Source organism: Magnetospirillum sulfuroxidans (assembly GCF_018224925.1).
GTDB lineage: Bacteria > Pseudomonadota > Alphaproteobacteria > Rhodospirillales > Magnetospirillaceae > Magnetospirillum > Magnetospirillum sulfuroxidans.
Window position 1 is genome coordinate 1 of sequence record NZ_JAGTUF010000018.1, and the last position, 55569, is coordinate 55569.

Annotated in this window: 57 protein-coding genes, 1 tRNA gene and 1 pseudogene (1 of these 59 only partly in view); 24 read left to right on the forward strand and 35 right to left on the reverse strand. The window is 62.6% G+C overall.

All coding sequences use genetic code 11. The features are described 5' to 3' along the window. From KEC16_RS15485 to KEC16_RS15540, 13 genes and pseudogenes are all read right to left on the reverse strand, one after another. Positions 1-864: sigma-54-dependent transcriptional regulator (locus KEC16_RS15485; protein WP_211550565.1), on the reverse strand; the 864-nt coding region annotated here is incomplete at its 3' end. 16 nt (positions 865-880) lie between these two features. After that, complete coding sequence (gene fliN / locus KEC16_RS15490; protein ID WP_211550567.1) at positions 881-1204, reverse strand: flagellar motor switch protein FliN; 324 nt, start codon at positions 1202-1204, stop codon at positions 881-883. A 32-nt stretch (positions 1205-1236) separates the two neighbouring features. Next, positions 1237-1923 carry a FliH/SctL family protein gene (locus KEC16_RS15495; protein ID WP_211550569.1) on the reverse strand — a complete coding sequence of 229 codons (687 nt, stop codon included), beginning with the start codon at positions 1921-1923 and terminating at the stop codon, positions 1237-1239. A gap of 3 nt (positions 1924-1926) precedes the next feature. After that, complete coding sequence (fliG, locus tag KEC16_RS15500) at positions 1927-2946, reverse strand: flagellar motor switch protein FliG (RefSeq protein ID WP_211550571.1); 1020 nt, start codon at positions 2944-2946, stop codon at positions 1927-1929. Positions 2947-2958: 12 nt separating this feature from the next. Continuing rightward, positions 2959-4581 (reverse strand): flagellar basal-body MS-ring/collar protein FliF, encoded by a 1623-nt coding sequence (gene fliF, locus KEC16_RS15505; RefSeq protein ID WP_249209240.1) that lies wholly within the window; start codon positions 4579-4581, stop codon positions 2959-2961. A gap of 272 nt (positions 4582-4853) precedes the next feature. Then, positions 4854-6962 (reverse strand): flagellar hook-basal body complex protein, encoded by a 2109-nt coding sequence (locus KEC16_RS15510; protein ID WP_211550573.1) that lies wholly within the window; start codon positions 6960-6962, stop codon positions 4854-4856. 28 nt (positions 6963-6990) lie between these two features. Next, positions 6991-7953: a FlgD immunoglobulin-like domain containing protein gene (locus tag KEC16_RS15515; protein ID WP_211550575.1), complete on the reverse strand. Its 963-nt coding sequence runs from the start codon at positions 7951-7953 to the stop codon at positions 6991-6993. A gap of 12 nt (positions 7954-7965) precedes the next feature. After that, a complete protein-coding gene (locus KEC16_RS15520) occupies positions 7966-9594 on the reverse strand; it encodes a flagellar hook-length control protein FliK (RefSeq protein ID WP_211550577.1) in 1629 nt (542 codons plus the stop codon). 158 nt (positions 9595-9752) lie between these two features. Further along, on the reverse strand, positions 9753-10025 hold the full coding sequence (locus KEC16_RS15525) for a hypothetical protein (RefSeq protein WP_249209241.1): 273 nt from the start codon (positions 10023-10025) through the stop codon (positions 9753-9755). Positions 10026-10053: 28 nt separating this feature from the next. Next, positions 10054-10446 carry a (deoxy)nucleoside triphosphate pyrophosphohydrolase gene (locus KEC16_RS20210; protein ID WP_428846065.1) on the reverse strand — a complete coding sequence of 131 codons (393 nt, stop codon included), beginning with the start codon at positions 10444-10446 and terminating at the stop codon, positions 10054-10056. Positions 10447-10566: 120 nt separating this feature from the next. Then, positions 10567-11094, reverse strand: a pseudogene (locus KEC16_RS20215) (GNAT family N-acetyltransferase); the annotation flags it as partial. Further along, positions 11037-12269, reverse strand: coding sequence for a bifunctional glutamate N-acetyltransferase/amino-acid acetyltransferase ArgJ (gene argJ, locus KEC16_RS15535; protein ID WP_211550581.1), 1233 nt, complete (start codon positions 12267-12269; stop codon positions 11037-11039). The pseudogene KEC16_RS20215 and the gene argJ, both read right to left, overlap by 58 nt. 71 nt (positions 12270-12340) lie before the next feature. Next, positions 12341-13162: a peptidylprolyl isomerase gene (locus tag KEC16_RS15540; RefSeq protein ID WP_211550582.1), complete on the reverse strand. Its 822-nt coding sequence runs from the start codon at positions 13160-13162 to the stop codon at positions 12341-12343. 248 nt (positions 13163-13410) lie between these two features. Here KEC16_RS15540 and KEC16_RS15545 point away from each other — a divergent pair, with 248 nt between their 5' ends. Both KEC16_RS15545 and secA read left to right on the forward strand, forming a co-directional pair. Continuing rightward, a complete protein-coding gene (locus tag KEC16_RS15545) occupies positions 13411-14709 on the forward strand; it encodes a sensor histidine kinase (protein WP_211550584.1) in 1299 nt (432 codons plus the stop codon). A 104-nt stretch (positions 14710-14813) separates the two neighbouring features. Continuing rightward, positions 14814-17534 (forward strand): preprotein translocase subunit SecA, encoded by a 2721-nt coding sequence (gene secA / locus KEC16_RS15550; RefSeq protein WP_211550587.1) that lies wholly within the window; start codon positions 14814-14816, stop codon positions 17532-17534. A 108-nt stretch (positions 17535-17642) separates the two neighbouring features. Here the strand turns inward: secA and KEC16_RS15555 are convergent, their stop codons facing one another. The 7 genes from KEC16_RS15555 to KEC16_RS15585 form a co-directional block, all read right to left on the reverse strand. Beyond that, positions 17643-18263, reverse strand: coding sequence for a PqiC family protein (locus tag KEC16_RS15555; RefSeq protein WP_211550589.1), 621 nt, complete (start codon positions 18261-18263; stop codon positions 17643-17645). Beyond that, positions 18260-19897, reverse strand: coding sequence for a PqiB family protein (locus KEC16_RS15560; RefSeq protein ID WP_211550591.1), 1638 nt, complete (start codon positions 19895-19897; stop codon positions 18260-18262). Before KEC16_RS15560 ends, KEC16_RS15555 begins: the two co-directional genes overlap by 4 nt. After that, positions 19890-20513, reverse strand: a complete 624-nt coding sequence (locus KEC16_RS15565) for a paraquat-inducible protein A (protein WP_211550593.1) — start codon at positions 20511-20513, stop codon at positions 19890-19892. Before KEC16_RS15565 ends, KEC16_RS15560 begins: the two co-directional genes overlap by 8 nt. Then, positions 20506-21108 (reverse strand): paraquat-inducible protein A, encoded by a 603-nt coding sequence (locus KEC16_RS15570; RefSeq protein WP_211550595.1) that lies wholly within the window; start codon positions 21106-21108, stop codon positions 20506-20508. Before KEC16_RS15570 ends, KEC16_RS15565 begins: the two co-directional genes overlap by 8 nt. 419 nt (positions 21109-21527) lie before the next feature. Beyond that, on the reverse strand, positions 21528-22922 hold the full coding sequence (gene mgtE / locus KEC16_RS15575) for a magnesium transporter (RefSeq protein WP_249209242.1): 1395 nt from the start codon (positions 22920-22922) through the stop codon (positions 21528-21530). Position 22923: 1 nt separating this feature from the next. Then, positions 22924-25206, reverse strand: a complete 2283-nt coding sequence (locus KEC16_RS15580) for an NADP-dependent malic enzyme (RefSeq protein WP_211550689.1) — start codon at positions 25204-25206, stop codon at positions 22924-22926. A gap of 147 nt (positions 25207-25353) precedes the next feature. After that, entirely contained in the window at positions 25354-26712 is a 1359-nt protein-coding gene (locus KEC16_RS15585; RefSeq protein WP_211550597.1) for a diguanylate cyclase, read from the reverse strand. A gap of 57 nt (positions 26713-26769) precedes the next feature. On the opposite strand from KEC16_RS15585, the gene KEC16_RS15590 reads away from it, so the two are divergent. Next, positions 26770-27771 carry a transporter substrate-binding domain-containing protein gene (locus KEC16_RS15590; RefSeq protein ID WP_211550599.1) on the forward strand — a complete coding sequence of 334 codons (1002 nt, stop codon included), beginning with the start codon at positions 26770-26772 and terminating at the stop codon, positions 27769-27771. Between the two features lie 88 nt (positions 27772-27859). On the opposite strand, the gene KEC16_RS15595 is transcribed toward KEC16_RS15590, so the two are convergent. Both KEC16_RS15595 and KEC16_RS15600 read right to left on the reverse strand, forming a co-directional pair. Continuing rightward, positions 27860-28222 carry a hypothetical protein gene (locus KEC16_RS15595; protein WP_211550601.1) on the reverse strand — a complete coding sequence of 121 codons (363 nt, stop codon included), beginning with the start codon at positions 28220-28222 and terminating at the stop codon, positions 27860-27862. Between the two features lie 162 nt (positions 28223-28384). Next, positions 28385-28469, reverse strand: a tRNA-Leu gene (locus KEC16_RS15600). Positions 28470-28564: 95 nt separating this feature from the next. Here KEC16_RS15600 and lipB point away from each other — a divergent pair. Both lipB and KEC16_RS15610 read left to right on the forward strand, forming a co-directional pair. Next, the gene (lipB, locus tag KEC16_RS15605; protein WP_283091929.1) at positions 28565-29221 is read left to right on the forward strand and encodes a lipoyl(octanoyl) transferase LipB; all 657 of its coding nucleotides are present in this window, start codon (positions 28565-28567) and stop codon (positions 29219-29221) included. A gap of 36 nt (positions 29222-29257) precedes the next feature. Then, complete coding sequence (locus KEC16_RS15610; RefSeq protein ID WP_211550603.1) at positions 29258-29788, forward strand: P-loop nucleotide/nucleoside kinase family protein; 531 nt, start codon at positions 29258-29260, stop codon at positions 29786-29788. Between the two features lie 26 nt (positions 29789-29814). Here KEC16_RS15610 and pgi read toward each other — a convergent pair whose 3' ends face one another. Next, positions 29815-31407, reverse strand: a complete 1593-nt coding sequence (pgi, locus tag KEC16_RS15615) for a glucose-6-phosphate isomerase (protein WP_211550605.1) — start codon at positions 31405-31407, stop codon at positions 29815-29817. 159 nt (positions 31408-31566) lie between these two features. On the opposite strand from pgi, the gene KEC16_RS15620 reads away from it, so the two are divergent. From KEC16_RS15620 to KEC16_RS15645, 6 genes are read left to right on the forward strand one after another with little or no spacing between them, the layout of a single operon-like run. Further along, on the forward strand, positions 31567-32337 hold the full coding sequence (locus KEC16_RS15620) for a DUF4198 domain-containing protein (protein ID WP_211550607.1): 771 nt from the start codon (positions 31567-31569) through the stop codon (positions 32335-32337). Continuing rightward, positions 32337-32930, forward strand: coding sequence for a cobalt transporter CbiM (gene cbiM / locus KEC16_RS15625; protein WP_211550609.1), 594 nt, complete (start codon positions 32337-32339; stop codon positions 32928-32930). The genes KEC16_RS15620 and cbiM overlap by 1 nt, the downstream gene beginning before the upstream one ends. After that, a complete protein-coding gene (locus KEC16_RS15630; RefSeq protein ID WP_211550611.1) occupies positions 32927-33442 on the forward strand; it encodes a hypothetical protein in 516 nt (171 codons plus the stop codon). Before cbiM ends, KEC16_RS15630 begins: the two co-directional genes overlap by 4 nt. After that, positions 33439-34215 carry a cobalt ECF transporter T component CbiQ gene (gene cbiQ / locus KEC16_RS15635; RefSeq protein WP_211550613.1) on the forward strand — a complete coding sequence of 259 codons (777 nt, stop codon included), beginning with the start codon at positions 33439-33441 and terminating at the stop codon, positions 34213-34215. The genes KEC16_RS15630 and cbiQ overlap by 4 nt, the downstream gene beginning before the upstream one ends. Beyond that, the gene (locus KEC16_RS15640; protein WP_346344105.1) at positions 34212-34865 is read left to right on the forward strand and encodes an energy-coupling factor ABC transporter ATP-binding protein; all 654 of its coding nucleotides are present in this window, start codon (positions 34212-34214) and stop codon (positions 34863-34865) included. Before cbiQ ends, KEC16_RS15640 begins: the two co-directional genes overlap by 4 nt. 35 nt (positions 34866-34900) lie before the next feature. After that, complete coding sequence (locus KEC16_RS15645) at positions 34901-35185, forward strand: hypothetical protein (RefSeq protein WP_211550615.1); 285 nt, start codon at positions 34901-34903, stop codon at positions 35183-35185. A 132-nt stretch (positions 35186-35317) separates the two neighbouring features. Here KEC16_RS15645 and KEC16_RS15650 read toward each other — a convergent pair whose 3' ends face one another. Then, entirely contained in the window at positions 35318-36364 is a 1047-nt protein-coding gene (locus tag KEC16_RS15650; protein ID WP_211550617.1) for a glycosyltransferase family 4 protein, read from the reverse strand. Continuing rightward, positions 36292-37170: a UDP-2,3-diacylglucosamine diphosphatase gene (locus tag KEC16_RS15655; protein WP_211550695.1), complete on the reverse strand. Its 879-nt coding sequence runs from the start codon at positions 37168-37170 to the stop codon at positions 36292-36294. The genes KEC16_RS15650 and KEC16_RS15655 overlap by 73 nt, the downstream gene beginning before the upstream one ends. Positions 37171-37355: 185 nt before the next feature. On the opposite strand from KEC16_RS15655, the gene KEC16_RS15660 reads away from it, so the two are divergent. Next, positions 37356-38282, forward strand: a complete 927-nt coding sequence (locus tag KEC16_RS15660) for a diacylglycerol/lipid kinase family protein (RefSeq protein WP_211550618.1) — start codon at positions 37356-37358, stop codon at positions 38280-38282. Here KEC16_RS15660 and KEC16_RS15665 read toward each other — a convergent pair. Beyond that, complete coding sequence (locus KEC16_RS15665; protein WP_211550620.1) at positions 38279-38620, reverse strand: hypothetical protein; 342 nt, start codon at positions 38618-38620, stop codon at positions 38279-38281. The two genes, KEC16_RS15660 and KEC16_RS15665, sit on opposite strands and share 4 nt — an antisense overlap. A 171-nt stretch (positions 38621-38791) precedes the next feature. Between KEC16_RS15665 and mutL the strand changes: the two genes are divergently transcribed. Then, positions 38792-40603 (forward strand): DNA mismatch repair endonuclease MutL, encoded by a 1812-nt coding sequence (mutL, locus tag KEC16_RS15670; protein ID WP_211550622.1) that lies wholly within the window; start codon positions 38792-38794, stop codon positions 40601-40603. 135 nt (positions 40604-40738) lie between these two features. Here mutL and recA read toward each other — a convergent pair whose 3' ends face one another. The 8 genes from recA to flgB form a co-directional block, all read right to left on the reverse strand. Continuing rightward, positions 40739-41815 (reverse strand): recombinase RecA, encoded by a 1077-nt coding sequence (gene recA, locus KEC16_RS15675; protein ID WP_211550623.1) that lies wholly within the window; start codon positions 41813-41815, stop codon positions 40739-40741. 154 nt (positions 41816-41969) lie between these two features. Further along, the gene (locus KEC16_RS15680; protein WP_249209243.1) at positions 41970-44363 is read right to left on the reverse strand and encodes a hybrid sensor histidine kinase/response regulator; all 2394 of its coding nucleotides are present in this window, start codon (positions 44361-44363) and stop codon (positions 41970-41972) included. Next, positions 44353-45423, reverse strand: a complete 1071-nt coding sequence (gene flhB, locus KEC16_RS15685) for a flagellar biosynthesis protein FlhB (RefSeq protein WP_211550625.1) — start codon at positions 45421-45423, stop codon at positions 44353-44355. Before flhB ends, KEC16_RS15680 begins: the two co-directional genes overlap by 11 nt. Positions 45424-45427: 4 nt before the next feature. Beyond that, positions 45428-46192 carry a flagellar biosynthetic protein FliR gene (gene fliR, locus KEC16_RS15690; RefSeq protein WP_211550627.1) on the reverse strand — a complete coding sequence of 255 codons (765 nt, stop codon included), beginning with the start codon at positions 46190-46192 and terminating at the stop codon, positions 45428-45430. A gap of 25 nt (positions 46193-46217) precedes the next feature. Continuing rightward, positions 46218-46487, reverse strand: a complete 270-nt coding sequence (gene fliQ, locus KEC16_RS15695) for a flagellar biosynthesis protein FliQ (protein WP_211550629.1) — start codon at positions 46485-46487, stop codon at positions 46218-46220. 233 nt (positions 46488-46720) lie between these two features. Beyond that, on the reverse strand, positions 46721-46972 hold the full coding sequence (fliE, locus tag KEC16_RS15700) for a flagellar hook-basal body complex protein FliE (RefSeq protein WP_428846066.1): 252 nt from the start codon (positions 46970-46972) through the stop codon (positions 46721-46723). Between the two features lie 92 nt (positions 46973-47064). Beyond that, positions 47065-47478: a flagellar basal body rod protein FlgC gene (flgC, locus tag KEC16_RS15705; RefSeq protein ID WP_211550633.1), complete on the reverse strand. Its 414-nt coding sequence runs from the start codon at positions 47476-47478 to the stop codon at positions 47065-47067. A gap of 15 nt (positions 47479-47493) precedes the next feature. Then, positions 47494-47892, reverse strand: a complete 399-nt coding sequence (flgB, locus tag KEC16_RS15710; protein ID WP_211550634.1) for a flagellar basal body rod protein FlgB — start codon at positions 47890-47892, stop codon at positions 47494-47496. Positions 47893-48042: 150 nt separating this feature from the next. Between flgB and KEC16_RS15715 the strand changes: the two genes are divergently transcribed. From KEC16_RS15715 to KEC16_RS15765, 11 genes are all read left to right on the forward strand, one after another. Beyond that, the gene (locus tag KEC16_RS15715; protein ID WP_211550636.1) at positions 48043-48402 is read left to right on the forward strand and encodes an EscU/YscU/HrcU family type III secretion system export apparatus switch protein; all 360 of its coding nucleotides are present in this window, start codon (positions 48043-48045) and stop codon (positions 48400-48402) included. Further along, positions 48399-48686, forward strand: a complete 288-nt coding sequence (locus tag KEC16_RS15720; RefSeq protein ID WP_211550638.1) for a hypothetical protein — start codon at positions 48399-48401, stop codon at positions 48684-48686. Before KEC16_RS15715 ends, KEC16_RS15720 begins: the two co-directional genes overlap by 4 nt. Continuing rightward, entirely contained in the window at positions 48686-48982 is a 297-nt protein-coding gene (locus KEC16_RS15725; RefSeq protein WP_211550640.1) for a flagellar biosynthetic protein FliO, read from the forward strand. Before KEC16_RS15720 ends, KEC16_RS15725 begins: the two co-directional genes overlap by 1 nt. Positions 48983-48985: 3 nt before the next feature. Next, the gene (fliP, locus tag KEC16_RS15730; RefSeq protein ID WP_211550642.1) at positions 48986-49747 is read left to right on the forward strand and encodes a flagellar type III secretion system pore protein FliP; all 762 of its coding nucleotides are present in this window, start codon (positions 48986-48988) and stop codon (positions 49745-49747) included. A 164-nt stretch (positions 49748-49911) separates the two neighbouring features. After that, complete coding sequence (locus KEC16_RS15735) at positions 49912-50151, forward strand: hypothetical protein (RefSeq protein ID WP_211550644.1); 240 nt, start codon at positions 49912-49914, stop codon at positions 50149-50151. A gap of 197 nt (positions 50152-50348) precedes the next feature. Beyond that, positions 50349-50780, forward strand: coding sequence for a CBS domain-containing protein (locus tag KEC16_RS15740; protein ID WP_211550646.1), 432 nt, complete (start codon positions 50349-50351; stop codon positions 50778-50780). A 187-nt stretch (positions 50781-50967) separates the two neighbouring features. Then, entirely contained in the window at positions 50968-51321 is a 354-nt protein-coding gene (locus tag KEC16_RS15745; RefSeq protein WP_211550648.1) for a phasin family protein, read from the forward strand. 262 nt (positions 51322-51583) lie between these two features. Further along, on the forward strand, positions 51584-52756 hold the full coding sequence (locus KEC16_RS15750) for an aspartate aminotransferase family protein (RefSeq protein ID WP_346344107.1): 1173 nt from the start codon (positions 51584-51586) through the stop codon (positions 52754-52756). After that, positions 52753-53688 carry an ornithine carbamoyltransferase gene (argF, locus tag KEC16_RS15755; protein WP_211550650.1) on the forward strand — a complete coding sequence of 312 codons (936 nt, stop codon included), beginning with the start codon at positions 52753-52755 and terminating at the stop codon, positions 53686-53688. Before KEC16_RS15750 ends, argF begins: the two co-directional genes overlap by 4 nt. Further along, positions 53676-54620 (forward strand): Hsp33 family molecular chaperone HslO, encoded by a 945-nt coding sequence (gene hslO, locus KEC16_RS15760; protein ID WP_346344108.1) that lies wholly within the window; start codon positions 53676-53678, stop codon positions 54618-54620. The genes argF and hslO overlap by 13 nt, the downstream gene beginning before the upstream one ends. Positions 54621-54682: 62 nt before the next feature. Next, positions 54683-55276, forward strand: a complete 594-nt coding sequence (locus KEC16_RS15765; protein ID WP_211550652.1) for a hypothetical protein — start codon at positions 54683-54685, stop codon at positions 55274-55276. Positions 55277-55330: 54 nt separating this feature from the next. On the opposite strand, the gene KEC16_RS15770 is transcribed toward KEC16_RS15765, so the two are convergent. Continuing rightward, positions 55331-55569: the 3' portion of a group III truncated hemoglobin gene (locus KEC16_RS15770; protein ID WP_211550654.1), read on the reverse strand. The gene runs 163 nt beyond the window's last position; 239 of the gene's 402 nt are visible here — the last part of the coding sequence; its start codon lies beyond the right edge, outside the window; its stop codon occupies positions 55331-55333.

The window sequence follows — 55569 nt, forward strand, 5'->3', positions numbered from 1 at the left end:
ACCCTCGTCGACGCCGCTGAACGCTTCGGACCGACGGGGAAAGGGGGCGCGAACACGCCTTTTTCCGCACCCTGCTAGATTGCGATTGGAGGTGGCGACGATGCGGACGTCGATCTTGACCGGCTGAGTGCCGCCGACGCGGTCGATTTCGCGTTCCTGGACCGCCCGCAACAATTTGGCTTGCAGGCGAATGTCCATTTCCGAGATTTCGTCCAGCAGCAGCGTCCCGCCATTGGCTTCCTCGAATTTGCCGATGCGTCGGGCGACGGCGCCGGTAAAGGCGCCTTTTTCGTGACCGAACAATTCGGATTCCAACAGGTTCTCGGGGATGGCGGCGCAGTTGACGGCGACAAAACGACCCTTGGCCCGCGGGGATTTATTGTGAATGAAGCGGGCCATCAGCTCTTTGCCGGTGCCCGATTCGCCGGTGACCAGGATGGACGCGTGCGAGTTGGCGACCTGCTCGGCCAGTTTCATGGTCTGGGTCATGCGCGGGTCTTTGTAGACGATGGCATGATTTTCATCGGTGACGGCGGCAAGGACGGCGGCGATCAGCTCGGCGTCGGGCGGCAGCGGGATGTATTCCTTGGCCCCGGCCTTGATGGCGCGCACGGCGGCCGAGGCATCCGAAGCGATGCCGCAGGCAATCACCGGCAGGACGATACGTTCGGCTTCCAGACATTCGATCAGGCGGGTGACATCGCGACGGACGTCGATCATCACCAGATCGGCGCCTTGGCTGCGCAGCACTTCCATGCCTTGGTCGACATCTTCGGCGATGCTGACCTTGGCGCCGCGCGCCATGGCGATCTGGCTGGCGGCGCCGATCTGGCCGTCCATGGCCCCGATGATCAGAAGTCGCATTGTTGTTCCCCCAGCCCTAAGCGCGGTCGGTCTTGATGATTTCAGTCATGGTCACGCCCAGGCGATCTTCCACGACCACCACCTCGCCACGGGCGACGAGACGGTTGTTCACATAGATGTCGATGGCCTCGCCGACCTTGCGATCCAGCTCGACCACCGCGCCGCGCCCCAACTTGAGCAATTGATTGACCTGCATGTTGGCCTTGCCCAACACCGCCGACACCTGGACCGGGATGTCGTAGACCGCTTCCAGGTCACGGGCCGAGCGCGGACCTTCCATCAGTTCCTGCGCCCGGCTTTCATTTTCCGGGTTGAAGTCGTTCAGTTCGAAATCGGCCATGTCACTCACCCTCCAGAACCGGTGTCACCGGCCTATTCCGCATCCGTTTCCCGCTGGCGTTCCGGCGGCGCCAAGGCCCGCTCGACAGCGACTTCGATATCGGCGATCAGGCGGGCCTGATCGCGCTCGGCCCCGCCATCGGTCCATTCCACCCGGCAATCCCCCAACGGCAAGCGGTCGTCGGCCTGCACCACCACCCGGCCCTCGAAGCCGCGGCCCTGCACCGCCGCGTCCAATTGCGCCCGCACGCCATCGACCAGGGGGGCGGCGACGCGGACGATGATTCGCGGTTCGTCCAGAACGTGGACGACGACTTCCTCGACCGCGCGGGTCACCTCGGCGAAGGCGTTTTGCTCGCATGTCGCCGGCAACACTTTTTTCAGCACCGCCATGGCCACGCGCACGGCGGTGCGGGCATTGGCGTCGTTGGCGTCGTCCTGCTGGCGAAAGACGGTATCCATCTGCTGGCTGACGGCGGTCATGGCCATGGCCAACAGCCGTTCAGTCGCCGCATTGGCTTCCTCTTGCCCCACTTGGCGGCCTTCCTCGAAGGCGGATTCGCGGGTCAGCAGCAAATCTTCTTCCGAGAACATCGGCGGCGGCGGCTCTTCTTCCTCCGCCTCCTCCTGCAATTCCTCCTCTTCCTCCGCATGATGGGCCGGCTGGGCCAATTGCGGATGGTCGAAATCCAGGTCGAACATATATTTGCGCTCGACCATGGGCTAGTACACCAACTCGTCTTCTTCGCGGCCTTCGGAAATGACGATCTGGCCGCTTGCCGCCAGTTCCTTGGCCATCACCACGATCAGCGACTGGGCCTGATCGACGTCGCGCAGGCGCACCGGGCCCTGGGCTTCCATGTCCTCGCGCAGCATCTTGCCGGCGCGCTCGGACATGTTCTTGAAGAACAGATCCTTGATGGCGTCGCTTGCCCCCTTGAGCGCCAGGGCCAGCTTGTCCTTTTCGACCTGACGCAGCAGGGTCTGAACGCCGGCGGCATCCAGGCGAACCAGATCCTCGAAGGTGAACATCAGCGCCTTGATCTTTTCCGCCGATTCGCGGTTGCGCTCTTCCAATGCCGACATGAAGCGGTTTTCGGCGTTGCGGTCCAAATTGTTGAAGATATCGGCCATCATTTCGTGGGCGTCGCGGCGTTGGGTGCGGGCCAGATTGGTCATGAACTCGGTGCGCAGGGTTTTTTCGACGCCGTCGAGGACTTCCTTTTGCACCGCTTCCATCCGCAGCATGCGCATCACCACTTCCATGGCGAAGTTTTCCGGCAGGATCGACAGCACGCGGGCGGCGTGGTCGGGCTTGATCTTGGCGACGACCACGGCGACGGTTTGCGGGTATTCGTTCTTCAGGTAATTGGCCAGCACCGCTTCGTTGACGTTGCCCAGCTTGTCCCACATGGTGCGGCCGGCGGGGCCGCGGATTTCTTCCAAGATCTGCTGCACGCGATCCTTGGGCAGCGATTTCATCAGCAGGCGTTCGGTGGTGTCGACCGAACCGACCAGCGAGCCGGTCGAGGAAAGTTGGTCGGCGAATTCCACGAACAGGCGCTCGACGATAGAGGCCGAGACGGTGCCCAAGGACGCCATCACCTGGGACAGCTCCTTGATTTCGTCGTCGCCCATCATCGAGAACAGCTTGACGGAATGTTCTTCGCCCAGGGACAGCATCATGATTCCCGCTTTTTGCGGGCCGGTCAGCGAGCGATAGTCCTCTTTTACGCGGGCCATGGCGGCGGACTCCTAGGCTTCCTGGTACAGCCAGTTGCGGATGATGGACAGGGCTTCTTCCGGGTGCTTGTCAACGATCTCGCCAATTTTCCTTATAGACGAGGCTTTCACACGGCCTTCCACCTTGTCGATGTCGATCAGTTCGTCGGCGATCACCTCTTCCTCGCCGCCCAAGGCGGGGGCGGGAACGGCGGGGGCGCCGGGGCCGGCCAGTTGCGGCACGCCGGAACCGTCGGCGGTCAGCAATCGACGGCCGTCGGGGCCGACTTGACCTTGCATGCTTTCGATGGCGCGGCCGATGAGCGGACGCAGGACCAGCAGCAGGAACAAGATGGCGACGATGGACAGGCCCAGGTTCGAGGCGATCTTTTCGACGAAATCGCGGCGCATGCCGAAGATGAATTCACCCGGTTCCTCGGCGGCGTATTGTTCTTCGCCGCCGGCGAATTGCATGGACACCACCTTGACCTGATCCTGACGGGTGCGGTCAAAGCCGATGGCGTTGCGGACCAGTTCTTCCAGCTTGGCGGTTTCTTCGGGGGTGCGGTCGCGATAGGTCTTCTTGCCGTCGGCGGCGATGTCGTAGACGCCATCGACCAGCACGGCGGCGGTGATGCGGCGAATCTCGCCCATCTCGCGCACGGTGTTTTTGACCTTTTTGGAAATCTCGTAATTGGTGGTTTCCTGGGTCTTGCCGGATTTGGATGACGAACGGTTGCCGGACGTGGCGCTGGCATTGGGGTCGGGCAGGTTGTTGGTGACGGAAACGCTGGGCGGCTCGCCGTCTTGCTGTTCCTCGTTTTCGTTGACGGTGACCTGGGACCGGACGACGCGGCTGTCGGGGTCATAGGTTTCCTCGGTGGTCACCGCGCGCGACAAATCCATTTCGACCGCGATCTCGGCACGGACGCGGCCCGCCCCCAACGAGCGTTCCAGCATGCTTTCCACCGTGCGGGCCAGCCGGTTCTCGGTGCTCATCTTCAGGGATTCGGCGTTTTCCGAGGCCACTTCCTGATCGTTGCCATAGCCCTTGGCCAGCAAGGTCCCCTTATCGTCGACGATGGAGATGCGGTTGGGCTTCATCTTGGGAACGGCGGCGGCGATCAGGTGCTGGATGGCGGTGACCTGGCCCTTGTCCAGGCGCGCCGCCCCTTGCATCTTCAAGATGACCGAGGCCGACGGCTCGTTGGCTTCGCGGGCGAAGGCCTCGCGCTTGGGCAGCACCAGATGGACGCGGGCGACCTTGACCTTGTCGATGGCGCGGATGGTGCGCGACAACTCGCCTTCAAGCGCCCGGACATAGTTGATGTTCTGCTGGAAGCTGGTTGACGACAAGGCGTCTTGCTTGTCGAACAATTCATAGCCGGCGACGCGGCCGACGGCGGGCATGGCCTGTTCGGCCATGCGCACCCGCAATTCGTTTTTCTTGTCTTTTGGGACCCAGATTTCAGCGCCGTCCTTGCGCACCTCGAAAGGAACCTTGTCGGCGGCCAACTTTTCGACGATGGCCTTGGAATCACCCATTTCCAGATCGCCGTACAGCAATTCCATCTGCGGCGCGGCGACGCGGCTCATCAGAAAGATGAAAAATCCCAGGATCGACACGCCGACGCCGGCGATCGCCGCGAGGCGCATGGGCCCAAGGCCACGCATCATCTGCATAAAGGCGTTCACGTCGGTACCATCCCAAACAGCAAGAAACCGGGGCACGCGCCCACGTCTGGCAGACTAGACCGGCAAGCTTTTAAGGAAGGTTAATACTGGGCAAACTTTGCCGAGTTGGCCGCGCATGGCGCAAAAGCCCGCGTGGCGTCTGAACGAGCCCGGCACGGGCCGCGCATGGCGCATACCAAAAAAAGACCGGCCCCCGTTCTGGGGACCGGTCGTTCCAGTTTGCGCGGTAAACGTTAACGCTTGATGCGGATCAGTTCGTCCAGCATTTCGTCGGCGGTGGTGATGATCTTGGCGGCGGCCGAATAGGCGCGCTGGGTGACGATCATGGTGGTGAATTCCTCACCGATATCGACGGTCGAGGCTTCCAGCGACGAGGCGTTGACTTGGGCGGCGCCGGCGGTGCCGGCGGTGCGCAGGGTCGGTTCGCCGGAATAATCGGTGGCGATGAAGACGTTGCCCGACATGCTTTGCATGCCGTTGGGGTTGACGAAGGTGGCCACCGGGATCTGGAACACCGGACGGGTGACGCCGTTGTCGAACAAAGCGGTGACGATGCCGTCGGCGCCGATGGAAACGCCGGCGAAATTACCGAACTTGGCGCCGTTCTGGCTCCAGTAGCCCAATTGGTAATCGCCGTCCAACTGGGTCATGCCATCGCGGATGTCCAGGTTGCCGAGGAAGAAGCCGACCGAGTCCGAGCCGCTCATATCGTTGGAGCCGTTGGCCCAATCGATGTCCATGAAGGCGACGTTGATTTCCTTGGGCGTGCCGTCGCCGTTGAATTCGATGGCGTCCTCGTTGGCGGCGCCGGCGATGTTGATGGCGCCGACGGTGAAGCTGTCGGTGGCCAGCGGATCCATGCCCTGCTGGGTGGCCGGGTTGCCGTTGGCCAGTTTCAGGCTATCGAGACCGGTGACGGTGATGTCGCTGTTGGCGTCGCGTTGGCGGAAGACCAGGGCTTCGGTGCCGGTGCTGGTGATGCGTTCGCAATAAACGACGCCATCGGTGGTTTTGGTGGTGGCGGCGGCGCCGCCATTGGCGCCATCGGTCCAATTGGCGACGGCGAAGGCGCCCGATGACGGGGTATTGGTGCCGGTGGCGTCGGCGGTGATGGCGAACGTCATCGCCTTGTCGCTGTAGATGTGGACGTCATTGCCATTGGCCACCGCTTTGAGGCCCAGCGAGGTAAAGGCATTGTTACCCATCAACGCCGCGGCGGTGGTGGCGGGATCGGTGCCGCCGACATTGGCGAAGTTGTGGACAGTGCCATCGACGGTGATCTGCAAATCGTCGCCGGCGACGACGCCTGACGCATCGAAGCGCAGCGAATTGTATTCCATCTGGAAGGCGGTGTTGATGTCGTTGGCCAAGCCATCGACGAAGGCGCCGGTATTGGCGGTGGCGCCCGGATCGGTATAGAAGTCGTCGGCGCCGGCGGTGACGCCGTCGATGCCGGGGCCGGTATGGAAGGTATAGGCGGTGCCGTTGATGTTCATGTTCAACGCGCCGGTGGTCAGCGGCTCGCCGGTGAAGTCCAGGCGGCCCATGGCGCTGTAGACGGTGGTGGCGTCCTTTTTCAGCGACAGGCTTTTCGCCCCTTCCGGCGGATAGGCTTCCAGATCCCAGCGGTTCTGGGCCACCTTGGACCAGCTGAACTGGACGCTGGCGTCGCCGCCCAAGCTGTCATAGATGGTCACCGGCTGTTTGTAGATTTTGCCGACGGTGGCGTTGTTGGGCAGGTTGGCGCCCATGCGCAGGTTGCGGGTCTGCGAGGCGGTGCCGCCGACATTGTTCATGTTGATCGGTTGCAGGTGATCGGAGGAAACGATGTTGTCGTTGATGTAGACGGTATCGCCGGCCGAATCCTTGTAGGCCTTCATGAAGACGTTGTCGCCGACCTGAACCGTGGAAGCCTGGCTGGAATTATCCCAGCTCATCAGCGGCCAGCCCTGCATGTACCAGCCGGAGACGTTTTGCAGATAGCCTTCGTTATCGACCTTGAACGAGCCGGCGCGGCTATAGGCGAACATGTCGCCGTCCTTCGGGTTGGCGGCTTCATTGACGATGAAGAAGCCTTGGCCCGACAGGCCGATATCGGTGGACGAGTTGGTCGCCTGCAACAAACCCTGGACGTCGACGCCGGCGCGCGGCTTGGATTGGACGCCGCCGGGGGAATAGTTGGTCAGCGAAACCTGTCGGGTCACCAGCGTCTGGAAGTTCACCTTCGAGCCTTTGTAGCCGATGGTGTTGACGTTGGAGATGTTGTCCGAGATCGCGCCCATGGCCGACGATTGAGCCGCCAGACCGGAAACGCCAGAGAAAAGAGCGCCATATAAGCTCATGATGACCTCCTAAAAATCCGATCGGGGCTCAGTTAGCCGCGGCAGTGTTTTTTTCGCGCACAGTCAAGACGTCTTCCACTTTGGCGACGACCTGGCCCATGGCGATCAATGTTTCGGTGGCGTCGGCGGCGACATCGGTGACGCGGCCATAAACCGTGGTTCCCACGCTCATGGCCTTGCCGTCCTTGTCGGTGCCGGCGATTTCAATCTTGTAGGCGCCGTCGGGCATGGTGTTGCCGTTGGTGTCCTTGCCGTTCCAGGTCATTTCGTGACGGCCGGCGGTGGTCTTGGCCGGCAGATTGGCCAACACCTTGCCCGAGACGTCCTTGATCACCACGGTCAGCGCCTTGGCTTCCGACGGCAGGGTATAGCTGAACGACGCGCCGTCGGTACGGGCAGTGGTGTAGACCTTGGTGGCCACCGCGGCGCCGGCGCTGTCGGTGGCGGCCACCGAGACGGTATAGTTGCCATCAGGCAGCTTTTCGTTCGAAGCGTCCTTGCCGTCCCAGGTGATCTCGTGGCTGCCGCTGTCGTTTTTCCCCGACAAAGTGCGGACCACGTTGCCGTTGCTGTCCTTGATGCTGATCGTCGTGGTGGTGGAGGTGCCGTCCAATGTGTATTTGAAGCTGGCCGAGCTGTTGGTCAGCGCGATGGTGTTGGTCTGCGTCTCGACGCCGCCTTGCAGGGGCAGCACGGTGCCGGCGGTCTCGATGGTGTGACCGATATAGGCGATGGCCTGAGCCTTGGTGTTGGTCTGGGTCACCGAGATCAGGTTTTCCAGATTCTTGTTCGAGGCGATCTGCTGTTCAACCGCCGAGAACTGCACCAACTGGTTGGTGAATTCGGTGGAATCCATGGGTGACAACGGATCCTGGTTCTTCAGCTGAACGGTCAGCATGGTCAGGAAGGTGTCAAAATTCTCGGCCAGCTTGGTGCCGCTCTGGGCGGCGCCGGTGGAACTGCCGGTGTTTTCGATGCCGGTGATGGACATGGTCTTGTTTCCTTACACCTGAATGTCCACGCCTGAGCGACCGCCGGCAAAGCGGGCCTGAGCTTGGGCGGCGGCGCCGCTTTGGGTTGCGTCAACGCCATTCATGGCGGCCAGCGCCCGACGCGAACGCCGTCCGCTCGCCTGATCCTGGGCGGCCTGCTGCTGGTTTTCACCGCGCAGGTTAAAGGTCAGCGACCCGGTGTCGGCCTTGAGGCCGGCGTCGGACAAAGCCTTTTCCAGCGCGCGAGAGTCGTTCTTCAGCATGGCCAGGGTGTCTTTGTTGTCGGCGGTGACCACGCCCGAGACCGAACCGTCCTTGGCGACGTCCAGCTTGACCTCGATCGAGCCCAGCTCGACCGGCTTCAACTGCACCTTGATGGTGTCGCCGTTGGCGCCCTGCTTGGCGATTTGGACCTTGACCTGATCCATCACTTCCTTGGCCTGGGGCGTTTGCGGCTGGCGCGGCGCCTGGGCGGCTTGGGCCGGGGCAGTCTTGGCCGCGGCTTGCGTGCCAGAGGCGCCGTTCAACCCGGCGACGGCCTGCGTCTGGTTGCCGGACGAACCGGCGGCTTGCGGCTGGCTGGCGCCTTCGGCTTGGGCGGCGGCCAGGGCGGCGACAAACGGCTTGGCGTCCACCGGCTTGTTCATCAAGGCCGGGTCCTGGGTCTGATTGGCGCCAGCGGCCTGATTGGTCTGGCCGGCATTGGCTTGCGGCTGCCCGTTGCTCTGACCGCCGTTGCCCTGGGCCGGGACGGGGATTTCCAGACCGTCGACATCTTGGGTCAGCAGGACTTCGGCGGTACCCACGCTCGGCTGCACTTGCCGGGTGGTGTCGGCGACCTTGACCTGAACATTCAACTGGGCGCCGGTATCGTCGATGCTGGCGGCCAGATCGGCGGCTTGGGTGGCGGCGGCGTTCTTGTCGGCATGTTCGCCGGCCTTGCCCTTGGCGGCGGCCTGGGGGGTGTTCTGCGCGGTCGGGTCGAAGGTCTCGACATTATCGGCATTGGCATCGGCGGCATTATTTTGTGGATTGGCCTGGGCCTGTTGCGGCTGGTCGCCGGCATCGGCAATTTTTTCCGGATCGACGCTTTCCACCACTTGGGCGGGGGTGGTTTCGGCCACCGTTGCCACCTGTTCGATCATCTGTTGCTGCACCGGCACCACGGCCGCCACCGCTTCGGCGGTCGGGGCGGCGGCATTCTCGGTCTTCACCTGCGGCTGGGAATCGTCGCTGACCGTTTCGGTCTTGGCTTCGGGCTTGGCCTGGGGGTCGGCGTCGCGATCATCGGCGCTCGCCACGGAATCGGTCTTTTCCGTCGGCTTGGCCTTGGCGTCGTCGCTGGCCTTGGCGTCATTGGCGGCTTCGGCCTTGTTCGAACGTGTATTTTCCTTGGCTTCGGACCGCTTGGGCTTGTCGTCGCTCTTGGTGCTGGCGCGGGGTTCGTCGTTCTTTCGCTCGAACACCTTGCTCAGCGCTTTTTCCGCCGAAGGGGTGGCGTTGACGCTGACGCTGGTCTGCGAGCCGGCCTTGTTCAAGGCGGCGAGAAACTCGTCGGCGGTGGAGCTGGCGGATTTGCCGTTCGAGGTCGACTGGTTTGTCTGCTCGAAAATCCGCTGATTGATGGAATAGACCGTCATGATCCGGTTCCCCGTGGTGAAGCCAAGTGCCGCGATCTATGATGCAGACGCCGTGCCAAGTCGGAGAATCGTTTATTTTCAATGTATTGGTGTTTTTGGGCCATGCCAGGATCGGCGAAAGTGGCAGAATCTGCCGGGCTTGCGGAAAACCCTGCCGGTCAGTTGCGGCCCCAAGGGGATTGGTCGTCGTCGTCGCGGGCCAGGCTCATGATGCCGACGCCCATGCCAACGCTGCCGAAGGTGACGAAAAGACCGAAGAAGAACAAGACCAGCACGGTGATGGGGTGACTGGACTGGGTGGCCAGGGTCCAGATATTGCCCATGTTGGTGGCCAAGACCATGGAGCCGAAGGTGGCGCCGGCACTCAGCCCATAGAACAGATGGGTGCCGAGAAACTTCAGGGCTTCTTTTTCTTTAAGGTTCAGGGCCATGGTGCCCTCCGGCGGTGAAGCTCCCTGACTATAGCCATTCCCGCAGCAAGGCGACCAGAGGGATATCGGCCGGCGGCATGGGCAAACCGCTTAAGGCGGCGGCGCGCACCCATTTCAGCATCTGGCCTTCGCGCGGTTGCGGCTCGCCCTTCCACTGGCGCACCGCGTAAAGCGGCATCAACAGGTGGAAGGTGTCGTAATCGTGACTGGCAAAGGCCAGCGGCGCCAAGCAGCTTTCGCCGACATCAAGGCCCAATTCCTCGGCCAATTCGCGCACCAAGGCCATTTCCGGGGTTTCGCCGGGGTGGATCTTGCCGCCGGGAAACTCCCACAGTCCCGACATGCTTTTACCGGGCGGCCGGCTGGCCATCAGGACGCGGCCGTCGGTGTCGATCAGGGCGGCGGCGGCGACCAGCAGCATGGGCCGCGCCGCATGGGCGGCGCGCCACTGATCGGCGGCCAGGGCGAATTTGGGCGAATCGACGCTATCCCCCCGCGCCGGCATGCCGCATGGGTGGCGGCCGGCGGGGGTGAAGCCGACCTTTTCCAGAACATGGGCCGAGACTTGGTTGTCGGGGTGGACCGCCGCCCACAGGGATTCATAGCCGAGATCGGCAAAGAGATGACGGATGAGCCGGCGCAGCGCTTCGCTGACGTAGCCCTGGCCCCAATAGGGATGCCCCAGCCAATAGCCCAGTTCGGGGCTATCGGCGTGATCAAGGCCGAAACCGATACAGCCGATCAAGGCGCCATCGATGGTGCGTTCCAACCCCAAGGCGACGCCCAGACCGGTCAGGCGGCGGGCTTCCTGGGCGACGACAAAAGCGTGACCGTCGTCAAGACCATAGGGATGGGGGATGTTGGCGGTGTATTGCACCACCTCCCAATCATTGGCCAGTTCGGCCAGACGCGGGGCGTCGGCCGCGACCAACGGCCGCAGCTTCAGGCGGGCGGACAGCAGGGGCGCGCCGCGCCAGACGCTGCCCGCCGACCAGCAGCCGTTCTCCCCGCTCACGTGCGGTAAGACCCGTTGATGTCGATATAGGCGTGGGTCAGGTCGCAGGTCCACACCGTGGCGCGGCCCTTGCCGATGCCGACATCGGTTTCGATGACGATATTTTGCCCCTTCATATGGGCGGTGACCGGCGCTTCGTCATAACCGGGAACCACTTCGCCGTCCTTGGCCACTTGGACGCCGCCGATGGCGATGGACAATTTGTCGCGATCGGCTTTTTCGCCGGCCTTGCCCACCGCCATGACGACGCGGCCCCAATTGGCGTCCTCGCCGGCGATGGCGGTCTTGACCAGCGGTGAATTGGCGATGGCCAGGGCGATGCGCTTGGCCGCCTTGTCGCCGGCGGCGCCGGTGACGGTGACTTCAACGAATTTGGTGGCGCCTTCGCCATCCTTGACCACCTGGTGCGACAGATCCAGCAGCAGGTCGAACAGCTTGGCCTTGAAATCCTTCAGCCGCGTGTCGGCCGCGTCCTTGACCGCGGCGTGATCGACCTTGGCGGTGGCGAACAGCAGCAAGGTGTCCGAGGTCGAGGTGTCGCTGTCGACGGTGATGGAATTGAAGGAACGGTCGGCCCCTTTTTTCAGCAGGTCCTGCAACACGTCGTGCGACAGGTTGGCGTCGGTGAAGACGAAAGACAGCATGGTGGCCATGTCAGGGGCGATCATGCCGGCGCCCTTGGCGATGCCGTTGATGGTCACCGTCTTGCCGTCGATTTCGGCGCGGCGGGTCGCTCCCTTGGCGAAGGTGTCGGTGGTCATGATGGCGCTGGCCGCTTCCGGCCAGAACTCAGCCTTCAGCTTGGCCCGCGCCGCGCCCAGGTTTTCGGTGATCCGTTCATCGGGCAGGACCACGCCGATGGTGCCGGTCGAGGCGACGAACACTTCCGATTTCTTGCAGCCGAATTCCGCGGCGGCGGCTTCCACCGTGCGCGTCACCGAGGCGACGCCGGCGGCGCCGGTAAAGGCGTTGGCATTGCCGGAATTGACGATCAGCAGTCGGGCCGATCCCTTGGCCGAGGCCTGCTTGCACCAATCCACCGGGGCGGAACAGGTCAGCGATTTGGTGTAGACGCCGGCGACATGGGTGCCGGCCTCCATTTCCACCAGCAAAAGATCGGTCCGCCCCTTGTAGCGGATGGCGCATTCATGCGTGGCCAGACGCACGCCAGCCAGAACCGGCAGCGCCGGAAAAGCGGCGGGGGCAAGCGGCGAAATGGTGGCGGACATGAATGTGCTCCTTGCTCTGGGGGGCGGCGCGCCGGTGGTTTAAGGTGCGCGCCGCCGCTGGATAAGCCTAATTACTTCTTTTCGACAGTTTTGCCGTCACGGTCGTAAAGCGTGACCTTGGCCTTGGCGCGAATGTCGGCCACCAGCTTTTGCGCCAGCTTTTCCGCCAGATCCTCGCGGATGGCCGGGGTGGCCTGTTCCAGGGTCGGCGGCGTGGCGGTCCGGCGATCCTCGACCTTGATGACGTGCCAGCCGAACTGGCTTTGCACCGGATTGTCCAGCAATTCGCCGGCCTTCATGCCAAAGGCGGCGGTGGAAAATTGCGGCACCATTTCGCCCTGGGTGAAATAGCCCAGATCGCCGCCGTTTTGCTTGGCCGAGGGGTCCTTGGACTTGGCCTTGGCGGTTTCGGTGAAATCGGCGCCCTTTTTCAATTCGGCGATCACCGCCTTGGCCTGGTCTTCGGTTTCCAGCAGGATGTGACGGGCGCGCACCTCGTCTTCCGGCTTGGCGCTGGTCAGGTAGCCGTCATAGGCGGCCTTGATCGCGGCCGGGGTGACTTCGCTTCGCAGATGCTTGTTCATCCACACCTTGACCAGCAATTGCTGATACAGCTGCTTGAGCTCGGGGTCCTTTTCCAGGCCTTCCTTTTTCGCCTGCTCGGCCACCAACATGTTGTTGACCGCCATGTCCTGCAAGGCTTCATAGGGGGCCTGAGAGGCCATCTGCGGCGGCAAGGTGCGCTGATAGGCGATCAGATCGGCTTCATGGATCTTGGTGCCGTTGACTTCGGCGACCACCGAGGGCTTGTCGGCGGCGAGTGCGGGCAAGGCCGCGACGGCCAGCGCCAGGGCGAACGGGGCGGCAAAAGCGGCGGCGAATGACGTTTTCATGCTTGGATGTCCTTGCGGGATGCAGGGGGGCGCGTCCGGCCACGGCGGTCGGACGCCCATGGCGGTTGAACCACAACCGCGGCGGCGGCACAAGAGGCTGCTGCGTCCCGGCGCCCTTGGTTCATGCGACGCTTCGGCTATTGGGGCGCCGAAGCTTTGCTTTGGACTGGGCGGGCAAGCACATGAGTGCTGACCGCTACAGCTGATGGATGCTATGCTCGCCGTGCCGGAAAGCAGAGGCGATATCCATGGGGGCGCCGATCATCAGCACGGGTTCGATTGCCTTGCGCATGGCTCTTGGCTATGCCTTGTTCGGCTGTGTCTGGATTGTGGGTTCGGACCAGTTGGTGGCGCTTTTGTTCAGCGATCCCGCATCGCTGACCCTGGTGCAAAGCTGGAAGGGATTGTGTTTCGTTCTCTTGTCGGCGGCGTTGATTTTTGCCCTGGGGGCGTTTTTTCTGCGGGCCTTGGCGGCCTCGGAACGTCGCTATCACGCTTTGTTCGCCGACAGCCCCGAAGCCTTGGTCATCTACGATCTGGACGATTTGCGGATTATCGACGCTAATGCCGCGGCGGGCGAGCTGTTGGGCTATGCGGCCGAAGACATGGTCGGGCTGGCGATCACCGCTTTCATGCCGCTGGCGGTCGCTGCCGCGGTCCCGGCCATTTTGCCCAGATTGCGCGAGCCTGGACCATTCACCTCGGTGTGGCGGTTGCGTCATCACGATGGCCGCGAGCTTGACGTGTCGATTCACGCTCAGGCCTATTGGGAAAAGGGGCATCATTGCCGGCAGGCGTTGCTGATCGACGTCACCGCCCGGATTCGGGCCGAGACCGAATTGCTGCGCACCTTGGACGAACTGGCCGGCGCCAACGAGCGCATGCGCGAAGTCAGCTATGCCATTTCGCATGATTTGCAGGAACCTCTGCGTCAGGTGAGCGGCTTTGTTCAATTGCTTGAACGCCGTTATGCCGAGCATTTGGACGCCGAGGCGACCCAGTTCATCGGCTATGCGGTCGAAGGTGTCGGCCGTTTGAAGGCCTTGATCGCCGACGTCGAGGATTTCGCCCAGCAACGTGACGTTTCCCAGGTCCAGGCGGTGGCCGCCAATACGGTGATGGCCGCCGTGCTCGACGATCTGCGCCGGCCCATCGGCGTGGCGGCGGCGCATGTGGTGGTGGCGACGTTGCCCGATGTTGTGGTCGATCCGCGCCGGCTGGCGGTGGTTTTTCACGCCCTGGTGGATAATGCCGTCAAATTCCGCCGGCCCGACATTGCCTGCGAAATTGTCGTCAATGCCACCTGGGGCGGTGAATGCTGGGTGTTTCGCGTGCAAGACAACGGTTTGGGGATCGATTCTGAATTCCGGGCCACGGTCTTTTCATTGTTTCGCCGCCTGCATACCCGTGACCGCATTCCTGGCAACGGCACCGGCTTGGCCCTGGCGAAAAAAATGGTGGAATCCTGGGGCGGACGAATTTGGGTCGAGCCCGCCCCTGGCGGCGGTTCCATCTTCGCTTTCACCTTGCGCGGGGCGGGGGATTGACTGCCCCGTCATTGACAGATGCCGCCATGGGCTCTATCTGTTTGGCCGTCGCAATAGGCCCCGCGCCCCGGGCCCGCCCCTAAGACTTATCCAGAGGTTTGCCCATGTTCGGCGCCATTGCCCGGCGGCTTTTCGGTACCGCCAACGACCGTATCGTCAAAGGCCTGAAAAACGACGTCGAGGCGATCAACGCCCTCGAGCCAGCCATGATCGCCCTGTCGGACGACGAATTGCGCGGCAAAACCGAAGAATTCCGCGCTCGCTTGGCCGATGGCACCGATCTTGACGATTTGCTGGTCGACGCTTTCGCCGTGGTCCGCGAGGCGGCCAAACGTTCCTTGGGGCAGCGCCATTTCGACGTCCAGCTGATGGGCGGCATGGTGCTGCACAAGGGCAAGATCGCCGAAATGCGTACCGGTGAGGGCAAGACCCTGGTCGCCACCCTGGCCGTCTATCTGAACGCGCTGACCGGGGCCGGCGTCCATGTGGTGACCGTCAACGATTATCTGGCCCAGCGTGACGCCGAATGGATGGGCCGGGTTTATCGGTTCCTGGGGCTGACGGTCGGCGTCATCCACCATGGCCTTGACGACGACCAGCGCCGCACCGCCTATGCCTGCGACGTCACCTATGGCACCAACAACGAGTTGGGCTTCGATTACCTGCGCGACAACATGAAGTTCCGACTGGAGGAAATGGTCCACCGGCCCTTCAACTACGCCATCGTCGACGAAGTGGATTCGATCCTCATCGACGAAGCGCGCACGCCGCTGATCATTTCCGGCCCGACCGAAGACAATTCCGACCTGTACCGTCTGGTTGACCGCATCATGCCCATGCTGGTGGAAGGCGATTACGAAAAGGACGAAAAGCTTCGGGCGGTGACGCTGACCGAGCAAGGCACCGAACACATCGAGCAATTGCTGGCCGAAGCCGGGTTGATGGCGAAAGGCGCCAATCTTTACGACATCGGCAATGTCAGCTTGGTGCACCACGTCAATCAGGCGTTGCGGGCGCACAAGCTGTTCACCAAGGATGTCGATTACATCGTCAAGAACGACAAGCTGGTGATCATCGACGAATTCACCGGCCGCATGATGGAAGGCCGGCGCTTCTCGGAAGGTCTGCACCAGGCTTTGGAAGCCAAGGAAGGCGTGACCATCCAAAACGAGAACCAGACCCTGGCCTCGATCACCTTCCAAAATCTGTTCCGCCTGTACCCCAAGCTGTCCGGCATGACCGGCACCGCCTTGACCGAGGCCGGCGAATTCCAGGAAATCTATAATCTGGAAGTGGTGGACATGCCGACCAATCGGCCGGTTTCGCGCGTCGATGCCGATGACGAGGTCTATCGCACCGCCGCCGAGAAGTTCGAAGCCATCGGCACCTTGGTCGAAGAATGCCGCGCCCGTAAGCAACCGGTTCTGGTCGGCACCACCAGTATCGAAAAGTCGGAATTGCTGTCCGAACTGCTGAAGAAAAAGAATATTCCGCATCAGGTGCTCAATGCCCGTTACCACGAGCAAGAAGCCTATATCGTCGCCCAGGCCGGCGTGCCTGGCGGCGTGACCATCGCCACCAACATGGCCGGTCGCGGCACCGACATTCAGTTGGGCGGCAATTTGGACATGCGCATCCGTCTGGAACTGTCGGACATCACCGACGCCGACGAACTGGCCAAGCGCACGGCGGCCATCCAAGCCGAAATCGAGGTGTTCAAGGCCGAGGCCCTGGCCGCGGGCGGTCTTTACGTGGTCGGCACCGAACGCCACGAAAGCCGCCGCATCGACAACCAGCTGCGCGGCCGTTCGGGCCGTCAGGGCGATCCCGGCGCCTCGAAGTTCTTCCTGTCGCTGGAAGACGACCTCATGCGCATTTTCGGTTCCGAGCGCATGGACGGCATGCTGCGCAAGTTGGGGCTGAAGGATGGCGAGGCGATCATCCATCCGTGGATCAACAAGGCCCTGGAAAAGGCCCAGCAAAAGGTTGAAGCGCGCAATTTCGATGTGCGCAAGAACCTGCTGAAATTCGATGACGTCATGAATGACCAGCGCAAGGCCATTTATGAACAGCGCAAGGAATTGATGCAGGTGGAAGACGTCTCGGACGACGTCGCCGCCATGCGTCACGAAGTGATCGGTGAAATGGTCGCCCGCGCCATCCCCGAACGCGCCTATGCCGAGGAATGGAATACCGCCTCGTTGCACGAGGAAGTGTTGCGCGTCTTCAATCTGGATCTGCCCATCGTCGAATGGGCCAAGGAAGAAGGCATCGCCGATCAGGAAATCCGCCATCGCATCACCGACGCGGCGGATCGCAAGATGGCCAGCAAGGCGGCGGAATACACCCCCGACATCATGCGCATGGTGGAAAAAAGCCTGTTGCTGCAAATCCTCGATCAAGCGTGGAAAGAACATCTGCTGCAACTGGACCATCTGCGTCAGGGCATCGGCCTGCGCGCCTATGGTCAGCGTGATCCGCTGAACGAATACAAGCGCGAAGCCTTCAATCTGTTCGAACAGATGCTCAACGACCTGCGCGAGCGCGTCACCAGCGTGCTGGCCCATGTGGAATTGCGCGTTGGCCCGTCGGAAGCCGAGGTGCAGGAAAGCCTGACCCCGCGTCCGCCGCAGATGCAGGAAAGCCGTCAGGACCCGGCTTTCTCGGCCGAGGCCGAGCAGGCGGGGATTTCCATGGGCAACACCGTGCGCAACCGTGCCGCCAACCCCAATGACCCCAGCACCTGGGGCGCCACCCCGCGCAACGCGGCATGCCCGTGCGGATCGGGCAAGAAATACAAGCACTGTCACGGGGCGTTGGGGTAACACCAAATCCCGGTGAGTGAAACCCATGGGGATGCGGTTAGGCCCCAGGGGCCGCGCGGCTTATGCCGCGGGCGGCAAGGCGGGCGGGGCATCCCGCCCGCAGCCTGATCATCCTTCGCCGCAAGGATTGGTTGTTCCGTTGGCCAGCCGTTCCAGGCTGGTGGCGATGGAATCGCCGACGCGGGCCGAACTTAGCGACAATGCCGCCACCGCCGCTTCCGGCGTGGTTGCCGGCAAGCCTTCCACCGCCGTTGCCCGGCAGATGATCGGCGTGCCCTGGGGCAGGCGGCGCAAGGTCCAGGTGGCTTCGGTCACCGCCTGGTGTCCAGGGATCGCCTCGAGCCGTTCCAGCCGCAGGGCCAACCGGTATTGCGGCGGACCGTCGGCGCTGGCCGCCACCGGGGCGGCGTAGGTATCGGCGGCGCGCAAGCGACGCCACAAAGCATCATCGACCATTTGGCGGATTTCATCGGCCAACGGCGCCGCCCAGCGGTCGCCGTCGCGCACGTCCAAGTGTCCGCCGGGCGCGGTCAGCACCACTTCTTCGCGGTTAATGCGTTCGGGCACGGCGATGGGCAGCACCTCGACCAGCAGGGCGGCGCTGCCGTGTGACGGGGTGGCCGTGCCGGGCTGGGACAAGGCGTGATAGCGCAACGGCGCCGAGCTGCCGCAGGCGGCCAAGCCGACGGTCAAGGCCACGGCCGCGGCCGGGCGGAGCCAAGGGGTCATCGCGTTTGTTCCTTTCGTCCCCGCAGCAGGGATTCCGGTTGGCGGTCCAAGCTGTCGGTCAGACGCTTGAGCGAGCGGGTTGCCTCGGTCATGCCGCGCAAGGCTTGGCGGGTATCTTGCTGCAACGGTCCGTCACCGGCCATGCCGGCCTGCAAGCCATCCAGGCTGGCCCGCATGGCTTTCAGGCTGTCGCGCAGTTCCGGCAGGATTTCGCGGTCGGTCCGCGCCACCATGCCGTCCATGCGCTTGAGCGCGGATTCCATCCCGACCAGGACCTGATGCACGTCCTGGCCGATGGTGTCGAAGGGGATTTTGTCGAGCTTGCGGACGATGCCTTGCACCTGCTGGTACAATTCCTCGAAATCGCCGGGAACGGTGGGCAGTTCCGGCGGTTGGGCGGCGGCATTGAAAGTCACCGGCTTGGCGGTGGGGAAAAAATCCAAGGCGACGAACAATTGTCCGGTCACCAGCGATCCGGTGCGCAATTGCGCCCGTAATCCACGGCGGACCAATTCGCCGAGGCGGCGGCGCTTTTGCGCCTCGGTGGTGGCTTTTCCCGGACCTTCGGCATTGGCGACGGCGGCGCCCAGACGATCGGGATAGATGTCGACGGTGACCAACGGGGTGAAATCGCCGTTGGCGTCGTCGTAAACCATGTCGATGCCGCGGACCTGGCCCAGTTCGGCGCCGCGGAAATCCACCGGCGCGCCGAGGCTGAGGCCGCGCACGCTTTGATGAAAGCGCAAGACCAGGGTGACGGCCTCGCCATCGGGGACCTTGAGGGCGGCATCATGGTCGGCGGCCAGGGTAAAGCGGGTGGCGGTGGCGGCTTCGGGGGCGGTGATGGCGCCGTCGGGGGATTCGAAGGCGACGCCGCCCATCAACAAGGCTGCCAGGGATTGGGTGTTCAGCTTGATGCCGCCGGCATCCAGACGCAGGTCGACGCCGCTGGCGTGCCAGAACCGGGTGTTGTCGGTGACAAAGCGCTCATAGGGGGCCTTGACGAAGGCGCTGAGAAAGATGCTGTGGCCGTCGGGCTGTAACGAAAAGCTTTCGATATGGCCGACCGGAATACGGCGGTAAAAGATGGGCGATCCGACATCCAGTGAGCCGATATCGCGGGCGACCAGCACGAATCGTCGCCCCGGCACGTCCGAGGCGATCACCGGCGGGGTGTCCAGGCCGGTGAAATCGCGCTGTTCCACCGTCGAGTGGCCGGCATCGACGCCGATGTAGCTTCCCGACAGCAAGGTTTCCAGCCCGGACACGCCGCTGCCGGCCAGACGTGGCCGCACCACCCAGAAACGGCTGTCTTGAACGGCGAAGCTTTCGGCTTCCTTTTTCAATTCGACGCTGGCGACCACGCGGCTGCGGTCGGAAGCGAGATGAATCTCGGTGACCGTGCCGATTTCAACATCTTTGAAGCGGACCTTGGTCTTGTTGGCCTCGATGCCCTCGGCCGAGGGGAAGGCGATGGTGATGGTGGGGCCGCGTTGGTTCAAGGTGTGAACCACCAGCGACAGCCCAATCAGCGCCGCCAGGGTCGGCACCAACCAGATGGCCGAGGGAATCCAGCGGCGCGGTGGGCGGATGATCGGCTGGGCCGGGGGGGAAGGCAAGGAATCGTCAGCCATGGGCACGGCGGGGAGTATCCCAAATCAAGCGAGGGTCAAAGGAATGGGTGGCCAGCATAGTTAGCGCCACCACCGCGCCGAAGGCAATGGCGCCGGGGCCGGCTTCGATCTCGGCCAGGGATTTGAACCGCACCAGACCAACCATCAGGGCCACCACGAAGACATCGAGCATGGACCAGCGGCCGACGAATTCGATGATGTGGAACAACATCACACATTGCCGCCGGTCAAGAGGCCAGCCGAATCGCACGGTCAGGGCCAACACCGCCAAGATGCCCATCTTGAATACCGGCACCAAGATGGAAACCGAGAAAATCAGTGTCGCCAATCCGGGCGAACCGGAATGCCAGAAATAAACCACTCCACTTAGGATGGTGTCGTCGGAGCTGCCGAACAATGACGATGTTCGCATGATCGGCAGCACATTGGCCGGAATGTACAAGATCACCGCCGCCAGCAGCAGCGCCCAGGTGCGCGACAGGCTGGCGGGCTTGCGCCGCTCCACCGTGCCGCCGCAGCGCGGGCAGGTCGTGGCGGGGCCGAGCGGGCTGAGATGGCCGCAATATTCGCAGCCCATCCACCCCGCCTGGGTGGCGGTGGACGGTATTTCAGTCATGGCGGGGCTCGTCCCACAATTGGCGGGGATGAAAAGACAAGATCACGGCCATCAGCACGGTGAGGGCGGCGAAAGCCCACAAGGCCACCCCCGGCAGGATATGGGCCATGCCCGACAGCTTCACCAACGACACCACCACCCCCAGCATGAACACCTCGGTCATGCCCCAGGGACGCAGGGATTGGATGAAGCGCAGCAGCGGCGAAAACCAGGATGGGCGCGGTCCGCTGCGCGTCACCGCCAGCAACAGGGCCAACATGCCCGCCAGATCAAGCAATGGGAACAATTGGGTGGTGGCGAATACCAGCACCGCCATCAATTGCCGTCCCTCGTCCCACAGGGCGAACACCGCGCCGAACAAGGTGGTGCTGTTGGTCAGTCCCTGAACCTGTAAATTGACGATGGGGAAGCTGTTGGCGATGACATAAACCAGCAGGGCGGTCACCACCAGGGCCAGCACCTGCTCTGGCGTCAGCCGGTGCTGACGCAGCAAGACGGTGCCGCAGCGCCGGCACGACGCTTTCTCGCCACGGCGCAAGGCGGGGCGGCGATGCAGGGCATCGCAATGGGGGCAGGTCAGCAGATGACGGCTCATGTCGGTAAAGTCTCCGATCCGGCGCAATGTGGGCGCAAGGACAAAAAATGTCCAGATCGTCAGCCAAGGCGGGGCGTCCGCTGCCCTTGTCATGACGCCAGAGGGTAAAAGCCAAGCCCCGCGGGCGATTCAACGCACGTCGCGGGGCTTTCGGTTTTTTGGCCGCACCGGCCTAATATTCGGCAAGCTGCCGATAGTGGTTATTCAGATTTTGGCAACAATTCGATGCCATACTATTCGGCATCTCCGTAACAACCCGGTGGTGTCATGTTGCTGCACACCCTCCTTCCCGACGCGGCGACTTCGCATGAAGTCTATGCTGTTGGTCGGAATGTTTGAGACTGGTGAAGGTAACTTGACCTCATCTACCTCTCTCTTACGCCCTTATTATGACGCCGATTTGACACATAAGTCAATACTCACAACAGCAGCAGCGTCGCCAGCCCGAGGAAGGCGAAAAAGCCTAAGGAATCGGTGCACATGGTCAGAAAGATCGAGCTGGCGATGGCCGGGTCGACGTTGAATTTTTCCAAGGTCAGCGGGATCAAGGATCCCATCAATCCGGCCACCAGCAGGTTGAACACCACCGCCGCGCCGATGACGGCGCCGATCAACGGCATGTCGAACCAGGCCCAGGCGATGGGGCCGATGATACAGCCCAAGACCATGCCGTTGATGCAGCCGACCAGCACTTCCTTGCCGATGACCCGAAGGGCGTTGTCTGAATCCAGTTCCTTGGTCGCCAGACCACGCACCGCCACCGCCAGGGTTTGGGTCCCGGCATTGCCGCCCAGGCCGGCGACGATGGGCATCAGCACCGCCAGGGCGACGATTTTTTCCAAGGTCGCCTCGAACAGGCCGATGACCGAAGACGCCAGGATGGCGGTGCACATGTTGAGCAACAGCCAGGGGATACGGGCGCGCACGGTGTCCTTGACGGCGCGATACAGATCGGTGTCGGGCACGCCGGCCAGACGCAACATGTCGTCGGCGGCTTCTTCGTCGATGACGTCGACGACGTCGTCGATGGTGATGACGCCGACCAAGCGCCCGGCGCCATCGGCCACCGGGGCCGAGACCAGATCGTGTTGGCGAAACAAGAAGGCCACTTCCTCGCGGTCGGCGGCGACGGGGACGGTGATGCTTTCATCGTCCATGATCTCGCGCAGGCGCTGCGGCCGCTTCGAGCGCACCAGCTTGGCCAATCCGATCTTGCCGATGGGGCGGTGGCGCGGATCGACGACGTAAAGATCGTAGAATTCTTCTGGGATGGTGGTGCTGGCGCGCAGGTAATCAATGGTTTCGCCCACCGTCCAATAGGCCGGCACCGCCACCAATTCCCGTTGCATCATGCGGCCGGCGGAATATTCCGGGTAGGACAGGCCTTGGGCGACGATGGCGCGGTCTTCCGAACTCAGCGCGTCGAGCACGCGGTTGCGTTCGTCTTCGTCCAATTGCGACACCAGCCACACCGCATCATCCGAATCCAGTTCGGAGATGGCGGTGGCCAGATCGGCGAAACCCAGGGCTTCGATCACCTGATCGCGGACGCTTTCGTCCAGTTCCGTCAGGATTTCCGGTTCGAAATCGGCGCGCAGCACTTCGACCAGGCGCACGCGGTCTTCCGCCGACAGGCGGTCCAAAAGGTCGGCGGCGTCGGAATAATGCAATGGCGCGGTCAGCGCGGTGGCGGTGGCCGCATCGCCCTGTTCCAGGGCATCTTCGACAGCGCGCACGAAATCCGGGTCCAGGCCGTAAAGGTCGTCCTCGATTTGCAGTCTGGCCGGTTCGTGCGCTCTGTCTTGATTATCCAAACTATCCCCTCTGATGGGCTACCATCTGTGCGTCCACGGCGGCCAGGGCGGTCATATTGACAATGTTCCGCACGGTCGCCGAAGGCGTCAGAATATGGGCCGGCAAGGCGGCGCCCATCAGGATCGGGCCGACCGACAGGCCTTCCCCCAGAACCTTGAGCAAATTGAACGAAATGTTCGCCGCGTCCAGGTTCGGCATAATCAACAGGTTCGCTTGTCCCTTCAAGCGCGAGTTTGGGAAAATGCGGGAACGGATGCTTTCTTCCAGCGCCGCGTCGGCGTGCATTTCGCCTTCGGCTTCCAGATAGGGCGCCCGTTCATGCAAAAGCGCGATGGCGGCGCGCATCTTTTTCGCCGAAGCGGTGTCGCGGGCGCCAAAATTGGAATGCGACAGAAAGGCCACCTTGGGTTCGATGCCGAAGCGGCGCACTTCTTCCGCCGCCAGCAAGGTATTGGCGACGATCTGTTCCGGCGTCGGGTCGGCGGTGACATAGCTGTCGCAGATGAAATAGGTCCCCTGCGGCATGATCAGCAAGCTCATCGCCGCCGGTTCCTTGACGCTGTCCTTGATGCCGATGACATCGACGATGTGGTCCAGGTGCTTGTCATAGCGGCCGATGGTGCCGCAAATCATCGAATCGGCCTCGCGGCGGCGCACCATCAAGGTGCCGATCACGGTGTTGCGGGTGCGGACCACGGTGCGGGCGTAATCGGGGCTGACGCCCTTGCGTTCCAGCAAGGCGTGATAGTTGCGCCAGTAATCATTATAGCGCGGATCGTCCTGGGGATCGCACAGCTCGAAATCTTCATTGATCCGCAAGCGCAAATCCAGATCCTTGATGCGCTTGATGACCACGTCGCGCCGCCCGATCAGGATGGGGAAGGCCAAACCTTCATCGACCACCGCTTGCACCGCCAGCAACACCCGGCGGCCTTCGCCTTCGCAATAGACGACGCGGCGGACGTCCTGCTTGGCGCGGTCGAACACCGGCTTCATCACCAGTCCCGAGCGGAACACCCATTGCGACAGCCGTTCCAGATAGGCGTTGAAGTCGATGATCGGGCGGCGCGCCACCCCCGAGCTCATGGCGGCGCGGGCGACGGCGGGGGCGATCTTGAGGATCAGACGCGAATCGAACGGCTTGGGGATCAGGTATTCCGGGCCGAAGGACAGACGCTGTTCACCATAGGCGGCGCGGACGCGTTCGTCCGATTCGGCCATGGCCAGTTCCGCCAGGGCATAGGTGGCCGCCAGCTTCATTTCTTCGTTGATCTGGGTGGCGCCGACATCCAGCGCGCCGCGGAAGATATACGGGAAGACCAGGACGTTATTGACCTGATTGGGGTAATCCGAGCGGCCGGTGGCGATGATGGCGTCCTTGCGCGCCGCCTTGACCTCGTCGGGCAGGATTTCCGGGGTCGGATTGGCCAGGGCGAAGACGATGGGCTGGTCGGCCATCTTGGCCACCATGTCGCCGGTCAGCACCCTGGGCGCCGACAATCCCAGGAAAATATCGGCGCCGCCGATGACGTCGTCGAGCGTGCGGGAATCGGTTTCCTGGGCGAAGATTTCCTTGTAGGGGTCCATCAATTCGTTGCGGCCCTTATAGACCACGCCCTTGATATCGGTGACCCAGATATTCTCGCGCTTGACGCCAAGGCTGACCAAAAGGTTCAGGCAGGCCAAGGCGGCGGCGCCGGCGCCCGAGGCGACCAGACGAACCTTGGCGATGTCCTTGCCGACGATGCGTAGGGCGTTGACCATGGCGGCGCCGACGACGATGGCGGTGCCATGCTGGTCGTCATGCATGACCGGAATGGACATGCGTTCCTTCAGCTTGCGCTCGACCTCGAAGCATTCCGGCGCCTTGATGTCTTCCAGGTTGATGGCGCCGAAAGTGGGTTCCATCGAGGCAATGATGTCGACCAGTTTGTCGGCGTCGTTTTCGGCGATTTCCATATCGAAGACGTCGATGCCGGCGAACTTCTTGAACAAGACGCCTTTGCCTTCCATCACCGGCTTGGCCGCCAGCGGGCCGATATTGCCCAAGCCCAAGACGGCGGTGCCGTTGGTGACCACGGCGACCAGATTGCCGCGCGCGGTCATTTCCGACACGGTTTCGGGATCGCGGACGATTTCCTCGCAGGCGGCGGCGACGCCGGGCGAATAGGCCAAGGCCAGGTCGCGCTGGTTACCCAGGGGCTTGGTGGGGGTGACGCTGATCTTCCCCGGAGTGGGAAGCCGGTGATATTCCAGCGCGCTGTCGCGCAACTCTTCCGACATGCTCATAACAAGACGCCCTCGGGTAATATTATTGCTCGTATTTTTGCCGGGAATGGCATGATTCATCGCATACGCCGTTCGCGGGCAAACAACAAGCCCGAGACGGCGAAATAGCGTGTAATTTTCGGAAATCCGAAGGTGATTTTTTCATGATGCGGTGCACACGACGTTACGTCCGGCATGTTTGGCCCGGTACATGGCTTGATCGGCGCGGCGCATCACGTCGGTCAAATTCTCGCCGGGCAACAATCCGGCGACCCCCAGGCTGATGGTCAGGCTCAAGGCCGAGACGCCGGGTGCGCTGAGCGGCGTTTCGGCGGTGGCGGCGCGAATGCGTTCGGCCACCCATTGCGCTTGTTGCGGGTTGGTTTCGGGCAACAGGGCGATGAATTCCTCGCCGCCCATGCGGGCGGCCAAATCGACGTCGCGCAATTCGCGGCCCCAGACCGCGGCGATATGGCGCAGCGCCACGTCGCCGATGTCGTGGCCCCAACCGTCATTGACCGCCTTGAAATGGTCGATGTCGCCGATGATCAGGGAAAGCGGCGCGTCATAGCGGTGGGCACGGCGGATTTCCTCTTCCGCCCGTTCGGCGAAACGGCGGCGGTTGGTCAGACCGGTCAAAGGGTCGGTCGAGGCCATGATCTCAAGCTCGGCGTTGCGGCGTTCGACCGTGGCGATCAATTCGACCAAGGTATCGGACATTTGGGTGATCTCGTCATTGCCTTCGCGCGGCACGTCGACGGTGCCGCCGCGCCAGTTCAGCATCGCCGTGCGCAAGGCCAGGATACGGTTGACCACCTGGTGGCGCAGACCCCAATACATCCAGATCACCGCCGCCATGGCGGCCAGACCGCAGGCGCTGACCACGGCGACCGCCTGCAAGGCGGTGCGGCCGGCGGTTTCGCGTTGTTCATCGAAGCGGCGGCCGGCATCGGCGGCCAGGGCGGTGACAAAGCCGGCCAGTTCCGAGGACAGATCCTGCTGGCGCAGCAGCAGATTGCGGCGGCGTTGTTCCAATTCATCCAGACGGGCGACGATATCGGCATCCTTGGCGGCGACGCCGCGCAAGGTAATTTCCTCTTGCGAGATGGCCGAAAGGGCGACGGCGCCGTCCATCAGCGAATCGCGCAAGCGGCGCAGCGCGACGATGGAGTTGGGATCGGTGCCGCTATCGATCATATGGCCGATATGATCTTCCATGGCCTGATGCCGTTCGGCCAAACGGTCGAGCAGGCCACGGCGTTCGGCTTGGCTGGTGGCGGTGGACATGCGCACCGAAAGAGCGGCGGCGGCATTGGCGTCCATGGACAAATGCACGGCGGATTTGAACCGCGGCAGATGCAATTCGGCCAGCACCCCATTATCGTGGCGGGCTTGCAACAGCGCCAAAATCGAGGCGCCCGCAACCACCGCCATCAGCACCAGCACCACAGTGGCGCGGGCGACAAGATAACGGAAAATGCTTGATGGCATTTCCTCGGGTCTGGGGATCAGTCTCGGCATTGTTTCTCCATCCATCCGTACCTTAGTATGAGCCTTGAAAGAGGGAAAGGGGTTCGGATGTTGTTTCGCCTGTTCAGCTTCGGCGTGATCCTGCTTTTGATTCAGTCCGTTGCCTCGGCCGCCTGGGCGGGCGCGGTACTGGACCGGGTTCTGGCGCGGGGCAAGGTGGTGTGCGGCGTCGATCAGACCCCCGGCTTCGGCGGCTTCGACAATCGCGGTGTTCCCGTTGGGTTGGAAGTTGATTTGTGCCGGGCCATCGCCGCCGCCGTCCTCAATAACCCCCAGGCCATACAGGTGCAGCGGGTGACGACGAAGTACAAGTTCCATGCCCTGGCCGAGGGGGAACTGGACGTGGCTTTCGGCATGACCACATGGACCTTCGACCGCGACACATCGATGATGTCGACCTTTCCGGTCATCGCCTTTCATGATGGCCAGGGCTTCATGAAATGGAGCGATCTTGCCGATCCGTGGGCGTCATCCTCGACCATTTGCGTGCAAAGCGGGACCACTTCGGCCAGTGCCTTGCAGGAATACCTGATCCGGCGGCAAAGCCCGGCCAAGGTTCTGGCGCTGTCGTCGAGTGAAGAAAAGTTCAACGCCTTCGCCGAACGGCGCTGCGGTGTCGTTACCGGCGATAACACCGAACTGGCGGCGCAAAAAAGCCGGCGTGCCATCATGGAGGGGGCTTGGACCCTGCTGGACACCATCATCTCGCGGGAGCCGTTGGGGCCGGCGGTGATCAACAGCGATCCCGAATGGTTCGCGATCGTCCGCTGGTCGGTGCTGGTGCCGATCATCGCCGAGGCGCGCGGGCTGGGACGGGAAAACGTGGACACCATGGTCGCCACGGATGCCGAGATGCGGCGGTTGAAGGGCGAGGAGCCGGGATTTGGCGCCAGCCTGCGTCTTGATCCGGGCTGGGCCCGCCGCATTATCGCGGCCATCGGCAATTATGGTGAAATCTTCGCCCGCAATCTGGGGCCGTTGGGCATCCGTCGGGGGCAAAACGCCCTGTGGAGTGATGGCGGTTTGCTGTATGCGCCGCCGTTACGGTAGGGCACATGACGCGCAAGCCGCCATCATCGGCGATGTGTGATACCAAGTCCCGCTGCGTTCAACTCATCGGGACTTGGGATGAGCGGTTTTATTCGGCCACGGCCGAAGTGACGCCGGTGCCCTTGTTGTACTTCAAGGTCACGGTCTCGACCGTGCACAGATCGAAGGCGTCTTCCCATTCGACGTCGCTGCCGTCTTCGAACTTCACCGCCAGCTGCCACTTGCAGGCCGTGGTCGAGGACTTGAAGCGCACGGTCTTTTTGGCGCCATTGGCCAGCACGCCGTCACCCATGATGTCATGGCCCCAGCTATTGGAATTGGGCGTGGCGACATAGACTTCGTCGATCTGGTAGCCGGTCTTGTTGACCAAAGTGAAGTCTTGGTCGCCGGCTTGGGCGGCGAACGGCGACAAAGCGACAATGGCGGCCAGAGCCAAGATGGTTTTTTTCATGAGGTCCCCCAATGAAGTGAAGCCTGCGGCACAGTTCCGCCGCATGACGTCTTCATCTATACCATAGGTCTGCATGGGGAGGGCAAGAGCGAATTCCAGATACAGAAAACCCCGGAAATGCGAGGCATTCCGGGGGTTCTGAAGCCGTTTCCGGCTTTAGGTTGGTGCGACCAGGGAGACTCGAACTCCCACGACTTTCGTCACACGCACCTCAAGCGTGCGCGTCTACCAGTTCCGCCATGGTCGCACGCTGGTAGAACCCCGAAAGACCTTGCCAACGGGGAGAGAGGGGAATACCAAATCGGGCTTTGTTAATCAAGCGGACTTTCCGAGGGGGAGCGCATGAATCAAACCCTGGAATGGCGAATCAGTGATAATCCGGTGCCATATCCCGAGGCGGTGGCCTTCATGGAGCAGCGCGTCGCCGCCATTCATGCCGGCGACGCGCCGGAATGCGTGTGGTTGCTGGAACATCCGCCGCTTTATACCGCCGGCACCAGCGCCGATCCGCGCGACCTGCTGAGCCCCGATCGGTTTCCGGTCTACCCCAGCGGGCGCGGCGGTCAGTACACCTATCACGGTCCGGGGCAACGGGTGGCCTATGTCATGCTGAATCTGAAAAAGCGCGATGGCGATGTTCGCGGCTATGTTCGGGCGCTCGAGGAATGGATCATCCGCACCTTGGCCCGTTTCCAGGTCAAGGGCGAACGTCGCGATGGCCGCGTCGGCATCTGGGTTGATCGTGGCCCCAGCGGGAGCGGACGGCGCGAGGACAAGATCGCCGCCATCGGCGTCCGCGTGCGCCATTGGGTCAGCTTTCACGGCATCGCGCTCAATGTCGAACCCGATCTGTCGCATTTTTCCGGCATCGTTCCCTGCGGCATCAGCCAGCACGGGGTGACGTCGTTGTGGGATTTGGGCTTGACCCCGACCCTGGAAGAAGTGGATTGCGCCCTGATGGCCACCTGGGACGAGGTTTTCGCCCCGTGCGGCGACTGATCTGATCTTTGCCCCATCCGCCGCGTCGGAGATCTTATGCTCATCATCCTCAGCGGATTGCCCGGCACCGGCAAGACGACAATCGGCAAGGCGTTGGCCGCCAAACGATCGGCTGCCTATGTTCGTGTTGACGAGATCGAACACGCGCTCAAGCAACATTTTGGATTCGACCAAGAGCTTGGCCCTGCCGGCTACGTCGTGGCCTATGCCATCGCGTCCTCGAATCTCAAGCTCGGCAATCCAGTGGTTGCCGTCAGCGTCAATCCCGTCCCCGAAAGCCGGCAAGGCTGGCGCGATGTGGCGCACGCCATTGACGGGGGCCGTCTTCTTGAGGTCGAGGTGATCTGTAGCGACAAAAAAGAACATCGGCGGCGGGTGGAAGGGCGTGCGCCAGACATAAAAGGCTTCATCCTTCCCACATGGTCGTCGGTGACGTCACACGATTATGTCCCCCGGACCGAGCCTCGCCTGATCGTCGATACCGCGCATCTCAGTGCCCTTGATGCCGTCGCCACGATTGAAAGGCGGCTTGACGCAATGACCAAGAATTGCCCTTCGTCGCCATAAGAGAGTTGGCAAGCATCTGTTGCGGGTTATTGCCGCAATCCCTTGATGGCGGCGATCAATCCCGCGGTCGAGCAATCATGGTGGTCAGCGGGCGGGGCGGTCCCATTGAGTTGCGGCAGGATTTTCTTGGCCAATTGCTTGCCCAATTCCACCCCCCATTGATCGAACGAATTGATGTCCCAGATGATGCCCTGGACGAAGACCTTGTGTTCGTACAACGCGATCAGCATGCCCAGGGTGTGCGGGTCCAAGGTTTTATAAAGCACGGTGTTGGTCGGATGATTGCCGGCGAAGACCCGATGCGCCGCTTGCGCCTCGGACTGGCTGGGATTTTCGCCCTTGACCTCGTCCAGGGTCTTGCCGCGCATCAATGCCTCGGGCTGGGCCAGAAAGTTGGACAACAGCAAGGCGTGATGGTCGCCCATGGGGTTATGGGTGGTGGCGGCGGCCAGGAAATCGCAGGGGATCAGTTTCGTGCCCTGGTGGATCAACTGATAAAAGGCATGCTGGCCATTGGTGCCGGGCTCGCCGAAAATGATTGGCCCGGTCTGCCAACTCACCGGGCTGCCGTCGCGCGCCGTGCTCTTGCCATTGGATTCCATGTCCAATTGCTGCAAATAAGCCGGCAGGCGGTGCAGATACTGGTCATAGGGCAGCACCGCATGGGCGGCGGCGCCCATGAAATTGTTGTACCAAACCCCCAGCAGCGCCAGCACCACCGGCATGTTGACGGCCAGGGGGGCGGTGCGGAAATGGTCGTCCATCAGCGCGGCGCCGTCGAGCAGACGGCGGAAATCATTGAAGCCGATAGCCACGGCGATGGACAGGCCGATGGCGGACCACAGCGAATAACGCCCGCCGACCCAATCCCAGAATTCGAACATATGTTCGGTGTCGATGCCGAATTCAGCCACCGCCGCGGCATTGGTGGACAGGGCGACGAAATGGCTGGCCACCGCATCCTGACCCAAGCCGCCCACCAGCCAATCCTTGGCGCTATAGGCATTGGCCATGGTTTCCTGGGTGGTGAAAGTCTTGGACGCGATGATGAATAAGGTGGTTTCTGGAACGCATAATTTCAGCGTTTCGGCCAGATGGGTGCCATCGACGTTAGAGACGAAGCGCACGCGCAAGCCGTCCTTGTGGTAAGGCCGCAACGCTTCGGACACCATCACCGGCCCCAGGTCGGAACCGCCAATGCCGATATTGACGACATCGGTGATGACCTTGCCGGTGGCGCCCTTCCAGGCGCCCGAGCGCACGGCTTGGGCGAAATGCTTCATTTTGTCCAGCACGGCGGCCACTTCCGGGCGGTCATGAGCGCGCAGCGCCGTATGCAGGACGGCCCGATTCTCGGTGGTGTTGATGGCCTCGCCGGCGAACATGGCGGCGCGGGCGGTTTCAACCCCGGTTTCGCCCGCCAATTGGGTCAGCAATTCCATGGTGTGGGCGGTGATGCGGTTCTTGGAATAATCCAGCAGCACATCCCCCAGGCGCAGGGAAAAGCGTTCGAAACGATGGGGGTCGGCGGCGAACATGTCGCGCATGTGCCGTTCGCCCATTTCCCCGGCATGGGCAGTCAACTGCCGCCATGCCGGCAGGTTGATCGGATGCGGCATTGCGGACCCCCTTCCTACCCATATTGATTGGTTCGATACTAACAGAGCGGCCCCACCCCGACCATCCCCCGGCCCCGTCGTTTTTGCGTTGGCAGGATCGCGTCAGCCGATTATGCTAACCGGCAACACAAAGTCGCATAATTTTTTGGGGGTTGACCAATGCATCGTTTTCCCGTCGCCGCGGCCGTTTGGGCTGGCCTGACCCTGGCTCCGGTTGCCGCCTTGGCTCATTTTCAGGAAATCATCCCGTCGGCCGACATCGTCGCCGAGGACGGCGATCATACGCTCAGCCTGGATTTGACCTTCACCCATCCGATGGAGCAGGGGCCGGTGATGGAGATGGCGCTGCCGACGCGCATGGGCGTGGTCTCGCCCGCCGGCAAGGAAGATTTAAAGGCGGCGCTGGTGGCGGTGAAGAAAGGCGAGGGCAAGACCGCCTATACCGTGTCGCATAAACTCAAGGCTCCTGGCGACTATGTCTATTACGTCGAACCGGCGCCCTATTGGGAGCCGGGCGAGGGCAAGCAGATCATTCATTATGCCAAGGTGGTGGTCGATCTCGGCGCCGGCGAAGGGTGGGACACCCTGGTCGGTCTGCCGGTGGAAATCGAGCCGCTGGTCCGCCCTTACGGTCTGTGGACCGGCAACGTGTTTCGCGGCATCGTCCGTCATAACGGCAAGATTGCGCCGTTCGCCGAGATCGAGGTGGAATGGCGCAACGATGGCTCGGTGCACGCGCCGTCGGACCCCTTCGTCACCCAGGTGATCAAGGCCGATGCCCAGGGACAGTTCACCTATGGCCTGCCGCGCGCCGGCTGGTGGGGCTTCGCCGCCCTGATCGACGGCAAGCCGATGAAAGGCCCCGGCGGCAAGATGGTGCCGACCGAATTGGGCGGGCTGCTGTGGGTCAAAGCGGTGGACATGAAGTAATGGCTCACATTCCCGACGGCATCGTTTCCGTTCCCGTTCTGGTGGCCGGCGCTGTTGTCAGCCTTGGCGGCTTGGGCATGGGCTTGCGCCGGTTGACGCCGGAGCGGGTGCCCAAGGTGGCGGTGCTGGCGGCCTTGTTCTTTGTCGCCTCGCTGGTGCATTTCCCCGTTGGGCTGACCAGCGTGCATCTGTTGTTGGGCGGCCTCGCCGGGGTGATCTTGGGCTGGGCCGCCTTTCCCGCCATCGCCGTCGGCCTGATTTTGCAAGCGGTGCTGTTCGGATTCGGCGGCTTGATCGTGCTGGGCGTCAATATCGCCAATATCGCCTTGCCGGCGGTGTTGATGGGCTTGCTCGGGCGGCGTTTTCTTGCCCGGCCAACGCTTGCCGGCATCATCGCTGGCGGCGGCGCGGTGGCGGCGACGGCGCTGATGGTGGCGGTTTGCCTGGCCTTGTCCGGGCGGGAATTCCTGGTCGGAGCCAAATTGCTGGTGTTCACCTATGTGCCGCTGATGGCGGTCGAGGCGGTGTTCACCGCCGCCGTGCTCGGCTTGCTGGTCAAGGTCAAACCCGAAGCGTTGGAGATGTCGTCATGAAGGCGCTGTTGATCGCGGCCGTGCTGATAATGTCGGCGTCGCCGGCCTGGGCCCACAAGCTCAAGCTGTTCGTCAGCGCCGAGGGCGGCGAGATGGTCGGCAGCGCCTATTTCGCCGGTGGCGGCAAGGCCGCCGGCCTCAGCGGCCATGTGATCGACGCCGCCGGAACGGTGATCGCCAGCGTGCACACCGATGAAAACGGCGCGTTCCGCTATACCCCGCCCGATGGCCGCGCCTATCTGATCCGCTTCGAATCCGGGGATGGCCATATGGCCGAAGCGCGCATCGGCGCCGCCGCAATGGCCGAGGCACCCCCCCCAGCCCTGACACCGGCCAGCGACATGGCCACGTTAGAGCTGGCGCTGGCCCGTCAGTTGCGGCCGTTGCGCGAACAGATCGACGCGCTGGAATCGCGGGCGCGACTGTCCGACATCATCGGCGGCATCGGCTTTATTTTCGGTATTTTCGGCTGCTTCGCTTGGCTGAGCGCCCGCCGCCGGGGGCAGCCATGAGCGTTCTTGCCCTTGGCTCCGCTTCGCCGCTGGATTTGCCGGGACAGGCGCGGCCGCTGCTGGCCCGGCTTGATCCGCGCAGCCGGGTGATGGCGGCGCTGGTCTTTGCCGCCGCGGTGGTGTGGTGCCAGTCGGTGGCGGCCTTGCTCGCCGCCCTGGGGCTGGCCGCCGGGCTGGCGCTGCTGGCGCGCTTGCCCTGGGGGACGACAATGCGGCGCCTGCTGGCGCTGGAAGGTTTCATGCTGCTGACCCTGGCGACCTTGCCATTCACCATGGGCGGGCCGGCGGTGGTTCATATCGCCGGAATCGGTCTCGGGGTCGAGGGATTGCACCGCGCCCTAATCATCGTCTTAAAGGCCAATGCGGTGGTGCTGGCCACCTTGGCGCTGATCGGGGCGATGGAATTGCCGGCGCTGGGCCACGCCCTGGCCCGGCTGGGGTTGCCGCTTCGTTTCGTCGCCCTGTTCTTGTTCACCGTGCGCTATATCGAAGTTTTGTACCGCCAATACGCGCGTTTGCGTCTGGCCATGCGGGCGCGGGCTTTCCGCCCGACCGCTTGCCTGCATTGCTGGCGGTCATTGGGGCATCTGATCGGCATGCTGCTGGTCGGCACTCTGGAACGATCCGAACGGATTCACGCCGCCATGCGCTGTCGGGGCTTCGACGGTCGTTTTCATTTGCTTGACGAACACCGCCCCGGCAGGCTGGATTGGGGGTTCGGCGCCGTACAGGCGGTGTCGCTGCTGCTGCTGGCCGCATTGGACGTGATGTGAGTTCACCGCTGTTTCATCTTGATCGGGTCTCATTTTCCTATGAAAGCGCCCGTCCGGTGCTGGATCAGGTCGATTTCACCCTTGCCGCCGGCGAGCGGGTGGCGTTGTGCGGGGCCAATGGTTCGGGCAAAACCACGCTGTTTCATCTGATGGTCGGCTTGCGTGTCCCCTGCGCCGGCCGCATCGTCGCCTTTGGCCGCGAACGGCGCAAGGAAGCCGATTTCCACGACGTTCGCGCCCAGGCCGGCTTGCTGTTCCAAGATTCCGACGATCAATTGTTTTGCCCAACGGTGGCCGAGGACGTGGCCTTCGGGCCGCTTAATCTGGGCAAAAGCCGGGCACAGGCACGGGACGCCGCCGCCCGCGCCTTGGCCTTGGTCGGGCTTGCCGGCTTTGACGACCGCGTCACCCACAAACTGTCCGGGGGGCAAAAGCGTCTGGTCGCCCTGGCCTCGGTGTTGGCGATGGAGCCCAAGGTATTGTTGCTGGACGAACCCACCAACGGCCTCGACCGCGAAGCTCGCGCCCGCTTGTTGCAGGTGCTGGCCGAACTGCCCCAGGCCATGGTGATCATCGCCCATGACGACGAGGCCTTGACCGCCCTGACCCAGCGACGGGTGAATCTGGAAGCGGGGCGGTTGTTGGGCTAAACTGATCGCAATTCGCCCTTTTGCGGAAGTCGATCATGCACGGTTCCCATCACGGCCCGCACAGCCACGGCCACAAGCACGCCCACGCGCATGAGCACAGCCATGTGCATGCGCATGAACACAGCCATGGCGACGTCACCCATGTGCATCCCCATGCCCATGCCCACAGCCACGAGCATTTGCACCAACACAGCCATCCGCACCAGCACGCGGCCGAGGAGGCTCATCTCCACAGCCACGACGACGTCAAGCATGGTTGGAAGCCGCACGATCATCAGCACGCGGCCGAGGATTTACCCGACCACGACCACCAGCATTAAGGCGGCGCGCCTTTACTCTGAGGCACGCCGCTCCAGCGCCCATTGCGGGCGCGGCCAAGCATGCGGAGGCATGCGCCCGGCGAGGGAAAATGATGAAGGTTCGACCGTGATGCACATTTAGGGCGTCACGGTCTAAGCCGGTTGCGGTAAATCCCACACCAGCGGCTCGAACGGCCGTAAATTGTCGAGAAACTGGCTGGTACAAGCCGTCCAGCTAAAGGTCAGCGCGTGCTGGCGGCACAGGGTCGGGTCGATCTGGCTGGCCTGAAGCGCCGCCTCGCGCAGGTTTTCCGACAGCACGCCGACGGGGGAATCGCCGATGACGTCCAAGGGGCCGGGGACCGGATAGGCGGCCACCGGCAACCCCGAAGCCAAGGCTTCCAGCAACACCAGACCGAAGGTGTCGGTGCGCGACGGAAAGACGAAGACGTCGGCGCCGGCATAATGGCGGGCCAGATCATCGCCGAAATGGGCGCCGGCGAAACGGATCTCGGGGTGTTTGCGGCGTAAATCGTCCAGTTGCGGGCCGTCGCCGACCACCACTTTCGACCCCGGCAGATCGAGATCAAGAAAGGCCTGGATATTTTTCTCCACCGCCACCCGGCCGACATACAAAAAGATCGGACGCGGCAGATCGCCCCAGGGGCCATCCGCCTGCTTGCAGTGCGGGCGCGGCTGAAACATTTGAGTATCGACGCCGCGCGACCAGCGGCCGATATTGCGAAAGCCGCGCCGGGCCAATTCGTCCTCGACGCCTTGGGTCGCCACCATGATCCGTGACGAAGCGCCATGGAAGCGCCGCATCACCGCATAGGACAGGCGCAGCGGCACCCGCCACCGCGCCTGGATATATTCGGGGAATTTGGTGTGATAGGCGGTGGTGAAAGGCAGCTTGCGGCGCAGGCAATAGCGCCGCGCCGCCCAGCCCAACGGTCCCTCGGTGGCGATGTGGATGGCACAGGGCTGCGCCTGCTCGATCAGGTGGCGCAGTTTGCGGCCGGGCTTCACCGCCAGTCGGATTTCCGGATAACTGGGACACGGCAGCGAGCGGAAGCAATCGGGGGTGACCATGACCACGTCGTGGCCGGCGGTCAGCAATTCCGCTCTTAGGGTGTCAAGCGTCCGAACGACGCCATTGACCTGAGGAAACCAGGCATCCGAGACCACGAGTATGCGCATTCCTTCTCCTTGGCCGGGGCCTGGATGGGGGCAGGGGGAACGGAAAGGCTGAGCGGCGAAAGCGCGAGCCAGTTCAGGATTTCCAGTCGGCCATCGGCGTGCTCGACCAAGGCGGTGCAGCTTTCCACCCAATCGCCGTCATTGGCATAGGTGATGCCGTCGACTTGACGCAGTTCGGCGTGGTGGATATGGCCGCAGACGACGCCATCGACGCCTTGGCGTCGGGCTTCCTCGACGATGGTCTGTTCGTAATCGTCGATGAACTGAACGGCGTTCTTGACCTTGTGTTTCAGATAGGCCGACAGCGACCAATAAGAATAGCCCAAGCGGCGGCGGATCAGGTTGAACCAGTGATTGGCCGCCAGCGCGACCGTATAGGCGGAATCGCCCAGATGGGCCAACCACTTGGCATATTTGACGACGCCGTCGAAGGCGTCGCCGTGCAGAACCAAAAGGCGCTTGCCATCGGCGGTTTCGTGCACCGCCTGCGCCATCACGGTGATGTCGCCGAAGGTGTGTTCGGTGTAGCCGCGGGCGAATTCGTCGTGATTGCCGGGGACGAACACCACATTGGTGCCCTTGCGCGCCTTGCGCAGGATTTTCTGCACCACATCGTTATGGGCTTGGGGCCAGTACCAGGACCGGCGCAGACGCCAGCCGTCAATCATGTCACCAACCAGATACAAGTAATCGGATTCGGTGTGTTTGAGAAAATCCAGCAGGTAATCAGCCTTGCATCCCCGTGTGCCCAAATGGACGTCGGATATCCAGATACTGCGGTAATGCCGTTCGGGCATGGAATCCATGGTCATGGGCTTGCACCAGCCTCAAAGGAACTTACGGCGCGTTTTAGTATCTGCTTTGGGGGGAAGTACATATCTATTGTGGTCTGGCAAATAGAATTCATGGAAATGAAGGCATTGTGTAACAATTCTTTCATGACCATTTAAAGTTATGGCGGGGTATACAAAGGCTCATGTTGGCGCAGACTATGATCCAGACGGATAACCACACTTTGGCGACGGCGCAGGCGCGACGTTGCCTCGTCATCCACAATCCCACCGCGGGGCGGCGGCGCAAAAAGCGTCTGGCCGACGTGCTGGAGCGATTGCAGGCGCTGGGCTGCCTGGTGACCGCCGTGCAAACCACTCAACGCGGCGACGCTGAAGCCTATGCTCGGGCCGCCAGCCCGGCGGATTATGACGTGATTGTCGCCGCTGGCGGCGATGGCACCGTAAACGAAGTGGTCAACGGCATGGTTGACGGCCCCGGTGGCGTCGCCTTGGCGGTTATTCCCCTGGGTACCGCCAATGTGCTGGCGCTGGAAATCGGCCTTGATCCCAAGAATTCGGAACAGATCGCCCAAACCATCGCCGATGGCCCGGTGCACAACGTTCATCTGGGGGTGGCCAACGGCCGTCACTTCGTGCTGATGGCTGGTGCCGGCTTGGATGCCCACGTGGTCGAAGGCGTCAACATCGCGCTGAAACGCGCCACCGGCAAGCTGGCCTATGTGGTGGAAAGCGTCAAACAGGCCTTTGGCTACGACTTCCCCGAGATCACCGTTCGCGCCAATGGCGAGATTTACGAAGGCCGCATGGCGGTGGCCTGCAAGGGCCGCTATTATGGCGGCCCATTCATCGCCGCCCCGGACGCGCGGTTGGAAAGTCCGAAGCTGGAAGTCTGCATCCTGCCTAAATCCGGCGTCGCCGGGATGATGCGCTATGGTCTGGCGCTGCCCATGAACAAATTGTCGGACCTGCCCGAAGTGATGGTCATTTCGGCTGAATCCATGGTGATCATGGGGCCGCGAGGGGCGCCGTTACAGGGGGATGGCGATATCGTCGCCCGTCTGCCGGCGGAAATAAGCATCGCCCCGCAAACGGTGCAGCTGATCGTGCCAGCCTCACCCGGTTAATCTGGAATCCAGGTCAGGGTCGCGCCGCCTTCGCACAATTCGCTCAGTTTTGCCGCTGACAATCGTGTCGGCAGGGCGCCGTTGACGATGACCGTGCCGATCTTGGCCAGCCGCCAGCCGACCTTGACGCATTGACGGGCAGGAACATCACTGGCGATGACGTTGATCCGCCCATTTCCTTGAATCGTGCGCAACGAACCGCCAAGGGCGTGAAACGCCGGCGGATTGCCGCCGGCGGCGGCCGCCTGCATCTGGCTCAGCAACATGTCGGCGGGATCGGCGGCATCGTCGCCGCCGCTCAGCAACATCCACGCCGCCACGCCGCCGCCCACGGCCATGACGGCAAGGCCAGCGGAAAGCCAAGCCGGGTGTGGCTTGGGTGGGTGCGCGTGCGCAGGGTGTAGTGTTTTGGTCGTCATGGGAGCCTCGCCTGCCCATCCCTGTGCATATCTTGAAATAGATGGAGTGAAGAAGTGGTGAATTCAAGCGGGCCGGGTTAAGATTCAGCCATGCCCATACGTTTGCTTCCCCCCACCCTGGTTAATCAGATTGCCGCCGGCGAGGTGGTCGAGCGTCCGGCCTCGGCCATCAAGGAATTGGTGGAAAACGCCCTTGACGCCGGCGCCAGCCGCATCGACGTGGTGGTCGCCGAAGGCGGCCAAGCCCTGATCAGCGTCAGCGATGACGGTTGCGGCATGGCCCCGGATCAGTTGGAGCTGGCGGTGGAGCGTCACGCCACCTCGAAATTGCCGGATGACGATCTGGTGCATATCCGCCATCTGGGCTTTCGCGGCGAAGCGTTGCCGTCCATCGGCTCGGTGGCGCGGCTGACCATCACCTCACGGCCGCAAGGGGCGGAATCGGCGTGGGCGCTGTCGGTGGAAGGCGGGGCTAAGGGGCGGCCGGTGCCGGCGGCGCATCCGCCGGGAACGCGGGTCGAGGTCCGCGACCTGTTCTTCGCCACCCCGGCGCGGCTGAAATTCCTCAAAGCGCCGCGGACCGAATTGGCCCATGCGGTGGATGTGCTTGAGCGCCTGGCCATGGCCCACCCGCAGGTGGCGTTTTCGCTGAGTGACGGCGCCCGCTCGGTCCTGAAGCTCAGCGGTCAGCGCGGCGATGCGGCGGGCGCTTTGCTTGCCCGCCTGGGGGCCATCATCGGCCGCGATTTCCAAGACAATGCCGTCGCCTTGGACGCCGAACGCGAAGGGATCCGGCTGACCGGCTGGGCCGGTTTGCCCACCTTCAACAAGGGAACCAGCGCCTATCAATACCTGTTCGTCAACGGCCGGCCGGTAAAAGACCGATTGGTCATCGGCGCCGTGCGGGGGGCCTATCAGGATGTCCTGTCCCATGACCGCCACCCGGCGGTGGCCTTGTTTGTCGATTTGCCCGCCGACAGCGTCGATGTAAACGTTCATCCCGCCAAATCCGAAGTCCGTTTCCGCGAGGCTGGGTTGGTGCGGGGTCTGATTGTTTCGGCCATACGCCACGCCTTGGCGGCGGCGGGGCACCGGACCGCCTCGACCGTCAGCGACGCCGCCTTGGGGGCTTTGGGCGCGGCGGCGGCACCGCGTCCAGGCTTTTCCTATCAGTGGCAGCCGTCTTCCCGTCCCAGCCACGGCCAGATCTGGCAGGCCGTCGCGGCGCAGGCCCCGCTGGGGCTGTCCGAAGCGCTGCCCGGCCTGCATATGCCGCCAGCGGCGCCACATTCCGAGACGCCAGTCGATCCCCAGGCCTTGGATTTTCCACTGGGGGCGGCGCGGGCACAATTGCACGACACCTATATCGTTGCTGAAACCCGCACCGGCCTGGTCATTGTCGATCAGCACGCGGCGCATGAACGATTGGTGCTGGAACGCATGCGCGCAGCCCTGGCCGAAGGACGCGTCAAGACCCAGGCCTTGCTGCTGCCGGAAGTGATCGAACTGGGCGAGGCCGGCGCCACTCGGGTGGCGGAAGCCGCGCCGCTTCTGGCCGAATTGGGGCTGGTGGTGGAAGGCTTTGGTCCCGGCGCGGTGGTGGTGCGCGAAACCCCGGCTCTTTTGGGCGAGTGCGACGTCCAATCCATGATCCGCGATTTGGCCGACGATTTGGCCGAATGGGGCGAGGCGCTGAAGCTGAAGGAAAAGCTGGTGGATGTCTGCGCCACCCTGGCCTGTCATGGCTCGGTGCGGGCGGGACGGCGGCTCTCGGCGCCCGAGATGAATGCGCTGTTGCGGCAGATGGAGGCAACGCCGCTGTCAGGTCAGTGCAATCACGGTCGTCCCACGCATGTGAGCTTGGGATTGGCCGATATCGAGAAGCTGTTCGGTCGGCGGTAACTGGGGCAGAGGCAAACTCTGCTCGGCAGGATATGCGGCAGGAACCCGGCGCAAAAAGACCGCCCGGCACAAGCCGGGCGGTAAGGCAAGATCGTCAGCGCGGACCAACGACCGGATCGGTTTCAAGGCAAGGTGTCAATCTTCGGCGGCATTGCCGTCCAAATCGCCGGGGCCGGCGGCCAAGGCTTCGGCGACCAGCCCGGCATTGGCGCGGATGGTCGCTTCGATTTCGGCCGCCATGGTCGGATTGTCACGCAGGAATTGCTTGGCGTTTTCGCGGCCCTGGCCGACACGGGTGGAATTGTACGAAAACCATGCCCCCGACTTTTCGACGACATTGGCCTTGACGCCCAGATCGATCAATTCGCCATTCTTGGAAATGCCCTCACCATACATGATGTCGAAATCGACCACCTTGAACGGCGGCGCCAGCTTGTTCTTGACCACCTTGACGCGGGTCTGGTTGCCGACCACTTCGTCGCGGTCCTTGATGGCGCCGACGCGGCGGATTTCCATGCGGACGGAAGCGTAGAACTTGAGCGCGTTGCCGCCGGTGGTGGTTTCGGGGTTGCCGAACATGACGCCGATCTTCATGCGGATCTGATTGATGAAGATGACGATGGTCTTGGACTTGGAGACCGAGCCGGTCAGCTTGCGCAAGGCCTGGCTCATCAGGCGGGCGTGCAGGCCGACATGGGAATCGCCCATCTCGCCTTCCAGTTCGGCGCGGGGCACCAGGGCGGCAACCGAATCCACCACCAGAACATCGACGGCGCCAGAGCGAACCAGGGTGTCGCAGATTTCCAGGGCCTGTTCGCCAGCGTCGGGCTGACTGATCAGCAGATCGTTCAGGTTGACGCCCAGCTTGCGGGCATAAGAGGGGTCGAGCGCGTGTTCGGCATCGATGAAGGCGCAGGTGCCGCCTTTTTTCTGGGCTTCGGCCAGGACGTGCAAGGCCAAGGTGGTCTTGCCCGAGCTTTCCGGCCCATAAATCTCGATGATCCGGCCGCGCGGCAAGCCGCCGATGCCCAGGGCGATATCCAAACCCAGCGAACCGGTGGAGACCACTTCGGTTTCGACGGTTTCCTTTTGCCCCATCTTCATGATGGAGCCCTTGCCGAACGCCCGCTCGATTTGGCTGACGGCGGCTTCCAGTGCCTTCTGACGATCCATGGTGTCCTTATCCACGAGACGCAACGCAGCCTGAGACATTGGCGGCCCCCTTGGTTTATCCCGCTTGGCGGGGTGATGCAATCAGCTTCCTGCATTCCAAGGTACACGGTTGCAATGAGAACGCAACAGGAATGTTCGCTTTTGTTCTTGTTCTATACCTTTTTCGTGCGCGGCCGCTGTGCGCCGCTTTCGCTCACGCCGGGGTGCTCATCACCTGTTTGACCGTTTCGGCCAATTGTTTGAGCGAGAAAGGCTTGGGCAGGAAGTGGATGCCGGCATCGGGGTCGATGCCGTTCCGCGCGACGTCCTCGGAATAGCCGGAAATCAGGATCAACCGGATAGTGGGGCGTTCCATCCGGACCAACTTGGCCAAGGTCACCCCATCCATGCCGGGCATGACCACGTCAGAGATCAAGACGTCGATGCCCTGTTCCGATCGCAGCACGGCCAATGCCTGTTCGCCGGAACGGGCCTCGATCACCTTGTACCCCTTGTTCTTCAATGCCCTGGTCCCGAACATGCGGACTGCATCTTCGTCTTCGACCAGCAAGATGGTCCCCGATCCGGTCAGATCGGCGGAATCGCTGGCGGCGGCGATTTTTTTCGGCTCCTGCGCCGGGTCCGCTTCGAAGCGTGGCAGATAGATGGCGAAGGTGGCGCCCTGGCCCAGCTCGCTGTCGACGACGATGAAGCCATCGGTCTGGCGGACGATGCCATAGACGGTGGACAGGCCCAGGCCGGTGCCGGCCCCGACTTCCTTGGTGGAAAAGAACGGCTCGAAGATGCGGCTGAGATTGTCGCGGGCGATGCCGGTCCCGCTATCGCTGACTTCGATCAGCACGTATTGGCCGGCGGGCATCAGCTCGGGGCCGCGTTGCACCGGCTGATCGACGGTGATGGTATTGGTGCGAATGGTCAGCACGCCGCCGCCGGGCATGGCGTCGCGGGCGTTGACCGCCAGATTAATGATGACTTGGTCGAACTGGCCGGGATCGACGCGCACCAAACCCAACTGGCGGCCATGGACCAGCTTGAGGTCGATGGTTTCGCCCAGCAGACGACGCAGCAAGGTGGATAATTCAGCCAGGGCGTCGGTGACGTTGAGCAGGCGCGGCTGCAAGGCTTGGCGACGGGAAAAAGCCAGCAATTGGCGGACCAGACTGGCGGCGCGGTTGGCGTTTTGGCGGACCTGCATGATGTCGGCGAAACTGGGGTCGCCGGCGCCGTGACGTTGCAGCAGCAGATCGCAAAAGCCGATCATCGCGGTCAGAAGATTGTTGAAATCATGGGCGACGCCGCCGGCCAACTGGCCCATGGCCTGCATTTTCTGCGACTGAGCGAACTGGACTTCCAGGTTGCGTTGCTCGGTGGCGTCGATGAAATGGACGATCAGACCGGAAATGGCCCCGTCTTCATGGGTGGGGCTGACGAATAATTGGGCGATCAGGTCGCGCCGGCCTTTCAGCCGGACGTCGAGATGGGCGCCGGGCAGGGATCCGGACAGCACCCGGTTCAATTGCTCGGCGGCTAAACCTTGCTGCTCGGCGGCGATATAATCGGCCAGGGCGCGGCCAATCATGCCGTCATGGTCGATGCCCATCATGGCTTGCAAAGCCAGATTGCAGGCGCCAATGGTGCCGTCGGGGTCGATCAGGGCGATGCCGACGGGGGCGTCGTCGAACAGCCAGCGGAAGCGGCGTTCGGCGGTTCGCATGGCCCGTTCCCATTGATGTTCCGGCACCATGTCGCGCACCACCACCGAACGGGTGCGGATTTCGCCGCCTTCGTCGAACACCGAATGGGCCAGCATGGCCTGGAACACCTCGCCGCCGCGCCCCATCAGCCGCAATTCCACCCGTTCCGCTTCCGGATCGGGGGTCAGTCCCAGCACGTCTTCAAGGGAATGGCCGATCAATTCCGATGGCGTGCCGCCCAGCCATTCGGCCAGGCGGTGATTGGCGGTGCGAATGATGCCGTCGGAATCGGCGCAATAGACGCCGATGGGCAGGAAATCAATGAAATCGGCCAGCCATTCGTTTTCCCGGCGCAATGTTTCCTCGATGGCGCGGCGGGCGGAAACATCCTCGACAAACCAGACCACGGCGGTTCGGCTGGCAGGGCGAACTTCCATGGCGAACCATTCGCGGCCGCCATCGGCGGTGGTCAGGGAAATCTCGGCCTTGCGGGGGGCGCCGACCATGGCGGCGGCTTCCAGTCGTTCCAGATCGCCCAAGGCGCGGTCATCGCCGGCGGCGCGCTCCATCAACGGCGCCAACGGCGCCGTTGCCGGTCCCAGCAGGCGGCGGCCCAGCGAATTGCGGTAAAGTTCGCCGCCGGTGCTGGTGGTGATCAGGCACGCCCGGAGTTCGGATTCCAGCGCGGCGGCCAAAATGGTGGCTTGGCCGGCGGCGGCGTGGTCGTTAATCCCGCGCCGGACCAGGGCAAAGGTGGCGGTCAAGGCGACGGCGGCGGCTCCGATCATGGCCAAGACCAGATCGCCGGTATCGAGAATTGCCATCCCCGTCAAGGCGATCACCGCCGCCCCCAGGGTCCAGGGCAGCGGGTTCAGCCGCCAATCAGTTCGCAATCTTGCCTTTCAACCGCATGACATAGCCGATGATTTCGGCCACCGCTTTGTAATGTTCGGGCGGAATTTCCTGGTCCAGTTCGACGGCGGCGTAAAGGGCGCGGGCCACCGGTGGGTTTTCGACGATGGGAACATTGTGCTCGGTGCCCAGATCGCGAATACGCTTGGCGACCAAATCTGCGCCCTTGGCCACCAGGACCGGCGCGCTCATGGCGTCGATGTCGTATTTCAACGCCACGGCGTAATGGGTGGGGTTGGTGATGATCACGTCGGCGCGCGGCACCGCCGCCATCATGCGCTTGCGGGCACGCTGCATCCGCAGCGACTTGATCTTGGCCTTGACCTGGGGGTCGCCTTCTTGCTGCTTGTGCTCGTCCTTGACCTCTTGCTTGGTCATTTTCATTTTTTCCATCCAGCGCCAATACTGGAAGGCGAAATCGGCGGCAGCCAATACGGTCACCATCATCAGGGTGACCAGGATCATCCAATAGACCTTGTTCGAGATGTATTCCAAAATGGCCATCAGATCCAAGGTGGCCAGATTCTGAAAATCGGCGATGCTGCCCCAAAATATCCAGCCCAGCAATCCGCCCAAAACCGACAGTTTGATGATCTGCTTGGCCAGTTCCATCAACTGGTTGGCCGAGAAGATGCGCTTGAACCCCTGTAGCGGGCTGAGCTTGGTAAAGTCGGGGACCAGCTTTTTCGGCACCCACATGAACCCCTTGGTCTGGGCGACCGAGCCCAGGATGCCCAGGGTGATCACCAGGGCAAAGGGGGCGGCCATGGCGACGAAGACGCCCAGGGCCAAATGCAGCATCAACTCGCTCAGGCCGTCATGGCCGATCTGGATGGCGTGCGGTTGTTCAATAAAGGGGGAGAGGGTCGCCTTGATCTGGGAAGCCATGCCTGGCGCCAGAATGCCGATCATGATGGTGGCCAGCACCAGCGACATCAGCGCCTTGACTTCCATGGTCTGGGGCATGTTGCCCTCTTTACGGGCCTCCCCCAGTCGTTTGCCTGTTGGGTCTTCGGTTTTGTCGTCGGAATCTTCGGCCATGGCCCTACCTCGGCGTCAGGAACGGCATCAATCCGTCCTCGAACCAGCGTAGGAACAGCATGATGATGAGCGGCAGCGCCACCATCATCATCCACAAGCCGGCCAGCACCTGCAAGGGCAGGGCGATGAAGAACACCTGAATTTGCGGCGACAGGCGCGACATCAGGCCCAGCGCCACGTTGTAGATCATGCCGAACGCCAAAAGCGGCGCGGCCAGTTGCAGGGCGAAACCGATGCTGGCCGACAGTAGCTTGCCCAGGGTTTCGGCGAAATCCCCCAGCGGCAATGGTTGGCCGGGGATCAAGACGGCATAGGAATCGGCGATCGCCCGCAGCATCAGATGGTGCAGGTCGGTGGCGAAGATGGCGATCAAGGCGGTGTTGGTGAACAAGGCGGTCAGGGTCGAGCTTTGCTGTTCGGCCACCGCGTCAAAGGAAAAGGCGTTGGTCAGCCCGACCTGAAAGCCGATGAAGGTGCCGGCCACATGCAAGGTGCTCATCAACGCCTGGGTCAGGATGCCAAGGTAAAAGCCGATCATCGCCTCGGATCCGATCAGCAGGATCAGGTTGCTCAGGCGGGTGGGGAGCGGCGGCAGCGTGGTGCCAATGACCGGCAGCAGCACCAGGGAAATCGCCAATCCGAAAATCAGGCGAATGCGGCTGGATACCAAGTGGCCGCCCATTCCGGGCATGATCATCAGGGCCGCGCCGATGCGGGTGAAAATCAGGAAAAAGCGATAGATATCCAGCGTCAGGATTTCGTTTAGCACGACGCCCCGCCTTCGGCCGCCGGGCTCATCCGCCGCCTGTGATGATGCGGTCCAGCATGGCCTTCCAGAAATCGGTCATTTGCCCCAGCATGAAGGGCAGGAACAAGATGATCGACCCGAACACCAACACGACCTTGGGCACGAAGGTCAGGGTCATTTCCTGAATTTGGGTAACGGTCTGCAAGATGGAAATGATCAAGCCGACGGCCAAGCCGGTCAAGAGCGGCGGCGCCGCCACCATGATCATGGTGGAAATGCCATCGCGGGCAATATCGATCAGCTCGGCTTCGGTCATGATGTTTGTGCCCGTAGCGCGCCCGTGCCGGGCGGCTCAGACGCCGCTCGGGGTTTTGCCCGTGGCGCGCCCGTGCCGGGCGGCTCAGACGCCGCTCGGGCTTTTGCCCGTGGCACGCCCGTGCCGGGCGGCTCAGACGCCGCTCGGGGTTTTGCCCGTGGCACGCCCGTGCCGGGCGGCTCAAACGCCGCTCGGGCTTGGGGGCGCGGGGGCAGGTTTCGCATCAACATGCCTCAGATGGGCATGCGCAGGATTTCATTATAGGCGTTGATCACCTTGTCGCGCACGGTGACCACGGTTTCCAGGGTCAGTTCGGCGTTGTTGACGGCGGCGACCACTTCGCGGATGTCGGCCTTGCCGGCGATGGCGGCGGCGGATTGCTGCTCGGCCTCTTTAAGGGCGCCAACCGACATCTTGGCGGCATCCTTGAGCACGCTGGCGAAATCGCTGCCGGGAACCGGGGCGGGCGTGTCGCGTGCTTCCATGCCCTCGGCGGCCGAAGGCAGCTTGGCGAAGGCGGCATAGGCGTTGACGGCGTCGGCGATACGGGTCATGGCGGCAAATCCTTAAACGTCGCTTACGGGCGCAGCATTTCGACGGTACGCGACAGCAGCTGTTTGGACGAGTTTATCACATTCAGGTTGGCTTCATAACTGCGCTGAGCCTCGCGCATGTCCATCATCTCGATCAACGGATTAACGTTGGGGGCCAGCACATAGCCATCGCGGTCGGCGGCGGGGTGCTTGGGGTCATAGCGGCGCTGGAATTCGGAAGCGTCGGGGCGGACCTTGTCGACCTTGACGCCGGTATAGCCGTTGGCGCGGTCCAGTTCGCTTTTGAACGAGATCACCTTGCGCTTATAGGGGGTGCCGTCCGGGGTGCGGGCGAGGGAATCGGCGTTGGCCAGATTCTCCGAGATGACCCGCAATCGCTCGGATTGCGCTTTCATGCCGGAGATGGCGATCTTCGAGGATTTTTGCAGTTCGTCCATGATCGTCTTTCCGGCTTAGATGCCCTTGCCCAGGGCGGTCTTGAGCATTTTGAACTGACGCTGGAACAAGGCGGCGGCGGTTTCGTAGGCGGTTTTCGCCTCACCAACCTTGGCCATCTGTTCCTCCAGCACCACGGCGTTGCCATCGGGCGACGATTCAAAGGTCTTCTTGGTGTCCACCACCCGCTGCTCGTCGTGATATTCCGGCACGATGTGACCGCTGTTGGTGGATTTTACCTGAACCAAGGGGACGCTTTGATTGAGCACGTCCTTGAAGTCAAAGGCCTTGAGGTCCTGGGGAATGTATTTTGGCGTGTTGGCGTTGGCGATGTTTTCCGACAGCACTTCCTGCCGCCGGGCAACCCAATCCATGCGGCTTTGCGCCAAATTAACCAAAGTCAGTTTGTCATACATGACCCGGACCTCTTGTCCTTATACCGTCGCCGAGTATGAATCGGGCGGCTTTAAGAAACGGTGAATCGATTCGGGTTCGGCCGGTTTAACCGGATTTTAAGTGCGCAGCTTCCAGACTTTGCCCAGAGACGCAACCGGGAAGGCGCATGCATGGGCGAGGGTCGTGACCTCTGGGACGAGGCCGCCGAGACCCCCACCGTCGAACCGGCGGCGGGGCGGCGCTCGGCCGCGGTCGCCGTGGCTTTGCAATATGACCCCGATCAGGGGGATGCTCCGGTGGTCACCGCCTCTGGCAAGGGGGCGCTGGCCGAACAGATTTTGCAATTGGCCTTCGCCAACGGCGTCAAGGTCCGCACCGACCCGGATCTGGCGCAGGTGCTGGCGGCGGTCGAGGTTGATACGGTGATCCCCTTGGAAGCCTTTGCCGCGGTGGCGGAAATCCTGGCCTATGTCTATCGCGCCAACGGGCGCATGCCCGACGCCGTTGCGGCGGCGGAGGGGGAAGCATGAGCGCGGTGCCGCATTTGACCCAGGAACTGGAAAAGGCCTCGTCCATGGTGATGACGGCGCGGCGTCTTTTGTCCACCGGCACCACCGTCGATCTGTCGGCGCTGGAAGGCAAGATCCGGGGGGTGTGCGAAACCGTGGCCGAGCTGCCGAAGGATTTGGGCGAAACCATGATTCCGGCCCTGGAAAAACTGATCGGCGATCTTGACCGGCTGGCCGAGATGGTCTGCGATCGCATGGACCCGCCGCCATCGCCGCCCGAGCCGGAAAGTGGGGGCGAGTCCTGATGGACATGGCCAATTATATTCGAACCGTCGCCGCCTTGGTGCTGGTGTTGGGAATGATTGTCGGCGTGCTGTGGCTCTTGCGCCGCTTCGGCGTTCCCGGCATGGTGCCGCGACAGCCGGGGAATCGGCGTCTCGGCGTGATTGAAACCATCGCCGTCGATTCGCGGCGTCGGCTGGTGCTGGTGCGGCGGGACGGCCGCGAACATCTGCTGCTGCTGGGGGCTGCCGGCGACGTGGTGATCGAGGCCAATATCGATGCCGCGCCGGGCGGGCCAATGCAGGGCGAAGGGAATTAAGCCATGAGGCGTGGTTGGGCAATGCTGGCGGGGTTGGCGGTCATCGGCGTGATGGCGGCCACGGCCCCCGCCTGGGCGCAGCAACTGACCCTGGATTTGGGGGCGGCCGGCGGCGGCAACAACCCCAATTCAACCACCTTGCGGGTCATTCAGCTGATCGCGCTGACCACGGTCTTGTCGGTGGCGCCGTCGATTTTGGTGATGGTGACCTCGTTCACCCGCATCATCATCGTTTTGGGCTTTCTGCGTCAGGCCTTGGGCACCATGCAAAGCCCGCCCAACATGGTGATGGTTTCCTTGGCCATGTTCCTGACCGCCTTCATCATGGCCCCGACCTTCGAGCAAGCGTGGAATGACGGCATTCAGCCCTATGTCGAGGGGTCGCTGGAGGAAAGCGCCGCCTTCGAGGCCACGGTCAAGCCGTTGCAGACCTTCATGCTGCGTCATGTGCGGGATCAGGACTTGCGATTGTTCCTTGATCTGTCGCGTTCGCCCGAGGTGAGCAAGGCCGAGGATGCCGCGTTGAAGGCGTTGATCCCGGCCTTCATGATCAGCGAATTGCGCCGCGCCTTCGAGATCGGCTTTCTGATTTACCTGCCCTTCATCGTCATCGACATGGTCATCGCCTCGGTGCTGATGAGCATGGGTATGATGATGATTCCGCCGGCCCAGGTGGCCCTGCCGTTCAAGCTGATCTTCTTTGTGCTGGTCGATGGCTGGTACATGGTGGTGGGCTCGCTGGTGCAAAGTTTCGGCGGCGCCTGACCGGTCGGCCGGTACGATCAACCCAGGGGCTGCGGGGGCGCTCGCATGTTTTTCCTCCGGGTCAGCCATGCGGAGGCCCGCCCGGCGGCCTTTCCCCCTTATGCTATACTGTGCGTAAGTCCCAAGAGGGGCTGACGGCGATCATGCATGCAGAGGAGGCAGCCATGGCCGACAAAGCCGCGCGGTGTATACCGACGTCCCGGCTGACCTCTGCTTCGGCGGGGTGTCATGCGCCGCTGGGGATGCATGACGAGGTCAACCGTCTGTTCGACAGTTTCTTTCCCGCGGCTTTTGGCCGCGGCTGGTTCGATCTGGATCCTTGGCGTCCGGGTGTGTTCCGCGTCGTGGATGACACGGCCGCGCCCGAGGTGGCGGCCGGAGAGGTCGAAAACAACAGGCATTGATCCGGATTCCCGGTCGGGCGGTTTCGCCCCCCCACTTTTGCAAGTCGCCCGACGGGAAGCCCCTTCCTCCTTGCGAAAGGAGGAAGGGGCGCTTGTTTGCGCTATCGGCCGTCGCTCGGCTGATTTGCTGTTGCAAGCTCTTGGGGGCGGGGGCATCCTTTTTGGTGAGTTCAACGATAACGACAATAGGGGGGATCATGTCCGTCGAAGCAATTCTGAAGAGCAAGGGCAGCAATGTTTTCACCATCCGTCCCGAGCACGCGGTGGCTGATGCCGCCGCCCTGATGACGGCGAAAAAGGTCGGCGTGGCGGTGGTCTGCGACGCCAAGGGCGCTGTGGTCGGGGTGGTGTCGGAACGCGACATCGTCGCCGGCATGACCCAATTCGGCAAAGGCGTCATCGACATGCCGGTGCGCAACATCATGACCTCGCCGGTGCTGACCTGTGGGCCGGGCGATTCGGTCAAGCGCATCATGGAAATCATGACCGAGCGGCGCATCCGCCACCTGCCGGTGGTTGATAACGGTGATCTTTTGGGCATGGTATCCATTGGCGATGCGGTCAATTTCCGCCTGCGTGAGGCGCAAATGGAAACCGCCGTGCTTCGCGATATCGCCGTAACGCGTTGATATAAAAACATTAAGTGGCAAGGGCGCGTTCAGGGGAGCGCGCCCTTTTTCATGCCTGGATGAAATTATTGTGCACTGCACAAAAAGGCCTTGCCTTTGCCGTGGCAATCCGTATTCTATCCTCATGTTGCAGTGCACAACGGCCCTGACGGGGTGGTTGTCCAACCCAAATTCAAAGGATCATGCCATGAAGATCGACAGCATTGAAAAGATCGTCGCCCTGTCCAAGGAAAACACCGAAGCTCTGGTCAAGAGCAGCTCGGTCGCCGTCAAGGGCCTGGAAGATGTGGCCAAGGCCTCGCAGGAATACGTGACCGCTTCGTCGGAAAAGGCCGATGCCGCGTTCAAGGCTTTGTTCGCTTGCAAGACCCCGGCCGAATTCCTGGAGCTGAATTCCAAGCTGGCGCGTGAATCGGTCGAAGGCGTTATCGCCGACAGCCGCAAGTTCGTCGAGCTGACCCAGACCGTGGTGACCGCCGCCCTGGAACCGATCAGCGCCCGCGTCGCCGCCTTCCAGTCCTTGGTCAAGTCGGCCGCGTAAAACCTTCCTATCCGCGCCGGGCACGGCGTGGCCACCGGTTCACCTCCTCCCGAGCCGTTGGTCGCACCTGTCCAGGCGCCGCGCGACGCCCGCCCCCCTCCTCCCTGGGGCGGGCGTTCGTGCGTTTATGCCGATCTGGGGATAAGTTCGGTTGACTTTTGTCGGCAATATCGGGATATTCCCGCCTTTCCTTTCAACGAGCCGATGCTAAACGTCCGTCGGGGACGAGGGCTTCCGGCTTTCCAGTTGGGGAGGGGAGATCGTGATTCCTGTCGTTATGCCGACCTATGCACGGGCCGATATCGCTTTCGAACGGGGCGAGGGCGCCACTTTGTGGTCGACCGACGGACGACGATTCCTTGATTTCGGCGCGGGCGTGGCGGTGACCAATCTGGGGCATTGTCATCCCAAGCTGGTGGCGGCCTTGCAAGAGCAGGCGGCGAAGCTGTGGCATACCTCGAATTTGTATCGGGTGCCCGGACAAGAAAAGGTGGCGGCCAAGCTGGTCGCCAACACCTTCGCCGATACCGTGTTCTTTTGTAACTCTGGGGCCGAAGCCAACGAGTGCGCCATCAAGATGGCGCGCAAATACCATTATGACGGCGGCGACAAGAACCGGGTCGAAATCATCTGCGCCACCGGGGCCTTTCATGGCCGGACGCTGGCGACCATCGCCGCGGGCGGTCAGGAAAAGCACCTTAAGGGCTTTGATCCGCAGATGCCCGGCTTCGTGCATGTGCCCTATGGCAATCTGAACGCCTTGCGTGACGCCATCAGCGACCGCAGCGCGGCCATCCTGGTCGAGCCGGTTCAGGGCGAAGGCGGCATCATTCCCGGTGATCCCGATTATCTGCAACGGCTGCGGCGGACGGCGGATGAGTTCGGCCTGCTGCTGATTTTCGACGAAGTGCAGACCGGCATGGGCCGGACCGGCGCCTTGTTCGCCCATCAGCAGATGGGGGTGACCCCCGATATCATGCCGGTCGCCAAGGGTTTGGGCGGTGGTTTCCCCGTCGGGGCCTGTCTGGCAACGGAAAGCGCTGCGCGCGGCATGGTGGCCGGCGCCCATGGCTCGACCTTTGGCGGCAATCCGCTGGCCATGGCGGCGGCCGACGCGGTTCTGGACGTCATGCTCGATCCGGGTTTCATGGCGCGGGTAAGGGAAAACGCCGTTCGTCTGCGTCAGGGGCTTGAGCGCGTCTGTGCCGCCTTCCCCACGGTGATCGAGGAAGTGCGGGGGCTTGGCCTGATGATCGGGTTGAAATGCCGCATTCCCAATACCGAGCTTCAGGGCCGGTTGATGGCCAATGGCCTGTTGACCATCGGTGCCGGTGACAACGTGGTGCGTCTGTTGCCGCCGCTGATCATCGGTGAAAGCGAAATCGCCGAAGCCTTGGCCATTTTGGAACGCACCCTGCGCGAGGTGACCCCATGACCATCAATCCGGGGCGCACCCGGGCCGGACAGATCCGTCATTTCCTTGATCTCGATCGCTTCGACACCGAGACCTTGCGGCGCATCCTTGATCTGGGCGCCGCCTATAAGCGCGGCGACCAGCCCTTCGGCACGGAAAAGCCGCTGTCGGGCCGGGTGCTGGCGATGATCTTCGAAAAACCGTCGACCCGCACCCGCGTGTCGTTCGAAACCGGCATGAAGCAATTGGGCGGCGACACCATCGTACTGTCCAAGGGCGACACCCAATTGGGCCGCGGCGAGACCATCGCCGATACCGCCCGCGTGTTGTCGCGCTATGTGGACGCCATCATGATCCGCACCGACGATCCGGCGAAGCTGATGGAATTGTCGGAATACGCCACCGTTCCGGTCATCAACGGCCTGACCGACGACACCCACCCCTGTCAGGTGATGGCCGACCTGATGACCTTCGCCGAACATCGCGGTCCGCTGGACGGCAAGGTGGTGACGTGGGTTGGCGACGGCAATAACGTCGCCGCCAGTTGGATTCAGGCCGCGGCGCATTTCAATTTCGAAATGCGTCTGGCCTGCCCGGCGGAATTGATGCCCGACGCCAAGATGGTGGAATGGGCGCGCAGCCAAGGCGCCAAGGTGGTGATCGGCTCCGATCCGGCGGCGGCGGTCAAGGACAGCCATTTGGTGATCACCGATACGTGGCTGTCCATGGGCTGCACCGACACCAACCGCAACAAGCTGCTGTTGCCCTATCAGGTCAATGACGCGTTGATGGCCCAGGCCGCCGCCGATTCCCTGTTCATGCATTGTCTGCCGGCCCACCGCAACGAAGAGGTCACCGATTCGGTGATGGATGGTCCGCAATCGGTGGTGTGGGACGAAGCGGAAAATCGCCTGCATGTGCAAAAGGGTATTCTGACGTGGTGTCTGCTGTGATCGTTGACGGCGCTAACGTCATATTGCCGTTTCACCTGTCCAGTGGCTTGGTGCGCGGCCGCATGGTCCGCCTTGGCGCGGCGGTGCAGACCATTCTTGAGAGTCACGATTATCCGCAGCGTGTCGCTTCCCTGCTGGCCGAGAGTCTGGCATTGGCGGCGGCGCTGGCCGGATCGCTGAAATATGACGGCATCTTCACCTTGCAGACGCAGGGCGACGGCCCGGTTTCTTTGGTGGTGGCCGATGTCACCAGTGACGGCGCCTTGCGCGGCTATGCCCGCTTTGACGCCGATCGGCTGGCGCGAACGGGCGAGGGCGATCCGGTCCCCACCTTGTTGGGCAAGGGCTATCTGGCCTTTACCGTCGATCAGGGACTGAAGGTCGAACGCTATCAGGGGATTGTTGAGTTGGAAGGGGGCACTCTGGCCGATTGCGCCCGCTCCTATTTGACCCAATCCGAGCAATTGGACAGCCAGGTGGCGCTGGTGTCGCAGCCGCCGGGCGCGGGCCATGGCTGGCGGACGGCGGCGCTGATGATCCAGCGCATGCCGGCCAATCAGTCGGGGGCGCCCATTCTGACCGCTGACGACGCCAACGAGGCTTGGCGCACCGCCACGATCCTGATGGGCAGCGTCACGCCGGCGGAAATGCTGGATGATGATTTGCCGGCGGAGCATTTGCTGCACCGCCTGTTCCATGGCGAGGGCCTGACCGTTTGGGAAGGCAAGGGGCTGCAAGCCCGCTGCCGCTGCTCGCATCACGGCGTCGTCCGCATGCTGCAATCCATCCCCCGGGCGGAAATCGAGGAATTGCGCGACGAAGGCGGCAAGGTGGGCATCACCTGCGAATTCTGCCGCACGACCTATGCTTTTGGCGATGTCGAACTGGATCAGGCGTACATCCCGGCCACCCGTTCCGCCGCCAACCCTTGACGCGGCGTTTTGCGTCGCCACAATAGAGATCCTCATCCCACGTTCTGGAACGGGAAAACGCCATGTCGTTTCGTCTGTCTCGTCTGATGCTGGTCCTGGCCGGTGCCTTGGCCTTGTCCGCCTGCGAAGCCCAGCCGGTGGTGCAGAAGATGCCGGAACTGTCCTTCGCCGGTAAGGCGGCGTTCCGGCTGGATATCGGCCAGCTTGAAATCGTGCCCGAATACGTGCCGTCGGGACGCAAGCCCAATATCGAACATCTGATGGCGCTTTCCCCCGAAAGCGCCACCGTGCGCTGGGCCCAGGATCGCCTGCGCCCCATCGGCCGGACGGGCTTTGCCCGTGTGCTGATCAAGGACGCCAAGGTGGTGGAAGTGCCGTTGAAGACCGATACCGGCTTTACCGGCATGTTCAAGGACCAGCAGGCGGAACGCTATGACGGCTCGCTGGATGTGGCCATCCAGATTTTGGATGAACGTCATTTCCCCGTCGCCGACGTCATCGCCCGCGCCACCCGCTCGCAGACGGTGGGCGAAGGCTCGACGCTGAACGAGCGCGACAAGGTGCTTTACGAAATCTCGGAAGGGCTGATCCGCGACATCGACAGCCAGATGGAAAGCCTGATCCGCACTTATTTGGCCCGCTGGGTGGTCAATTGACGCGGATCTAGGCTCAACCATATCCCGATGAGTTCCACTCAGCCGGATATGGTATCAGTCCTTGCGCGCCGGCACCCGCGACGGGGTGCCGTCGGCAAGGGTGAAGGGGAACAGGCCGACGCGGAAGCTTTCGGTCATGTGGCGGGCGCGGCCCAGGGCGTTTTGCGCTTCCATCGGCGTCAGGATTTCGGTCACCGCCTGGGTGAAGGCTTTCAGCCAGGCCTCGAAGGCATGAGGGCTGAAATCCAGCTGCATGTGCACCGGAAACGGATGACCGCGATAACGGCCGGTGC

Coding starts and splice junctions, on each gene's coding strand:
- pgi (WP_211550605.1), bottom strand. CDS start 31,407: ATGCCGCATCCGATCAACCTGCCGGCATGGCGGCAGTTGACTGCCCAT.
- KEC16_RS15515 (WP_211550575.1), bottom strand. CDS start 7,953: ATGTCCATCACCGGCATCGAAAACACCGGCAGTTCCACCGGCGCCGCC.
- argJ (WP_211550581.1), bottom strand. CDS start 12,269: ATGTCCGCCACCATTTCGCCGCTTGCCCCCGCCGCTTTTCCGGCGCTG.
- KEC16_RS15630 (WP_211550611.1), top strand. CDS start 32,927: ATGAAGGCGCTGTTGATCGCGGCCGTGCTGATAATGTCGGCGTCGCCG.
- fliF (WP_249209240.1), bottom strand. CDS start 4,581: ATGCGCCTCGCGGCGATCGCCGGCGTCGGCGTGTCGATCCTGGGATTT.
- KEC16_RS15590 (WP_211550599.1), top strand. CDS start 26,770: ATGTTGTTTCGCCTGTTCAGCTTCGGCGTGATCCTGCTTTTGATTCAG.
- KEC16_RS15595 (WP_211550601.1), bottom strand. CDS start 28,222: ATGAAAAAAACCATCTTGGCTCTGGCCGCCATTGTCGCTTTGTCGCCG.
- recA (WP_211550623.1), bottom strand. CDS start 41,815: ATGTCTCAGGCTGCGTTGCGTCTCGTGGATAAGGACACCATGGATCGT.
- KEC16_RS15725 (WP_211550640.1), top strand. CDS start 48,686: ATGGACATGGCCAATTATATTCGAACCGTCGCCGCCTTGGTGCTGGTG.
- KEC16_RS15510 (WP_211550573.1), bottom strand. CDS start 6,962: ATGAGCTTATATGGCGCTCTTTTCTCTGGCGTTTCCGGTCTGGCGGCT.
- KEC16_RS15735 (WP_211550644.1), top strand. CDS start 49,912: ATGGCCGACAAAGCCGCGCGGTGTATACCGACGTCCCGGCTGACCTCT.
- fliQ (WP_211550629.1), bottom strand. CDS start 46,487: ATGACCGAAGCCGAGCTGATCGATATTGCCCGCGATGGCATTTCCACC.
- KEC16_RS15715 (WP_211550636.1), top strand. CDS start 48,043: ATGGGCGAGGGTCGTGACCTCTGGGACGAGGCCGCCGAGACCCCCACC.
- flhB (WP_211550625.1), bottom strand. CDS start 45,423: ATGGCCGAAGATTCCGACGACAAAACCGAAGACCCAACAGGCAAACGA.
- KEC16_RS15545 (WP_211550584.1), top strand. CDS start 13,411: ATGGGGGCGCCGATCATCAGCACGGGTTCGATTGCCTTGCGCATGGCT.
- KEC16_RS15540 (WP_211550582.1), bottom strand. CDS start 13,162: ATGAAAACGTCATTCGCCGCCGCTTTTGCCGCCCCGTTCGCCCTGGCG.
- KEC16_RS15650 (WP_211550617.1), bottom strand. CDS start 36,364: ATGCGCATACTCGTGGTCTCGGATGCCTGGTTTCCTCAGGTCAATGGC.
- KEC16_RS15620 (WP_211550607.1), top strand. CDS start 31,567: ATGCATCGTTTTCCCGTCGCCGCGGCCGTTTGGGCTGGCCTGACCCTG.
- fliE (WP_428846066.1), bottom strand. CDS start 46,972: ATGGAAGCACGCGACACGCCCGCCCCGGTTCCCGGCAGCGATTTCGCC.
- KEC16_RS20210 (WP_428846065.1), bottom strand. CDS start 10,446: ATGCTGCTGGTCGCCGCCGCCGCCCTGATCGACACCGACGGCCGCGTC.
- KEC16_RS15665 (WP_211550620.1), bottom strand. CDS start 38,620: ATGGCCGTGGGCGGCGGCGTGGCGGCGTGGATGTTGCTGAGCGGCGGC.
- cbiM (WP_211550609.1), top strand. CDS start 32,337: ATGGCTCACATTCCCGACGGCATCGTTTCCGTTCCCGTTCTGGTGGCC.
- KEC16_RS15520 (WP_211550577.1), bottom strand. CDS start 9,594: ATGACGGTCTATTCCATCAATCAGCGGATTTTCGAGCAGACAAACCAG.
- flgC (WP_211550633.1), bottom strand. CDS start 47,478: ATGGACGAACTGCAAAAATCCTCGAAGATCGCCATCTCCGGCATGAAA.
- KEC16_RS15745 (WP_211550648.1), top strand. CDS start 50,968: ATGAAGATCGACAGCATTGAAAAGATCGTCGCCCTGTCCAAGGAAAAC.
- KEC16_RS15645 (WP_211550615.1), top strand. CDS start 34,901: ATGCACGGTTCCCATCACGGCCCGCACAGCCACGGCCACAAGCACGCC.
- argF (WP_211550650.1), top strand. CDS start 52,753: ATGACCATCAATCCGGGGCGCACCCGGGCCGGACAGATCCGTCATTTC.
- cbiQ (WP_211550613.1), top strand. CDS start 33,439: ATGAGCGTTCTTGCCCTTGGCTCCGCTTCGCCGCTGGATTTGCCGGGA.
- lipB (WP_283091929.1), top strand. CDS start 28,565: ATGAATCAAACCCTGGAATGGCGAATCAGTGATAATCCGGTGCCATAT.
- KEC16_RS15720 (WP_211550638.1), top strand. CDS start 48,399: ATGAGCGCGGTGCCGCATTTGACCCAGGAACTGGAAAAGGCCTCGTCC.
- KEC16_RS15555 (WP_211550589.1), bottom strand. CDS start 18,263: ATGACCCCTTGGCTCCGCCCGGCCGCGGCCGTGGCCTTGACCGTCGGC.
- fliP (WP_211550642.1), top strand. CDS start 48,986: ATGAGGCGTGGTTGGGCAATGCTGGCGGGGTTGGCGGTCATCGGCGTG.
- KEC16_RS15765 (WP_211550652.1), top strand. CDS start 54,683: ATGTCGTTTCGTCTGTCTCGTCTGATGCTGGTCCTGGCCGGTGCCTTG.
- KEC16_RS15580 (WP_211550689.1), bottom strand. CDS start 25,206: ATGTCGGAAGAGTTGCGCGACAGCGCGCTGGAATATCACCGGCTTCCC.
- KEC16_RS15560 (WP_211550591.1), bottom strand. CDS start 19,897: ATGGCTGACGATTCCTTGCCTTCCCCCCCGGCCCAGCCGATCATCCGC.
- KEC16_RS15655 (WP_211550695.1), bottom strand. CDS start 37,170: ATGGATTCCATGCCCGAACGGCATTACCGCAGTATCTGGATATCCGAC.
- mutL (WP_211550622.1), top strand. CDS start 38,792: ATGCCCATACGTTTGCTTCCCCCCACCCTGGTTAATCAGATTGCCGCC.
- KEC16_RS15740 (WP_211550646.1), top strand. CDS start 50,349: ATGTCCGTCGAAGCAATTCTGAAGAGCAAGGGCAGCAATGTTTTCACC.
- KEC16_RS15660 (WP_211550618.1), top strand. CDS start 37,356: ATGATCCAGACGGATAACCACACTTTGGCGACGGCGCAGGCGCGACGT.
- secA (WP_211550587.1), top strand. CDS start 14,814: ATGTTCGGCGCCATTGCCCGGCGGCTTTTCGGTACCGCCAACGACCGT.
- KEC16_RS15570 (WP_211550595.1), bottom strand. CDS start 21,108: ATGAGCCGTCATCTGCTGACCTGCCCCCATTGCGATGCCCTGCATCGC.
- flgB (WP_211550634.1), bottom strand. CDS start 47,892: ATGTATGACAAACTGACTTTGGTTAATTTGGCGCAAAGCCGCATGGAT.
- KEC16_RS15525 (WP_249209241.1), bottom strand. CDS start 10,025: ATGGCCCTGAACCTTAAAGAAAAAGAAGCCCTGAAGTTTCTCGGCACC.
- fliN (WP_211550567.1), bottom strand. CDS start 1,204: ATGGCCGATTTCGAACTGAACGACTTCAACCCGGAAAATGAAAGCCGG.
- KEC16_RS15495 (WP_211550569.1), bottom strand. CDS start 1,923: ATGGTCGAGCGCAAATATATGTTCGACCTGGATTTCGACCATCCGCAA.
- fliG (WP_211550571.1), bottom strand. CDS start 2,946: ATGGCCCGCGTAAAAGAGGACTATCGCTCGCTGACCGGCCCGCAAAAA.
- KEC16_RS15585 (WP_211550597.1), bottom strand. CDS start 26,712: ATGCCGAGACTGATCCCCAGACCCGAGGAAATGCCATCAAGCATTTTC.
- KEC16_RS15610 (WP_211550603.1), top strand. CDS start 29,258: ATGCTCATCATCCTCAGCGGATTGCCCGGCACCGGCAAGACGACAATC.
- KEC16_RS15565 (WP_211550593.1), bottom strand. CDS start 20,513: ATGACTGAAATACCGTCCACCGCCACCCAGGCGGGGTGGATGGGCTGC.